Below are 47,138 nucleotides of genomic sequence, written 5' to 3' on the forward strand. Positions count from 1 at the left end.
CTAGTGGGATCACCCCCGCCTGTGCGGGGAAAACATTACGCAAAACAAGGTAGATGTCGATGCGGCAGGATCACCCCCGCCTGTGCGGGGAAAACAAACTTCAAAATTACGCCAAGGGGGGAAGACAAGGATCACCCCCGCCTGTGCGGGGAAAACATCAAGCCTGCAGAGCCTGCCAAGATGAAATGAGGATCACCCCCGCCTGTGCGGGGAAAACCATTGACTGTCGAACGGTCTACACCCTCATGAAGGATCACCCCCGCCTGTGCGGGGAAAACCAACAACTAATATAAATTGTTTGACAGAAATTAGGATCACCCCCGCCTGTGCGGGGAAAACTTTTAACCTCCAGATTGAGGTTTGCCTTTTTAAGGATCACCCCCGCCTGTGCGGGGAAAACTCATCCTCTCTTTGTGGGTACCTCTTTGATAAAGGATCACCCCCGCCTGTGCGGGGAAAACGCAACGCTGATAACGCCACAAGACAAATCAGTAGGATCACCCCCGCCTGTGCGGGGAAAACATAGCCAACCAACCCCCTTAAATAACAAGCCTGGGATCACCCCCGCCTGTGCGGGGAAAACTAATCCTGATGACAACGCAACGCCCGTGGATAAGGATCACCCCCGCCTGTGCGGGGAAAACGGACTAATCTGTTTTATTAGGTACTCCTGAGTGGGATCACCCCCGCCTGTGCGGGGAAAACGCTTTAAATGACAAAGATTAAGGTTAATGTTGAGGATCACCCCCGCCTGTGCGGGGAAAACAACGCATTACGCAAGTGCAATTGGCTAAAAAGAGGATCACCCCCGCCTGTGCGGGGAAAACCCATCTTTGCGAGCTCTGACGATGCCCTTACTAGGATCACCCCCGCCTGTGCGGGGAAAACGTTCCCTGATGATATTGATGATGGCGTAACATAGGATCACCCCCGCCTGTGCGGGGAAAACGAGAACAATGTATGAGTTTGTGAAAACCATGTAGGATCACCCCCGCCTGTGCGGGGAAAACGAACTCCGACCATTTTTCGTTTTGGAGGAATGGGGATCACCCCCGCCTGTGCGGGGAAAACTCTCCTGCTCTCTTCTATATTTATATAATACAAGGATCACCCCCGCCTGTGCGGGGAAAACCAATATCTTATGGTACCGGGACTGCTTTTAGTGGGATCACCCCCGCCTGTGCGGGGAAAACGTGATGAGACGAAGTTTAAGCGAGTGGTGGAGAGGATCACCCCCGCCTGTGCGGGGAAAACAAGCAATATATAAGAAAAACGGGCACTATGAGAGGATCACCCCCGCCTGTGCGGGGAAAACGCGCCGTTGTCATACCTAGCACGGCCTACCGCGGGATCACCCCCGCCTGTGCGGGGAAAACCCTTTTTCACCAAAATAATAACTTGGTCTACCGGGATCACCCCCGCCTGTGCGGGGAAAACAACGGTTCAAAGTATACATAGTAGCCGGCGCCGGGATCACCCCCGCCTGTGCGGGGAAAACTCTAACCTATTAACGGCGTTAGCTTTTACAACAGGATCACCCCCGCCTGTGCGGGGAAAACACCGGCCGCGCTTCAGTAGCGGTCTTTGCAATAGGATCACCCCCGCCTGTGCGGGGAAAACACTAAAAGATCCCTTATAAATCAACATTCTAAAAATATAGTAAACTATTTTTTATGAGTTGATCCGCAAGCTTTGCCGTTGCCAGCGCATCTGATTCCGCATGATGTGGGTTAATATTTTCAATACCATATTTTGCCAGAACTGTCTCTAACCGATAATTATTCAAAAACAGTTCATTTTTCTTCACCACTGTTCTCAAATCAGTAATTTCATTTTCTACTTTCAACATACCATTTTCAATCAAATTTTTGTTGATAAAATTGATATCGAAGTTTACATTGAATCCGATAATTGGTAAATTTTCAACAGTATCTACAAATCTACTTAATGCGCTAACAATATCAACTCCTTCAGTCTCCAACCATTTGTTTGTATATCCAGTTAATTTAATTATTTCATCTGAGAGTGGCTCGTCAATTTTAATTAGAATTTGTTTTGGATTGTCAGCAACACCGTGATTAATCTTGACCATACCAATAGCAATAATCTTATCAGTATCAGGTTCTAGACCAGTTGTCTCAATATCAATTGCCACAAACGAAACGTCTGGTGGCTCACTACGTTGTTTTTGCTTTGAAAACTTTGCTGCACGCCTAAATTTTGCGGCATCACTATAGCCCACTTTGATAAGAGGGGTAGCATCTTTAACCTTGACAAGTAATGGAATCCCATCATAATCTCTAACTTCATAGTAGCGATTGGTAGTTCGGAATTGATAACCAAATTCATTGCGTGCATTAAATGCCATTGTCGCTCGTCCCTGTCCTACATTATCTACTATTTTGTCCCACAATAAATCACGAATTCTCGCACTAGGATTGCCAACAAAAATTCCTACCTGGATTTCTTGACACCACTTAGATAACTCACCACGCAAGGCCGGAGGAACGCTCGTTAACGTAATAACAATCATCAACTAATCCTCCGTTCTCAAATCGTAAGCCACACCAAACTTCTGTAAACCTTCCTTGTCGTCCCAAAGGTTAAGAACATCAGACTCAATCCTCTCTATCTCCTTGGTGTTAAACAAGTACTTAAGGTCTTTTACCATCCTCACCATTAGTTTACCATCAACAAACGCATCCCTCATTGCCAACCTAGTGATGCGCCCGATATCATCATCTGGTTGAAGATTCTTAACTACATTGAAAGCAATTGGAATGGAATACTCTCCTTTATATAAATCCGCAAAATCATAGATAAATGATAAATCATTGCCAGTATGCACAAATCCCAATCCAGGTGACAATCCCAAGGCCGCCACGACGCTGTAGCTTAACCCGTAGAGCGCAACATTTGCTGCAGTCAAAGCCTGATTTATCGGAGTTCCAGATGTAAAATCATCGGGATTATATTGTCTTTTATCCCAAGCTACACCAGTCGTCTTGGATGAATTTGCATATATTTTGCGAACTCTTGCACCTTCTTTTCCGCGCAGTTCCTGCATGGTCAGTTTAGATACATCTTCATTTGGAAAGCGGAGTTGGTACATCTTTCGTGCAACAGAAACCCTCATCTTACTATTAGAGACTAACCGTGCCTGTTCTTGCAGCAAAACAGTTGAATGTGAGAGCGCTCTTCCATGCGCGTATTGCCGAACACCACGCTCACCAACCCAGACAACACTGGCTCCCAAATCTCCAATCAGCTCCATAGCCCTATGAGTAACGTCAACTCCTGGCCCCAAAAGCAGAACGCTGATGATTGCTGCAGGAACTAAGACTGTTGCTTGTTCATCAGTAACTAGAATTGCATTATCTCTTCGGTTAATTTTCACATGTTCGAGATATAAAAAACTTACACGATCACTAATTCTACTAAGTTCACTAACATTTGGCTTCTTACGACCGATTTCGACCATGTTTATGCCTCCGGAATAATTGTCAACAATCCCATACCGTAAGCTTTCTCACGCCCAATACCCTTTGTTAACGCTAGCTTAAACTTTTCTGCATCCGTGACTGTTAGTAGGCCTTCAAAGGTTACACGACTGATCCGTACTTTATTATTGTGACCGTGATAAAGATTTGAAAATTCACGTTCAACAACATCAAATGCGTAATCTCCCAAAGGATCATCATTTAGTTTAAAACCATTTGAATCTGATTTTTTGATAAGCCAGGCTCTCTGTTTAGCATTAGCTAAAATAGGGTATACTGTACCTCTAGGTTGTCCCGGTTTAGGAATTGAAATTGTCGGATTAGCAGTTAAACGAAAATACGCAGATTGTCCATTAACGATGCTGTTAAGGAATGAATCATAATTTTTACTCTCTGCAGTTCCCTTTTTACCAAAGCATTCCAACAAATTTAAATCAGGCTTTTCTTCGCTCAATACAAGGAGATATTCATCACCTTTAAGACGATCAATTCGCCATAGATGTCTTCCTCGCTCACCATTTGCCACCTCATTTGGAAAAGCTTGTTCAACCCAATTGTGGTAAGCGCCAAGGTGTGTTAAAGTTTTTAGTTTTCTGCGGTTATTCGTATCAACTTGTACCCTTGATAAATACATCTATTTCACCTCCTACTATAAAAAATTCATGATGTCGTGTTCCGTATCCCAACCCAGCTTCTCAAATTGAGGATTTATCAACTCAATCGACTTCTCCGCAATTCTCCGAAACTCAAATTGGCGACTCTTTTGAGAAAAAGAAACAACTTTATCCTTTTGAAGATAGTATCTTTGATCCGGTAAAAGGTTCGCATCAGCGACGATATCAACTTGAACTTTATCTTGCTTTTTTTGCTTTTTTTGAAACCACTTGGCAGCCTGCCATTGAAGACTATCAAGTATATTAATTGGTGTTGTATCTTCATACACTTTGGTTTGCAACATACCACCAGGAACGTTCGCCCGTCGGCCAAGAAATAACGAGAATCTTGGATGTCTCAACGAATATTGGATTTTTTCAATCAATTCAGAATCTTCACTACCAATAGCCACCACGAAAACAGCATCTTGTAGATAGTCTCGATAAGTTATTTTTGATTGAATTTGCTTACCTTTTTGCATATGAACCATCTGAAAGTCCTGTAATGCTCGTCCTGGCTGATCTATTCTAACGGCAAAAGCCAGATTATTTAATCTATTAATAGCCGGATTATCGCGCTCATAGCCAAAAGCAGCTGCAATCATTCCAATTACCGCACTTTTAGACGGATAACCGAGTGTCGTTCTGTAATTGAAATTTGCTTCACTACCATATGATTGTAAAAGACCAGCCAACCTAATTGTTACTGTCTTCATAGCTACCTACCTCTACAATCGTTTGAGCTACTTGATTCAATAACTCATTTAAACTATTAGTTCTTTGCGAAATTGAAGATTCCTTTGTCGTTAACACAAGGGTTTTAACTGGTTTATCCACAAAAGCTTCAGTCTCAGTAAACTCTTGCTCCAATTTTTTAATTGATTGAGTCAGATAACCAGATTTTGATTTAACAGGTTCTTCAAATGCTGAGGCAAGATTAACAGGTGTATCATCACGAATAGTGACCAACACGTAATTAGGAAGAGTTTTATTGGCATAACTATTTTGTTTACCGGTTGGCATCGACAATATGAAGCTCTGCACGAATTTTTCAATACTCTCCGTAAGTTGTTCTCCTTGAAGATTTTCACTCAGTTCTCTGACGTTTACATTAGCATAGCGATAAAGAGTCGAAGAATTATACTCAATTGTCCCCATCATACCAGCTCCGGCGTTGTTTTCTTCCTGCAGATCGTCTCTACCAGTATAAAAATCAAACTCCGGTACTATTTCGTGTGTCGAAAAGGCATGGGCTACCTGAGATGCACCTTCGACATTTAATTCTGGGTTTGTTGCAACCATTCTCCCAAAAAGAGCCAAATCCAATGAATTATTTTCCATGAAGGCTTTCTTCAATTCCTTCTTGTCAAATTGCTCTAATCCCTCTTCACTCAAGATCAGTTTGACCAAGTTGTTCAACTGCCACTGGCTAATGAACAAAAGTGTGTCAGTTGATTTTTTAACTCCAATGGTGTCCAATGCCTTTTCGGCCATTTTTTGAGCATCTTCTAACGAAATATCCGCTTTTTGATCCACAAGTAACTTAGCTAGTCTTGCCAGAACCTTTTTTGATCTAATTCCCAGGTTATCGCTTAACGGATTTAGATTAAAATCTGCTCGCATCGCGTTCTTCCAACTCTGAGAAGATACTCGTGATCGTAATGTTCCACCATAATAAACTGTCTTTGGCGATCCTGCGTCGTCACGGTTAATGTTTGCTGCAGGTACGCTTTGTAGCACGTGAATATCGATATAAAGATTCTTATTTTGCATTGTTATTTTCCTCCTGATTTGTCATCTTTTCTAGCTGATCAAAACTACGATAAAAATCTTGCCCCCACTGCAAACGGACTTTATTTGCAGATTTATAGCCTGTTTGATACCAAAATATATCTTCCGCTAATTGTGCAAAATCTACAACAGCACCCGTTTTTTTACCCTTCAACACACCTACAAGTCGTGTCAAAGAATTGATTGTTGTTTCAAAATTCGTCGTAGCTAGGACCTGAGTAATTTGCCGTCTCAAAGCTGTAGAATCATCTCCAGCATTCTGAATTCCTGCCATTGCCTGAAACAACGTTAGTGTTTTGTCCCCATCATTACGTTTGTAATAAGGAGTATAGAGTAACTGTTCTACACCTTGTTGGTAAATAGCATAGAGACGAATCGCGGTATAAACAGCTATTTCTTCTCGTGTAGGCGTGCCTGTTCTGCTCAAATCTTGTTCGTCAAGGTTTGCAAGAATGTAAGGCCAGACAACTGTAGCTCCAGGATCAGTAATTGATTTTGACGTCCTGAGCGCCGCAAGCGCCCCCTTGTCTGGTTTTGCGTCGGCTTGAATTGCCGTGATAATCCTATCTGCTTTATTTCTAATCTTATTTGGCATTCTTAAACACCTCCAATTCTAACGAATTCCATACTCTTCGCATAAAAGAGTTGTATATAGTAAAAATATTTGTTTGAACCTGATCTTCCACTTTTCCTCTGATAACCTTTGATGTAGCAGAATCCATTTGTGATTTTGCCAAGTTTTGGACAAGCTCCCAGAGTGTTTTGCGCCACTCTAGTTCTTTCATATCTCGATTATCATCAGCATGAATATTGTTCAACCAACTTTCAAAGGGTTGGTTCAGAAGATCGTAGAATTGACCCATTTCATGGTCTGAAGCTTGTCCCTTGCCGCCCTCGAGTCCATTAATATTGGACAAAAATCCATAGTACATTTTGCCGACATTTTCAATCTGTTCAACTATTTTTTCGATGCGTACAGTCCACCTTCCAGCAATATCATCATCGAACAAAACATCCGCATAAAGAGATAATTCTCCATGAATCTCTTCCACCGGTAATTGTGAAGTTGCGTTTCCGTCATTAATAAACGAAACCGAACTAACATTGACGTGAAACGAATCATCGATATAACCGTTATTTTTTAATTGTCGTAACCAAGCAATTATACCCGGCTCTACCTCATTTCCGCTGTAGTCAGTTCCAACATATTGACCAAAATCTCTCCACATAGCCTTGCTGATTGACCACTTACTCTTGACTGCTGGCACAAAATCGATGTTCCTTTTCTTATCCTTGTTTTTCTTCCAGGTCGTCATTGGCTCAAATGGATTTTGTTCGATATCAAGCTTAGGTAGTCCAGCACTAAAGATTTGTGGACCTTCATCTTTCCAACTAATGTGTAGCATTCGCGAAAGAGAAGTATATAGTCCAGCAATATCATTTGGAAAAATATTTGATAAGCGCAACTCTGCGTAACTGAGTAAATTCGTTTCTTCCCAAATCGGTTTTTGTAAATTAAATTCACCTTGGTGGTTTGGGTTAAACAAAAGCAAATTAAGCATAAGAGTTTGAAATAAGTCTGATCCGCGAATAAAAACCGGACTGATTTGAAACAGCCAGCCAGGGCTGATTGAATATTTTTCCTTAGACTGGACCTTCGTTTTGTCTGTCACTCCCGTTAAGCCTTGATAAGTAATCACCCATCTAACCAACTCTGGCAAATCGATTTTATCCTTTTCATCATTACTTTTTGGGGAGAAGACGAATGATGTATTACCACTTTCGGAAATAGAACGATTGATTTGTTTAATTAAAACTTGTCCACTACCTTTTTCTATCTTCTTGTCAGCAGAAACAAGACTATTATATTCATCATGTGTTACCTGCATAAAAGGATGTTCGCCCAAGAAGTCAAAACGATTACTGTATTCATTCAGATAATCAAATACTTTTCGGCTAAAACTACCGCTGGTAAACGTCTGGTTCCAGGAATCAAGTAGTTCTTGACGTTGATCGTCCTCAAAGATTTTCACCCTAGTAACTTGATAACCATTCGAATCGTAGTCAAGCCAGTTGTAGCCCTCTCCTTGTGCATCAAACCGCGAATACACTGTTGTCAATATAGCAAGTAAAATTCGCATGATGGCAAAATCTTGTACCCGCATTTCACCAGCGAGCCTCTCGTACTGACGTGCGTTTTGTAATACATCAATCAACGAGACACTAACCGTGTCGCCTGAATCTTTTGCTAACACCTTAATCCATGGCTCGGTTAAAAGATTATATGATTTCCTATCCATTTATTCTCTCCTTTGTTAAGCCAAACTTTGTTGAATAACGATACCTAACCCCCCCCACTTCGACTTCGTTTTGTTCATCTAAAACAATAGCTAATGCTCCACGTAGCCATTTATTATCCGCCCAATCAGGAAACTGGCTTCTCGTGAATTTCTCTAAAATTTTGATAGTATCAATTATTTTATATGAAGAAACCGTGAGACGAAGAATCTGCATGGCAATAGCTTTGGCTTGGATATGCAAGTTTTCATTCACAATCTTTGTCCCATCCAACAAGAAAATTTGACCCTCACTATCTTTCTTGAGAACTAAAACTTCAATTGAATCTTGCACGATATTTCTCACCGACCGGCTAGCCATTTCATCATCAAAGATAGCTTTAGGATTATCAAGCCAGCCGTGAATAGATTTATTTCTAACATAACTAGGTGGATCAATTGGATATACCCCGGCCTTTTTTTCTAATTCGGCTGACACCTGAGCCTCTTTTTTCTTAGCTTCCTGTAGGCCATCAATCTCCCCATTCAATGCATCATCCACTTCATCGTAAACTAGCTGTGTTAACCGCGGAATATCCGCAGGTATATTAAGGACCTGTGGCAGATAATACCTTGTTTTCATTAATAGATATCGTCCATAGATAGCCTCAGATCCCTCATTAAATTCTCCTAAGTGACTAAAGCTTCCATCCATCACAACTAATTGTGGTGTGCTTAGTTGTTTAGGACGTTTATTTTGATGTCTCTGTAGGCGGCCAACGCGTTGAAGAATTAGATCCATTGGCGCCAAGTCGGTGTACAGAATGTCAAAGTCTATGTCCAAAGACTGCTCCAGCACCTGAGTCCCAATGATTACGAGCTTTTCAGGTCTTTGACCATTTTTGCCAATCTTTTCCAGCAGTTCATTTTCAATTTTTGTCCGTTCGGTCGCAACAAATGCTGAATGGAGAACCAAAGTTGGGGCCTTACCATCTAGTTCATATCCTATTGCTTGTGCTCTTGCAACGGTATTGACAATCACACCCACAACTCCGCCATCCGCTGTCTTTTCAAGAACGGAGGATACTAAATCTGCCAGCTCATCACTCATCAACTCAACTTCAACTTGCTTTCGCTGTTCCGGTGTAGGCGTTTCGCTAAATTGTTGAACTCTATCACCATCAAGCAACGTGACCAAGGGATAAGCAATATTTTTTTGCCAGCTATTGGTAGCTTCTTTCTCCTCAAGATATTTTTTGGCACCAAATCTTCCTTTGTAATACTTCAAAACCAAGTCTCTTCTTCTTGCTGCGGGTAGCGTAGCAGAAAGCATCACAACAGGGACGTGATAGGCACCAAGCCACTCAAGTGCTCTGTCAAGGTAAACATTCATGTAGGTATCATAAGCATGGACTTCATCAATTACCACCACCTTTCTGCTCATACCCAGGTGACGCAGTGCAAGGTGCTTTTGCTTGAGTGCAAAAAGAAGCAGGTTATCAATTGTTCCAACAACATATTCATCAAGAATTGACTTCTTTCCGCTGAACCAACTATTAACCACCGCTCCAGATTGATTATCAACACCGGTCGCATTAGGTAGTGCACGATATGATTCATTAAACTCAGCTCGCCCATGCATTAACTTAATTGAATTTTTCAGACCGCTTTTTTTACTCTGCTGGTCAAGCCAATCCTTTATTCGCTCAAACATCGCATTGGACGTAGCTTGGGTAGGTAATCCATAATATAAGCCCATTTCGCCTTGACGAAATGCCAACTGTTGTGCAGCAACCAGAGAAATTTCTGTTTTCCCAGCTCCCATCGGTGCCTCGATAATTACAAGACTCGGATCAACAGCTTTATCAATTGCTTCCGTAACAAGAGTCTGGAATTTACGAGCATGGAAGTGCCAAAAATCAAAATATGGATCATTGCTCGTTTTTATCTGTTGTAAGATTGGTTCATCAGTTGTGGTCCAGGCTAACCAAGCATTCTTGAATCGAGTATCAAAGTCGATATTGGCAATAGTTTCATCCACAGCGATTAGCGGAAATAGTGGATGGTCAGAGCGATTATTTTCCAAATACTCACTTGAGGCCAACCAGTCAGCCATAATAAGCAGTCCCTCAACGATAACGGATTGCTTCTGCGAAAAATCAGCCAATTCCTGCACACTATTCAGTCCAACATAATTCAAACCAAACTCCAAGATCTCTTTCTGAACATCTTGCCACTTTTGTTGAATCAATTTATTGCCATCATCTTGAAAATAATTAGCTGTGAAATCACAAATGTCATTTTTAGGTGGTCCTTTTTCAGGTTTCCCGTGATGACCGCCAATAATTGCGCCAATAGTGCTGGATACGCCAAATTTTTCTAATAGCGCTTCGCCAGCACGTGCATGAGGTGATTCGTTCTTATGAGCAATTACCGCAGTATCTAGTCCAGTAAAACCAGCTCTGATTAAATGCTCCAATACAGCTTGGTCTAATTCAGCATTGTGGTCGTATGATTGTTTTCGCTCAAAAACGGCGGTAGCCTTTCCTAAGTCATGTATAAAACCGATGAATTGGATTGTCTGCCGTACGGATTCCTCATCCTGACCGTCAGATACAAGTAATGCACGTTGCCCATCACTAAGACAATGATTATAGAGTGCGTTGATGACATTGGCAGTATCGATGAGATGAGCAAGCAGGGGGAGCCACACGGGTTCACCAGTTGAAGACGTTCCTTTTTTTGCCCACAAAGCGGCGACTTTTGGATCTAAATTATCACAGTTCAATAAAACACCCCCTAATTTCTTTATGAATTCAGTATACTTCTTCCCCATTAATTTGCAAGCGTTTTTTTGAACGTTATATTTGCATATAAAATTTTGTAAATATATACCTACAAAAACGGTTCTAAAACATTCATTTAGTGTCTTAGAACCAACTTAACTATTAACTTATTTTAACGGCAACCAAACCTCATCACAACAAACTGTCTTACCCGTAACTTGATCAATGTTAACAAAAATTAACGATGTGAGTAACTTACCGGTAGGCCGCAAATGATGTTTATTGGCATAAGCAAAGAGCGGTTTTGCCCAATCTAGCTTACCAATAGAATCGCCATCACCGAGGATCACTGAATGCAGACATTTTGAATAATAAATCTCACTTACCCGATTGCTCGTTTCAAGACCAAACCGATAGAAATACTCTTCTTCAATCAGCATCCCAATCTCACTGCTTGCACTCGGCTTGTCGATATTATCAATGTCAAATGTATACTTCAATGAAGCCGAAGTAATTGGCATCAACTTATTCCACTTTAAATATTCAATATTTTGCTGTTGGTTATTATCATGAGGCAAATACAGATTACGAATAAAGAGTTGTTTGGTCGTTGGGATGAGAGGAAGTGTTGGATTAGTGGGAAAACAAAAAAAACTGACAAATTTTGCCAGTTTCTTTAACTTAGTTTAGACCAAGGATGGATTTAGCCGCTCTTCGACCTTGATGAATAATACCGCCAATAGCCGTGCCTGAGCCGGGGTAATATGAACCTATCCAACCACCCGCATTGAGGCCAGCAGCATACAGTCCTGTGATTGGCTGGTTAAATAAATCTAGTACATTACAGTTCACATTAATCTTCAATCCACCAATTGCGCCGAGGTTGCCCGGTGTATTGCGGTAGGCATAGTATGGGCCAGAAATAGACGCCAAACCAACGGTACGTTGATATTCTCCATCACGACCGTTCGCCACATTTTCATTCCAGTTATCAATACTACGTTTTAGATTCGTAGCAGGAATACCAATCTTTTCAGCCAAATCTTCAACACTCTCAGCTTGAACAACTAGACCTTTTTCGATATCCGCATCAATCGTATCGCTCTTAAACGGGCTAGCGGGTTCCTCCAACGCATTGCGACCGAATATTTGGTAAGTCGGCTTATTCAATTTCTTCTCTTCGTTAAAAATCTCACGGAAAACGTAAGCATAAGTAGCTTCTTCATTAACAAATCGAAGGCCATTCCCGTTGACGAAGATTGAAGGAATCGTCGGTATCTGATTATTTGTCCCGTTACCAGTGCGTGCATCGAAGTCGATAGTTCCACCGAAGCCAGTTACAGCAGCACCTAACTTCATGCCAAGAACGATTCCGTCACCGCGATCGGTTTTCACACTCCAACAACGATGCGCACTGACATCAGCATAGTGCTGAGGACTTAAATCTTTAGCAAGCTCAACGTTTTGATCAACCGAGGCAGTGGCGAGTACAACGCCTCGTCTAGCCTCAAGATACTCCAAGTTTCGACCATCTGAAACCACAACTCCCGTGACAGCATGATTATGCTCATCTGCTTCAATTAAACCAATAACAGCAGTATTATAGCGAATTTGTGCACCTAAACTTAGGGCATACTTAAGTAGATGCTGCGTCAGCATAATGCCATCACCTGCGCCACCACCATTATCCGAGATATGAATTCTCTCGGCAAAATCTTCAGTCGCATATGGAATTGTTGTGTGACCATAAACGCCAGTCCATTGCACACCCATCTTAGCTAGCCATTCCATATTTGCTGGCGCATTTTGTGTGAAATCATGTACAAGGTCACGGTATAGCCTGCCTTCACCCGTCTTCATGTATTCAGCTTCGTGTCGTTCGGGAGTATCGGATTCGTCCTTCGTGAACTCCTTCTGCCATTTAGTACCTGCGGCCTGCAGGACACCACCGGAGTAATTTGTGGTCCCACCAGCAATTCCCGCTTTCTCAATGACTAACACTTGCGCGTTATTCTCTGCAGCGGTCGCTGCGGCAGCTAGTCCCGCACCTCCAGAACCAACCACAATCACATCATATGAACCGATATAGTTAACATCTTTACTATAAACTCTACTCTTCAGCAACGGATAGTTAGCGGGAGCCGGACGCCCGGTTTTTGTACCAACTTGTTGCTGGCTGGCACCACTCACCGCATCGGTCTCTTGCCCAGTTGCACTGGCAAAAGCAGCCTGAGCAGCACTACGCAATGCACCGGTTGAGATACTTGCACCAGAAATCGCATCTACTTCAACAGAGCCTTCCGCGTTAGCTTTGTTCAACCACGTTTCGATTCCAACCGCACCAATTGTCCTATCTGACACATTTTCAGCCCGAACCGATGTAAGTTTTCCGTCTTCAACATTTACAACTGCAGTAATTTCATTATGAAAACCTTTTGATGTTGCTCGATATTCAGTCATTTTTCAATTCTCCTTTTCTGTCTTTTGAACTACCTGTTCTAATGCTGCCCCAACGGCCTCCTTGAAGGCTGTCACTGTTGTACTTGCTCCAGTCACACCGTCAACGTCCGCGCTATTCTTGGCAACGACCTCCTTGGGTAATATCTGCAAGGCTGATTGACCAATATTTTCAGTTTCCGACTGCTCAAGAACCTCGACGTCCATAATTCTGCTTGATACCGGTTCAACCGTGACGCGTACCACCAATTTATTGCCCATACCGTTGGTACTTACTCCTAAGTATTGATTCGGCCCCGTCTCATACTGTTTCTCAACCTCATCGCTTTCTAGTAGGCCACCAGCATCCCGTACTGGCTCATTGATTTCTCTCCTTGATAGTTGGGCGACATTATCACCGGCAATTTTGCCAAAAATCAGCAGTTCGGCTAAATCCTGACCAGCTTGATACTGGTTTACTGTGATAGAGCCTGCTTCTCCTGCGCCATATAGGCGTGGAATTGGTTGATTATGGCTATTAAGAATCTGAGCCTGTTCATTTCTTCTTGGACCACCCTGGGTGTTCAGAATTGCTGGTTGTAATTTAACTGCATGAAGTTGCCCAGAAAGTGGTGCCATTGTATCGTTCGACCGACCATAGGCATAATCATGACCAAGTGTGGCCTGTTCATTGAACTCCCGGATTGTCTGACTCAATGTTATCGGATCAATTCCCAGCTGTTCTGCGAGCTTTGCGGCAGACTCAGCTACCTTAGCACTACTCAATGCATCGTGTAGTTGTTCATCATCAACTGTATTTATTTTTGCCAATTGGTGCTCATCAAAGATAATCCATGAGTGGGTAGTTTGTGTGGGATGGCGTCCTGCACCATGACGGAAGAGGTATCCAGCACGCGAATGCTCTGCCTCGTTAAAGTATCTTGTTCCATCGGCACCAATTACGAAGACACTGCCTGTATACAACTCGGGCCAGGTATAAGTCAACCTTCCCCGTTCACCTCCGGATACCGCATAAGTCAGTCCATGATAAATACCACCGGAATTATAGATAGTGTTATGCCATTGATCGGCACCCACTTCCTGGCTCAGTCGAATACTATCTCCACGATTATAGAGAGTTCCCATTGGAACAATTTGTGGGATACCTAAGTTATCTTGAATCTTGGTCTGATCATTCTCAAACCCACCAGCTGTCAAGACGACACCCTGCCGCGCAAATAAATTAAGGCGGCGACCACTGCGCTCAACCTGAACACCCGCAACTGCACCTGTCTCATCTTGCATCAAGTGGATAGCACGGGATGAATACCAAATCGTAATCCGGTCGAGTCGCTCCAACACTTTGGCACGTAGCTGTGTCCAAAAGGCGCCATCTTCAATTGTTCTACCTGCATGAACCGTGAAGAGGTCATAGGCGTCGGCGCCGGGGTATTCAGGATAATCCGGGAAGTCTGCGGCAACCGATTGAACTGTCTCATGGTTCCGATGTGCCTGGAAACTAAACGGTGTAACGGAGAGGTAACGACTTAGGTAGTTCTCCATCTCACTAACACCTTTGGTAAAAGTCGTGATTAATTCCTGATCGAGTTTAAAAGGTGCAGCTAAGTGTTCGTAATAGCATTGAAAATTGGCTGCGTCCTTTGTACCACCAATCAACTGCCCACAGTATCGTGTGTTACCACCCTCATGTCCTGCAGGCGCTACATCTAAGAGAAGGACTTTACTGCCTTGATCGGCAGCAAATCTGGCGGAAGTTGCGCCAGCTCCACCAAAGCCAATTACAATGACATCGAATACACCATGCCAAACGAAATCTTTTATTGCTGAAATTTGCATCATTCCACCTCCTGATATCGCTTACATTGTTCATGTTACTATTTTCACAGGTTCGTGGTAAACTGAAATCAGCATTGCTTATCAGATAAACTTATTACAGGCAGGTAGAGTATGAATCTGGAACAGTTAAAGATATTTATCCACACAGCAGAAACGCTCAACTTCAGCAGAACGGCCAAAGACATGCACTTATCACAGTCGGCAGTCTCGCAGTCGGTTAACTCACTCGAGAACGAACTCGGTATTAAATTATTCACACGCGATACACACCGCGTTGTCCTAACACGACCGGGGCAATCATTCTACGGTTCAAGCATCAAACTACTCATTAATTTCGAGGATATGCTGCAGACGGTGAAGAATTTAGATACAGCTGAGAAAACCAATTTGGTCCTTGGAATGCTTGGCACACCATTAGATAATACGGTGATGCCATGGGTGATTAGGGACTTCAACCGACTGTACCCCGAAATTAAAATCTCAATTCGGTACTTCACCCACGATGAACTGGAACATGCGCTTGCAAATAAAGTTATTGATGCAGCTATTCAGACTGCCGATGATGTTGCTACGAACGCCTACTTCCATCTATTTGCTGAAGGCAAATTTGCGGCAATTATTGCTAATAACGAACCTCTGGCGATTAGAACAGAGCTTTCCATCAGAAGCCTTGATTATCACAATCTGATCTTCCTGCTCGAGAGTCAATGCTCACCGCAACAAAAAGAATTGCAACAAAAAATCGCGGAGCTTTGTTCAAACTCCACGATTTATTATGCAAACAATTATTTAGAAGAATTGGCGATGGCGAAGACCGCCCTTGGTATCTGTATCCTACCGTTCATTAAACTAGCAGGATTTCCGCAAAAGGATGAGCTAGTTAGTGCTCTGCCAATTAGGGAAAGTAGCGAGATTGGCTATGGTGTGGTTACTAAAGGAAAAGCCATCAATCCAGCAACCACGACTTTTATTAATTGGATTGAGCAGAATAAGTTGAGTTAAAATCTTCAACTAGCTAGTAGTCAAGGGAGTGCGGCAGGTCGTGAGTGTTTTGGTATTTCCTAAATCGATAACTAAATGGTGGTGAGGTACGACAGGTGGCCACTAAAGTGATCTCGATGTAAATAGTTTAGAAACGTTAAACTTGGTCCGCTGAACTTATATTTAAGTTACTCAGGCCAGTCGTACGATCTTTCTTTCGTAACTGATTCGGTTGTTGTAACTTGGTCATGTTTCCACCAGTCTGAACGTTTTTTAGGAACAACATTTCCCTTGATGATGTAACAGCGAGAATACTCGGCGTAGTAGTTATCGAGAAAGTCATCATGGAAACCTTTCTTATTATTGAGTGTTGGTGGTTCTAACGATACCTCTTCTTGCTCTTTATTGGTTTGCTTCACGATGTTTCTCCTTTATATTTAATATCTTTGATTATACATGATATTAATAAGATGATAGCCGAATTTTTATGTTGATAATTTACATGACGTGGTCGAACTGGACGGCTTGTTGGAAACTCGCCTTGTCGGAGACCACGTACTTATTAGGGAACACACTGGTCTTGGAGTTTCCGACTGATTTAGCCGTATAAAGCGTGAAATTAATCATGGGAAACCTCCTTCATCTCATCGTCATCGTCAAAGTAACGGATATGCTTGCCCCACCACTTAGCTTGTTCCAACTCAATCGCCATGCCCTTGGAGAGCTTATTACCAATGACCCAGACCTCCTCGCATTTGCCAAGGAGGACTAAGTCCATATGAATAGCCAATTGACGCTCAGTGGCTTCGTCCACAAACTGCGGGTACATCAGGTGCGGAGCAATTGGCATACAATTATTGTCAACTGCATAACGGCAGCAACGTTTGGTCTTTTCAATGTTGGCCGCCACATCACCTTTACTTGAAAAATCAATTGTCAGTAGCAGTAACTCTACTTTTGCTGAATTTGTGAAGAGATATCAAACAAACGACTGGGTTCGACACGGACATGAGCACTTTAAGAGCACTGATGGTCAATGCCCGTATTGCCAGCAAGCACTTCCAGATGATTTTGAAGAACAAATCTCATCCATATTTGATGACCAGTACCAATCTGACTTGAATGCCGTGAAGAATTTCAAGACTCAATATCAACATGGTCTTTCAACAATGATTGGTATTTTGGATTCAAATGCTTTAACGAGTTATTCGAAACTAGACCTTACTGAATATAAGGACAAGCTAGAACTTCTTAAATCCTTAGCCAATGACAATCTCATCAAAATTAATGACAAGATTAAAGAGCCTAGCTCGACCGTCACTTTAACTGATACTGATTCAATCATTGATGAAATTAACGGTCTGATAACAAGCTCCAACCAACAAATCAAGAATAACAATGAGATTGTTGCTGGGAAGACTGCCAAGAAAAAAGAGTGCACCATAAAAATTTGGGAATTGATTTATGCCACTCTCAAGCCACAGGTCGATGCCTACCATGAGAACATGGCAACATTTGATGCAGAGATTAATTCTTTCAACGAGGAATTAACTGGAATCGTTGCTCAAGGGAACAAAGTCAAAGCAAAACTTGCTGAACTCAACAAGCAAAGTATTAACACGACTGATGCAGTAGATAGCATGAATGCCTTGCTCCGTGATTCTGGCTTTCAAGGCTTCTCAATCCGACCAAAAGAAGGCGTCACAAACGTTTATGAGGTTGTCCGCCATAATGGACAAGTCGCTGAAAACCTTAGCGAAGGCGAGCGAAATTTCATTTCCTTCCTCTACTTCTACCAGTTAGTTCATGGTAGCCAGAAGGATGATGGCACAAGGGAAGATAAAATTGTCGTGATTGATGACCCGGTTTCAAGTATGGACAGTGGTGCATTATTCATCGTCAGCGCTCTGGTTCGTGGTATGGTAGATATTTGCCGGAATAATGGTAGCCTTAACAGGCAGAACAGCATATCTCAAGACAATTACATCAAACAGATTTTTATCTTGACCCATAATACCTACTTCCACAATGAAGTCACTAGCAACATGACAAGATACTGGGATTCCGTATCCTTCTTCCTTATCAGTAAAGTTGACAATAATTCTCACGTCAAACTCTACTATCGAGAAGAAACTGACCTGCAAGGAAAATCAAAAGCTTACAATGTTGACCCTGTTCAAAATGGCTACCACGCCTTGTGGGCTGAATTGAGGGATTTGAGCAAATTGCAAAATGTTTCATCTGTCTCAGTCACACACGTCATCCACCAGATACTGGACCATTACTTCATCCAGATGTGCTGTTACGATGGAAACTCCATTCGGGATAAGATTTTGGTTGAGAATAAACACAAATTCCAAATTGTGGATGCTGATGGCAATGATGCGGTTGACGAACGATACTATCTGATTCAATCAATGTTGTCATATCTAGCAGCCACAAAGAACACCATCGTTGATGGGCACTTTATCGATGAAGCAATGGATGCACAAACTTGCCTACGAGCATTTAAAGAAATCTTCGAAATCATGGAACAAGATCAGCACTATGCCATGATGATGGGAAATGAATAGAAAAAGCCATCAAACCTTTTTGTATCAGGTTTGATGGCTTTTCAGGTTATTACTATTTTACTGCAACAAGTTCTTGCTCATTATTTTTTTTCAAATTCGATTTGTTCCAACTGTTTTAAAGTGAAGAATACGCTACGTGCAATGTGCCAAGCCATTACTGGAGGAACTGCGTTACCTACAGCTTTGTATGCTGAAGATGCACTTGTAACAAAATTAAATGAATCAGGGAATGACTGCAAACGAGCACATTCTCGAACACTTAGTCTGCGCCAACCGCTCATATCTGTTGCATCTTCTACTGTTGTACGATAATGTGCTTCAATATTTCCATGATGTTCGGCCCGAATAGTTGGTGCTGGGCGATTTTCAGCTATTCTATTATTACCTTGCATCTTCTTACCAGGATAGAATTTTGCTCTGGAAATATCTTTAAGTGTATGGTTAGGAATATTGGGATTATTTACCTTATCCCACAAATCATCAATTCCGTCTTTTGAAGTTCTCCAAGGTCGACCAGTTAATTCGCCAGTTTCATCAAATATTTGTTGTGGGTAGAATTCATTATCTACACTTCCCAAGTCTTTGCGAATCCCCATGATAATAACACGTCTTCTCATTTGTGGAACACCATAGTCGGCCGCTGTTAACACTCGATACTGAACATCATATCCGTGCTTTTCAAAATCATCAAGAATGACGCTCAGTGCTGACTTATCAACATCTTCCCCTTCTATATTTTTTCTAGAATTTCTAATTCCGTCTACATTTTCAGCAATAAACATCTTTGGCTTATAATGGTCGATTACCCTGATCATTTGAAGATAGAGTTGACCTCTCTCATCACTTAAGCCTGCCCTTTTCCCTGAATATGAAAATGTTTGGCAGGGAAACCCTCCTAATACAATATCTACATCAACATCGGGCATATCCTTTTTCATATCTAAATCAGCAATGCTTCGACGCTCAACTTCATGTCCAAAGTTTGCTTCATAGACATCCGCCGCCTGTTGAAAAATATCATTAGCAAAAACAATGTTAAATGGATTCTTGTCATATTCTTCTCCGAGATACTCAAAGCCTCCTCGGAAACCCAAATCCATACCTCCAGCTCCAGAGAATAAGCTAACAACATTCAGTGGTTTGGTTGTCTCATCAACCTCTATTTTTCTTGTGTCAACCGTATTATAATTAAGGTTAAAGTAATTATTTGGCATAATATTAATCCTTTCCTAATGGAGGTAACGAAATGAACATATTTGATGTACTAAACCTGTTTAAATCTAAAATCGAAGACTTGAATCCCATCAATAAGAAATATCTTATCAGTAGAGGGAATCAAAATGGTTTTGAAGACCTTGTACCAGAAATCGCCGAAACAATTAAAACCGAAATATCAGACACTACTATTTTTGATTATAAAGTCCACTTAGGTCACCACTTTCCTGACATGGATCTCATCGTAAATGGTGACTGCTTCGGTCTCGAATTGAAAAGTCGGAGTAATGGTTCCTGGGATACTAACGGCAACTCTGTATTTGAGAGCATCACTGACGAAGATTACCAGGATATCTTCTTGCTATTTGGCAGTAAAGAGCCAGGAAAAGACCATCTCCTAGTTAGATTTGACTACTATTGGAAAGTTACTTCTGCAATCAACGTTACACATAGTCCACGATTTAAAATCAATATGGACACAAATGAGAGCGTGTTTAAGGATGCTCAAGAATACTACCAACTTCGTGATAAAACCGAGATGGAGAAAGTTGCCTTCTTGCAAAATTACCTTAAAGAACACACAACAGGCACAAAATGGTTTGTTCCACAAGATTCTTCTTCCGAATCAATCAAGCCAACTTCGCTAAACCTATTACCTCAAAACATTCAAAATCAAGTAAAAGCGGAAGTGCTCGTGTTGTTCCCACAGGATTTAATCACATCTAAGAAAGCAAACTACGCTCGTGCTCACGAATTCATTATCACAAACCATTTCTACTACAGTAGCTCATTTAGAGACTTTTTTTCTGCTGGTGGAAAATGGGAAAAAAATAATGTCGAGTTTCCTCAAAGTGTTGGTACTTTCCATAGCCTAGGTCCAGAAATAAGATATATTCTCAATAACTCAAATTCAGAGTTCCAAAAACTCGCTTATGAAAGTTGGAACACTCTAGAGCTACCTTTAAATAAAACCTCATTCTTTGATGATTACTGTAAAGTCGTTGATTTGATAGGAAGAGTGAACTTTTACCCCGAACTTCAGGAGTCAAGAATTCAAAAGCTATCTAATCTACTTTAATCATCTTAGACATCATTATAGCATAAAAAAACGATGGCGCGGTAAAAATCGCGCCATCTTTCTTAACTTCTTTTTCTGGCGCATTCAAAACGTCAAACTAAGAAAAAACTATTCTTCCAGCCCAACTATCTTTCTTTGGAGGTAGTTCGAATAATCAGCAGCATGCTTAAACACTGCAACAATTTCTTCAGGTGAACCTTCTTCTGAAAGCCGAGAAATGCTCTTCCTGTATTTTTCAACAATCTGTTTAATTCGTGGCTTTTCTTCTTCAGATTTATCTGGCAATTCCCATCACCCCATTCTCCATATTTGGTGTCCAAACACCCACGGTCAATCTTACCTTACTTCCATCCATAAAAGTAAAATCTAGCTCTTTGTCTTTCTTAACAATTATCGCAACAGCTGCTCTCTCGACAAGATGGAAATCCATAAGATATGGTGTCATGTCCATTTCGAGAATTACCGATAATTATTCAGCCAAGTCAACCCTCTCCTTAAATACTTGACGAACCACCTCATCCAGTAGTAAGCCCAACTGTTCATCATAGATGTGTGGCACGCCACAAGCCGTCCGTTTCTTACATTGCCATACGGTCTCCTTATGAGGACTCCCCTTGTATGCGTGCCATGGTCGTGGACCAAAACGCTCACCACAAACGCCACAGAATATCTTACCCGAGAGTGGGACGGATGCTCTCCGAATGGTCTGGCTCTGTAGTTTCTTTCCAACATGATCAAAGACCTCTTTTGAAACAATCGCCTCGTGATGGTCCTCCACATAATATTGAGGCAACTCACCTTCGTTCTTCTTTTTCTGCTTGGTCAGGAAGTCAGCCGTGAACGTTTTCTGGAGCAAGGCATCCCCGATATACTTCTCGTTCGTAAACATATCCTTAATGGTCGATGTCGTTTCCCACTTGTTGCCATAAGCCGTGGTAATGCCCAGGTCATTCAATTTCTTCTTAATCTCAGCCGTTGTCATCCCGATGACCGCCATCGCAAACATGGCTTTGATAACCTTAGCTTCTTTCACATCCACTAAGAACTCACCATTCAGACCCCGCTTAAAGCCCAGAACACTTGAGAAGGGCATTCGTGCCACTCCCTTGGCGAATTGCTTTCTCACGCCCCACGTACAGTTCTCAGAAATGCTACGGCTTTCCTCTTGAGCAAGGCTAGACATCAGCGTGATAACAAATTCGCCTTTGGAATCAAGCGTGTCGATGCCCTCCTTTTAAAACCAAACCCCAACACCGATGGATTTCAGCATCCGAATGGTTGTGAGCGTGTCCACCGTGTTCCGAGCAAAGCGACTGATGGACTTGGTGATGATGTACTCTACCTCACCCGACTTTGCCTTCTCAATCATCTCTTGAAAAGCAACACGCTTTTTGAAGGATGTCCCACTAATCCCCTCATCCACGAACAGTCCAGCAAACTCCCAGTCCTCATTGGCTTGAATGACCTTAGTTTAATGTTCTTTCTGGGCAATGAGGCTGTGAGTCTGATTGTCCTTTTCTGTCGACACTCGTGCATAGGCTGCAACCATTAATTTCCCATGTTTCTTGGTTGCTGATTTGATTTTGGGGTAGAGCGTTGGCTCTATTTTGATGATTTCCTTATTTGCCATGTTCTGCCTCCAACGTGCCAATGATGGGCTCATAGACCTTCAACAAGCGATTGATGGCTGCCTTGTGTTCACGTTTGCCTATCACACCAGATGAATGCAAATAATCGACCATCATCTTTGATAGTCGGTAGTCCATTTCAGATTTCTTGATTTGGGTCACCTCTGCAGCCTCAAGTGCTTGTTTGGCACTCCAGTTAGTGCGGTTGCCTGTCAGCCATTTGAACGGCAGAATGATTTGACAGAGTTGATTGACACGCCAAGTTGGTCGGCGATACGTTTGTAGCCGACACCTTCGTTGCGTAAATCAATGACTTTTTATTTCGTAGGGGTGTCCATTTTCGTGTCCTCCTTTATCTTTGGCTAGACACATACATCACTCTAAAAGCCTATAAAGTCAAGTGTTTTAAGGGGTGTCGCACTATCACAAATTGTGTCTGAGAACCAAAATAGGGGTTTCGGTTTTCTAGCTCTAAGGGGGTCGACCCCCTCCACCAGAAATACCGACACCCTTATTTTTGAAAAGCGACCCCCTTGCTTGTATCTTGCTGCCAACGTCTGATGGATTTCATACTCAAAACAAAAAATAGCCCTCAAGCCACTCGCTCAAGAACTCCCAGTTTAAGCCGTTTATCGGCAGTTTGTATTTGTATCATAGTGATTGTCATTCTATCATATACTCGTCCTTTAAATGGTTTCAGTATCGCAACAATCAGTTTTTCGATAGATGTTAGCGTATAGAATTCCCCCCACCACCTTTTCCTTTATAGGCTGCAAATTATTCTATAAAGTATTCGTAAGTACGACCAGACAAGTCTTTTGCTTCATTTGTTTAAGTCCTTATCTATTACTTTTTTCGGAATTCTATACACATTGCCCTCATAATCTTATTTCTATAAATTGTAAATCAATTCGTATCGCTTTCATTTTATCACGTGTGGTATATATCGAAAATAAAATTTGTTTTTCACTGCATTATATCTTATGCTACGAATGTTTATCTATTCCGCCAAAACTATTCTGCAACATTTAGTCTTGGTTAAATATATTTTTATTAGTTGACATTATCAGTTTCTGCTGTTTCACATAATAAAAATGATCTCCAGTTTCATAAACAACACGTCAGAGAATGGAAATACAAAAAACAAATTCTATGTTTATCATTTTAAAGACTCTTATATTCAGACATTTATCAATATCGTCAATTTAGAAATGATTCTACTTCATACATCGATTTGGATTACATATTCAAAAACTTCTGTCGGGATTCGTCAGTATCTTCCATATTGAACATTTTTACTCTCGTTTGACACCGTCCAACTTATTTCAGTGCTAAGTCTAATTCTTGAGTCAGAAAATCAAGCATAAGGTTACCTTGCTCCTTGTCTGGTAATACTCGATGGATCTTGATTATGATTTTCATAATTTTACAGTTACTGAGCAGCTCAGACAACTCCTTAAGAAAAATTCTCGCGGGTGAAACAGGTCCTGGTGCAATTGCTATATTCAACTTGTTTTTAGTAACTTTTAACGTCATTCCATCGTCTATCACTATTATAGATGTGTCCCCGTTTTTATCGTAAGTCTGAACTTCCTTCAAATCATCAACTAAGTACAATTGCTCAACACCTAATAAGAATTTTTCTCCTTTCCCCATACTTGATTCGAATCTTCTAGTTAGGAAGGACCTATAGTCACTTATAACTTGACCATTAGAATTCAATTGATGGTAAACAATTGTTAGTTCATCTAAGGCTGCCTCAGTACCAATACTTGAAATTTCTCCATCTTCAAGAAAATCAGGTAAAATATAACCTCGTTTAATTGGTAAGTCCTTAATTCCGGAAGCCGATCCATAAACATAATTTTTCTCTTCAAGAATTTGCTTCCAATTTTCATAAATTGTCTTACCTGAATCCCAATTACCAAAAATAGTCAGGCTTTCTGACTTTGACTCCTCTAGAGTATTCCATGAAGCTTGCTTCTTTGAATGCTTTAAGAATTGATAAACTATATTTTCTAGATTTCCACTCAGCTTGTCAAACTTAATAGATAACTTTCCCTTAACATTTTTTGATAGCATTTCATCTAGATCAAGGGGCAGCAAATTCCTATAAAAAATTTGTTTCTTTTTCAAACCATAAATTTCAACAAGAAGATATATTACACCGTAACTCATCTTATAATTTTCTAAATCAGCTTTATCAACCTGAAAACTTTTCTTATTCCCCTTAGTCAAGTTAGCAACTGAGCGGCCTTTAACTTGTACGGGTGCTCTCCCAAGAATGTGTTCTTTCTTATGATCCGGATTATTATAAAGGTAAATATGGCCATCCCAACTAGGTTCTTTATCTCCTGATGATATATAGGACAACAAATAATCAGTAGCCTCAATCTCTGATAATACTGCATTAACCGCTGCCTGTTCAATTTGACTTGAACTCACTTTTACTACCCCCCGATAATCATTCTAATCCTTTAGTCATAACACCGTTTGGTATATATTCTATTCTTTTTTGAAAATTTGTACCTTAAAGACCCCTAAAAATCTGTTGAGTTAACCGAGGCGAAAAACAGCAAATAAAAACGCCAGCAGATGATTTTCGCTGACGTAGAGTGATTTCGTGGGAGTTGTTTTGACACTAATCTAAATGATTAGTGTTTTTTGATCTTCTCGTAGATCCACACAATTGCTATCACAATGTCAATCATTACGAGTAAATATTAAGTCATGCATAACACACTAAAATTAACTCACCGCAGACAAAAAGTAGGCTATCCCAAATGGATACCCTACTTTTATTTAGTTAATACAAATTTGTTAGTTTACTACTTGGAGGAATAGTAAGTTACTAAATTTAAATTCACGAAAAACACATTATTGCGGAATGGTGTTTGAAAGTTCCTTAAACCACTGTGCACTCTTCTTAATTTCCCTCTTCTGCGTCTCGAAATCAACATAGAAGAGTCCATAACGTTTATTATATCCATTTGCCCAAGAGAATTGATCCTGAAGCGACCAAACAAAGTAGCCTTGGACATTGACACCCTCTTTACGGGCCTTCAATATTGCATCCAGATGCTGATCAATATAATCAATTCGCTCATCGTCTTCAATCACTTGATCCGGACCCTCATAACGATCCTTAAATCCAAGCCCATTTTCAGTAATATAGATAGTTTTTGAGTTCGGATATCTTTCAGAAACAATCTTTAAAATATCATATAGACCTTCGGGATAAATATTCCAGTCCCAATCAGTCTGCTCAACTCCCGGCTTCTTAACTAGCTCACCAACACCCTTAAATTTAAAGGCACTAGTTCCCTTTTCACCGGTACCATTGAATGAGCTCTCATTATCACCATCATAAGCTTTAATGAATTGCGATTGGTAGTAGTTTAAGCCGAAATAATCATTCTGGGTGGCTGCTTGAGCTAGTTCATCCATATCACCAGGCTCTATCTTAAGCTGAGCATCATTGGCATCTAGAATCTCATTAATTAACTTTCTTGTTTCATCTGAATAGTAACCAAGGAATGTCCCATCAAGCAAGAAATAGTTCAAGAATGCATTGTATAAATCAGCTGCATGTTGATTCTCTGGGGTTTCCGGATATGGATAAATTGGTTTAAGCCCACCAATACCTTTAAGCTGATACTGATTTCTCCAACGTTTGACGGTACTTGTAGATAAAGAATGGTATTGGGCAACCTCAGTTATACCCCAGCCTTTATCTAAGAAGGACAATATCTCAATCTTTTCCTCAACACTATAATGTTTAGCCAAAATAAATACTCCTAGTTCGTGAGACCGGAATTTTAATTGTTTCCGTGTCCAACTAACTAGGAGTATATCCCATTTCTAATTTGCCATTATTGATCATTTTATATTTGCGATTGACATACAATCTAGTTGGGTCATCAGATGTTCCTGCTTTCTAAAGGTTTTGACGCTTATAGGATAGCACTTAGGACATTTGATGTCCTATTTTTTTGTAAAAGAAAAGTGCTAGTAGATTTATATCTACCAACACTAAAAAGAATAGACCCGGTTTCGATTTATCATGAATCTATATTGCTACCCTGAATAATTCATACTTTTTAATTGAAACCGTCTGAAACTGCCTAACGGCAGTCTGATAATTACTTTTTTATTTTCACCCCTTAAGTGATGAAAAAAGAACCCCATTCTGCTATGGTAAAGGTGACGAAACCAACCATAAGAAAGGAGTTCTTCTCATGACTAGATTACACGAAAATCAAGTTAAATTCAATTCAAATATCACTATTTCACATACTGGTGGTCGTCTATCAAGTGATTCGGGGTTAGTCCTGGTTAAAGAATTGATGAATACCTTCGGCTTTTCACAATTAGCTAAACAATGGCTCCATATCACAGATCATCGGGCTTATTTTACCCATCATAACTTAGCGATATTGGAACAGCTTATTATGCAGTTAATTGCTGGTTACTCGGCAGACTCATCAGCTAATCTATTAAGACAGGATCCAGTCTTTCAAGCTGTACTCGGTAAAAAGCAGTTGGCCTCACAATCGTCAATCTCACGGTTTCTGGATCGTTTCACCGAGGAGAACATCGATCAACTCCAAGCATTAAATCAGTCGCTGATTAATAAAGCGCGTTTGATTCGCAATGATACCGAGTTAATCATTGATGTCGATTCCACACATTCGGATACCTTTGGACGCCAAGAACAAACAGATTATAATGCCCATTATCAAACCTACGGCTATCACCCATTAGTTGCCTTTGACGGACTGACCGGAGATTTCTTAAAAGCTGAACTGCGTTCAGGCAATCAGTACACATCTAAAGGGGTAAAAGCTTTTATCGCCCCGCTGTTATACCAATACAAGAGCACGTTACCTCATACCGAGATATTGGTTCGGGGGGACAGCGGCTTCGCCACACCAGAGGTGTATGAGTCTTGTGAAGCAACTGAAAGCCAGTACGTTATCCGATTAAAGAGCAATCGGAGGTTAAGTCAGTTAGCTGAACACTCTGTTCTTTACGGGGACAATCAAGAATGGGAAGAGCGAGAAGTGCAGTATTTTTCACTACCTTATCAAGCACAATCCTGGTCGAAACCCCGTCGTGTCTGTATACGTTCCGTCCGTGAAGGAGGAGAATTGCTTTTTCATCATGCGTTTATTGTGACTAATCTATCCGACAACGTCTCGCCTGAAGTCATATTTTCTCTTTACGGCAAGCGTGGAACAATGGAAAATTTCATCAAAGAAGCGAAAGGTGGCTTTTACTTCGATAAAACAGATAGCCCGCGTTTCTTAGAAAATCATGTCAGAATGATGATCAGTGTCCTTGCATACAACCTCGTCAATTTTTTAAAAACCATTGGTTTTGATAAAGTGAACCAGGGCATGACGATCCATTCCATCCGGCTGACATTGCTTAAAGTAGCCGGTAAACTTGTTCAAACTGGGAGACAGGTCTATCTCAAACTGTCAAGCTATCATGTGTATCAAACTGAATTTTATAAGGTTTTTGAACGCCTGCGGCGATCCAAACAATGGATTTAGACTAGTTATCGCACAAATTTTTAAACCGATTTTTTTCAAGGGATTCGTCTGCCCTTAAATAGACAAATTTTTTTATTATGACCTTCTTCCGTAGGCATCCTGTTCGAAAACACATTATTTTGGAAGGAAGTATCTGCCTAATTCAAAAATGGGCAATTTCTTCAAAAAAAAAGCTTGAATTTAGATCTATGAATTATTCAGGTGCTACACTAAATTTTAAATTTTTCACAAAAAATATTTACTAACTTCGTTTCCAATTGTTCGAATTAACTTTATTGACTCTGATTGTTCATAATACTCAGTTTGCACAACCACAATAACCCATTTGTCTTTTTGAACAAATATTGCAGCATCATTCTCAACACCTTCATTTTCACCGCTCTTATTATAAGTTTCAATATGAGGCTGAATAACTGCCACAAGCTTTGATCGATTCACTTGATGTCTCATAGCTCTCATCACAATAGAGTTAACTGGTGTAGATCTGCTCTTAAATTGTTTGAGTATACCTAAAATGTCCGCCACATTCGTGAAATTATCTTTCACACCATTATATTGCATCATTTTTCTATTCAAAGATATTCCTGAATAGTTATCTGATATCCACTTCTGAATGTTACTCAACCCAAAATAATTAAGTAAACAATTTGTTGCGGTGTTATCAGATTGCTCAATCATCAAAAAAAGCAAGTCAGATATCTTCCAACATTTTGGTGATAAAAATCTAATCACACCCGCTCCACCAACCATGTTATCATTTGAAATGAAGATTTCCTCGTCCAATAACGCCGAGTTTTCGGATATTACAGAATCAATATATGCTGCTATCGGTAATTTAATCAAGCTTGCTGAACGCATCATTTTTTTGGTGTTAACTTCAATGCTAAGTTCAGAATCACTTTCTATATCAACACTGACATGACCAGAAAATTGATTTGTAATAAATAAAATTTGCTCCTCTATATCATTGAAAGTATTCAATTAATCACCGCCCCTTCTTATAAAGGGATATATCTTATCCTCTTTAATTCGTATGATTCTATTTCCGGAATAACTATAACGAATCATGAATATTGAATCTAAATCAGTATACTTTACATTATCATGTGCACACGCAAATGAGACCGCAGCAGATATACCAACCTCAGATTCAATCATACATCCCACCATAACTGGGACATTGAATAACTCACACAACTGATTGATCCTTTCGGCTTCAGATATTCCCCCCGTCTTCATCAATTTTATATTGATTAAATCAGCAGCTCCACTAGTCAAAACCTTCAATGCATCATTTACTGAATGGACACTTTCATCTGCCATGATCGGAATATCCGAATACGCCACCAAATTCCGCATCCCCTGCAGATCATCTGCCCTCAAAGGTTGCTCAATGAAAGATATTTCCAAACTGCTCTGTTTCAGAAAATCTATCAACTCTTTTGTCTGTTGTACTGTCCACGCTTGGTTAGCATCAATTCTAAATGAAATTCCATTCCAAGCTTTTGAACTTAACATCCGCAACAACTCAAGATCTTCATTGTAATCTGACTCACCTAATTTTATTTTTATTGAATGAAATCCTTCTGCAACCTTGGCTTCTATTCGCTTTATCATTTTAACAGGCGCTGAAAGTCCAACGGTAAAATCAGTTGTAATAAATGTCTTCGCTCCGCCCAACATAGTAGTTAACGAGGTGTTAAATAATTGAGACCTCAAATCATATAGCGCCATCTCGACAGCGGCCTTTGCTGGCGTCTGCCCAAAGACACTTGTACGTACTGACCTCAACAAATTTTCCCAGTTATCAATTGTACTTCCCACTATTGAAGGATTTATCTTGGTACTTATAGTATGGATGATACTTTCCATACTATCACCTGTGACGACCTCATTAGGTGTAGCTGAACCAACCCCAACAAGACCACTACTTAAACGTACTTTAACTTCAATTGCATTTATTGAATCAACACGATGTCTAGCTGTTACAAAGGGGACCTCCAAAGGTATTTCCACCCTTTCATACGATATGCTCTCAATTTTATTTTGTATCATTTTCGTTTTCTTCCCCAAAGAAATATTCTAGCGCCTCTTTGCGCTTGGATGTCCAACCATTATTTTTCCTAGAAGGATACACCCTGTTCGTTAGGCACACAAATGCCGTACGATTTTCCATATTTAATGCAATTGAGGTACCGGTAAACCCAGTATGCCAATAATATTCATACTTATCTCCCCAACGTTGCCAACCAATAGTTCTTCCTCCTATATTTGTCTGCTTTATTTCATTAATCATGTCACGTGAAATAATATTCTCAGATTCACCTGAGGTATTAACAATATTATTTGCAAAAGTCGTCAAGTCTTGGAGCGTAGAGAACAAGCCGGCATGACCACTAATCCCCTCTAATAAATAAGCTTTGTAATCGTGCACTTCTCCACGAATCAGCCCTCCCCGGTCTTGTTGAACTTCAGTTGGGACAACATCCTCATAACTATTTATTCTTGGATTATATCCAGTATTTTGCATCCCCAGGGGTAAAAAAATATTTCTTTCTAAACTTTCAGCTAAATTGCCGTCTAACTTATCGATTAACCAACCAAGTAATATGTAGTTAAAATCCGAGTATACATTGTCTTTGTCTGGCAAAAAATCAACATTAATTATTTTTGTAATTAACTGCTCCTTAGTCAAAGAATGTACATTATCAAAATCGGCAGGTAAACCTGAAGTGTGAGTTAGGAGCTGATAAATAGTTATCTCAGGATGTCTAAAATCAGAGATATACATCCCTATTTTATCTGTCAAATGTATTTTGTGTTCATCAATTAATTGTAAAATTCTTGTAGTTGTACCTACAACCTTAGTCAGAGATGCTATATCGTACAACATGCCTGGTTTTAACTCAGTTTTTTCTTGATTAACACCTTGATAACCAATGTAATGTTGCTCATTTATATTGTCACCAACCAAACTAAATGAAGCACCATAAATGATGTCATCATCTACGGTGCTTTCTATTAGTTTGGTTATTTTTTCTGATTTTTTGGTTAATTCTTTTTCCAATTTAAAATCACCTTACCAACTATTCCATCATTCTGTTTAAGTAAATCTTTTGCAGATTCCAAATCTAAATCAGTTTTACCCATTACGATAGCGACATTCACATGATTATTTGCTCTTTTTAATAGTTCTGAAGCTTCTTCAATACTTTTACCAGTTGCTGCCGAAATAATTCTAGTGGCTCTGTCCACTAGTTTATTGTTACTTGGTTGAACATCAATCATTAAGTTTTGAAATACCTTACCAGATTTGACCATTACGCCAGTTGAAATAATATTTAACACCATTTTTTGTGCAGTACCAGCCTTCATTCTGGTTGAACCTGTAATCACTTCTGGTCCAACTTCAACTTCAATTGCTATTTTTGCAAGTTTACCCATAGTACTATTTTCTGCACAGGTGACAGCTACACTAAGAGCACCAACACTATTTGCATAATTTATTGCACCAATTGCATAAGGTGTTCTACCGCTAGCCGCTATAGAGATTACAGTATCTTGATCAGTCAGCTCAATATTTTTTAAATCACTTTCAGCTAAATCGTTTGAATCTTCAGCCCCTTCCACAGATTTAAACATGGCTTTGAGACCACCCGCAATAAGTCCCACAGCTCTTTCTGGCTTAATACCATATGTTGGAACTAGTTCTGCTGCATCAAGGACTCCTAACCTTCCTGATGTTCCTGCACCACAATAGATTAGCCTACCTCCTTTGTTATAACGACTACTAGCCTGGTCAATAGCACTTGATATTGATTGAACCTTCCTCTCAATTGCACTTGATACTTTGCTATCTTCGCGATTAATTAATCTAACCAATTCGATTGTTTCCATCGTATCGATATGCATCGAGTTTGGGTTTCTTTGCTCAGTTATTAAGTCCTTAATGTCCATCATTTATTCCTCGATTCTGATGTTTTAATTTCTTAGTTAATTTTGAAGTATCATGATAGTTTTTTTCCAACTGAGGTATTTCACTATTAACCAAGCTCAAAAATATCAAGCTTGATGCATATATTTCAGAAAATAGAGATGATACAGCACCAATTCTCAATAAAGATTCATTGGCGGGGATAGGAAAAACATAATCTGCTAATTTCATCAATGGTGAGGGTGATTTTCTAGTAATCAAAATTACAGGCGTATGATTTAATTGTGCTTGTTTAGCAATAATAATCATCTCTTCAGTTAATCCACTGTACGAAAATATTATTACAACATCTTTTTTAGTCATAAAATACGAACGTTCAATTGCAGTATGACTGTCTTTATCAAAGATAGCCTTACGGTTAGAACGAATTAGTTTGTAATACAAATCATTGGCAGCTAATCCCGAAGCGCTTAATCCTTCAAGGTATATTGTTTCTGCATTCTTTATTACATTTACAATTTTCGCCAGTATTCTTACATCAACTAAATTATGAGTTTCTTTTGCATTATCAATGATAAAACCGGAAAGTTTATGACTGATTTCAGCATAACTATCCGTTCTTTCAATTATTGTATCCAGAACTTCAGACTGATTGTTTATGCTGTTAAAATCTTGAACTAGACTAATCTTAAAATCCTGAAGTCCATTAAAGTTGAAATAGCGAACAAATCTTACAATTGAAGCAGCTGATGTTTTAGTTATTACACTGATTTCCTTTGCGGTTTTTCTTGTAAATTCGAGCGGATTATCAATAATATACTCAGCAATACGTCTGTTTACACCTTTTAAGTTGGGATACTCTTTAATAACTCTAGAATATAAATCCACCAAATCACCCTATCCTAAAAAAGATTCAATTGATGCATTGGGTTCATTTGGAATCATTTGAGCTGTTATCTTAATTCCTTGGCTAGTTAATCTATGGATAATCTCTTCATCTTTTGGCGTAACACTAACGGATTTCTTAATTTGTCTTGATCCATCTTTTGCCGAAATATTACCAACATTAAAGACAGGAATATTAACACCGCCGTCAATTAGAGCTGCCATATCCGGAATATTTCGAGTAATTACAAAAACATTTTCGTTTGCATACTTATCTGATTTAAGATTCTCTACAGAGCGAGCAATTGATGCAATACCTAACTTAATTCCGGCAGGCCTAGCAAGTTTCAATCCCTGAATCTGCATTTCATCTTTAACTACTTCATCATTAACAACCAGAATACGATCAGCATTTACCGTGTTCGTCCACACCATCGCAACCTGTCCATGAATCATACGCTCATCTACACGTGCTGCTACTATAGCCATTTAAATACCCTCTTTCAAAAACTTATTATGCAATACTGCCAATCCAGGTCGCAATTGCCTGTAAATTTCCTAATAACATCCCAAGTAATATCAGTACAAATATTAGTCTCGTGGAATTCATTCTCTTGCGACCCAAAATCCAATAGGAGAAGAGTGCAATGGAGAGAGGAATTAATGCTGGTAAAATTTTATCTAGCATTTCCTGAACAGACATAGTAACTTTACCAACTTTATATGTAATATCGACAGAATAATTGATAACTGCGGGAATCATTGCACCAACAACGGTTAACCCCAGTATAGAAGCACCTTCTGTAAAGATTGCCATTCTATTTCCAAATGCAGAAGCCAATTTTTGACCTTGTTCAAGCCCGAAGCCAAATAATCTCCATCTTACATATGCGATAACAGCACACCCTATAATTGGTATTAGTAATCCCAATGGTTGATTGGACATTGCCATATATGCTGTAATCGAGAATATAATTGCATTATAGATTGCTACAAATATAGTATCACCCACACCTGCAAATGGACCCATCAAACCAGTTTTTAAACCAGCGATTGCTTTCTCACTTTGATCATTCATACCGAGCTGATCTTGGAGTGCTACATCTGCACCGATTATTAAATGTGCCATTTGTGGCGTCGTATTAAAGAACCCAGTTTCGAGAGTCAAAGCCTGTTTCATTTTATCTGGATCATCTTTATACAATCTTTTCAGGGCCGGCATAACTGAGTATGCATAACCAAGTCCCTGCATTCTTTCATAGTTCCAACCAAGTTGTAAGCCCAAGTATGATCTTATAAAGATACTCTTTTTATCCTTTTTAGTGATGTGATTAAATTCAACATTATTGTTTTTCTCAGTCATCAATCTCAACCTCCTCGTCATCAACTCGTCCCGAAGCGGAATCTGCAGCAGAATTTATATTTTCATTATTTTGATTTTTATTTGCGTTTAAAACATGTACAGCAGCTAATGCAAAGGCAAATAGTGAGACACCTAGTAAAGTAATTGACTTACTAAAGTATGCCATAATAGCAAATCCGAAGATGAAATATGGATAATAACGCTTTAATGGTAAATATCTCATCAAAATAGCGATACCCATGGCTGGAAGAATCATCCCAGCAGCTTTCAAACCATTCATAAACCAAACTGGAATCCAAGCATTAATCGCTTTTACAACTGCGGATCCAAATACCAAACCAATAAATACTGGAATAAATCTCGAAAGGGACCAGGGAACCATACCCAGAAGATTCGCCCTTTCCACACCTTTATAATTACCTGTCGCAACATGCCTCATCGCCATACGCTGAAAGAATGTATTCGACATACGAGCGAGAATATCCATTTGCGTCAGTAACAAACCGATTGGAATAGCCAATCCAATTCCGTAACCAACCCCTTTAGATGCCATAATTGCATATGCAGTCCCCATTACTGATCCCGATAGAAAATCTGGAACAGTGGCACCACCATAGGTTGCAACTCCAAGTGTTGTTAGTTGTAACGTTCCTCCAATTAACAACCCGGTTTTTAAATCTCCCAGCAAAAATCCAGTAACTGCTCCCGCAAAAACTGGCGAAAACAAGCCAAACTTTAGTGATAACGCATCAATTTGTCCTAGTGCTACATATAAACTAAGAAAAATGATTGCAAACCAAGAAATATCCATTTTACTTCCTCCTTGATAAACTAACTTACACCTGAAGTATACATTCAATGAAATAATATTTCAATATTATTATAGAAAACGCTTTATTTGAAATATTGTTTCTATTTTTGGGGTAAAACATTCATTCTAGCTGACTAATTAGCCCTCATCTACGATAGTTCCGACCACACATTGATTTCACACCGTCGGCATTGTTGACACAAAAAGGGCTTCACTTGAATGTATAACAAGTGAAGCTTTTTCATATTTGCCAGATTAATAACTATCGCCAATTTAGCTTATTAAATTTTGCCGTGCTGTGTCAAAGCACTAAATCTTTTTGGTTTTTCTCACGAACGTAGTCAGACCCAGACCAGCCAGAAGCGCTACACAGCCTAACCGAACCAGTTGTACCGTCGGTGCTCACTTGTTTGTGGGAGGACCTGTTGACCAGCCAGAACCGCGTCATTGCTGGTTGCTAGATTTCTATCATCACTGACCTCGTGGTGTCCAGTTAGTTTCTCCAGTCAAAGTATTTGTCACGGCTTTGAAAATCACTGTCTGCACAGTCTTACTTGGTGTCTTAACTCCCGCACCTTGGTAAACGATGGTTCTGATGACATTAACTTGGGTTTTCTTATCAGGTAGACCATCATTGTGCAGCACCGACTCTTGGAATACCGGGGTGTCTTGTATTTTTTTAGTATAAACTACACCAACATCTTTACCTTTATCATTAGGCAGAATGATATAGCCGGGTTTAACCGTAGTTACCCCATTTGCATCAGGCTTTACTACGGTGCCAGTTGTGTCATAGACGGTAGCACCGCGTACACCCTCTAACACAATATCCGCCGGTTGATCGACAAAATCAAAGAGAAGCGGCTGATATCCTGTAGTCGGATCCCCATGTTGAACCACCTTAATCGGGAGAATTAAATCAGCAGACTGCATATTATTCTGGAAGGCATTCTCCTGCGGCTGGCCCGCCGCATTGAGACTGTAGAGATTGCCCAATTGAACATAGGTAATCTCTTGATCAACCGGAACATTGCTTAAATCAGCATCCATTAATTGAATGGGTGAATAGGCAGCACTCGCATAGTTCCCTGGCAGAACTGGATTTTTATAAGCAGGAAAACCAGTATAGCCATCTTTAAATGCATACATCTGGCTACCGTAATGCGTATTTCCCGACCAACCACCGTGCGTTGCAGCAACCGCATTAGCTTGCGCCTCTAAATCAACCACCGATTGATCTAATGTAGCGGCGTTAGCGGTCGGTTGATCCACAACATGCACATCCGTTGATGAGTCATCATCTTTTTGCGTAATCGATTCGTCACTCTGGGCTTCGCCAGCCGTTTCCCCGGCAGCACTTGGAACATCTACTTGATTTGCGCTATCTACCGACCCACCAGCCGTGGTTGCTGCACTAACACTACTGCCGCCAAATCATAATCCGAGGCAAAAAATTGCTATGCCAATAGTTAGCCAAGTCTTACCAGACTTATGCAATTTAAAATGAACCTTCTCATTCTGTAAAACTAGCTGTAACGAGGATTTTTTATTTATCAACGTCACAATTCACTCCTTAGTTTTGCAAACCCCTTTATTGATCATGGTAGCACCATTTAAGAAATAGCGTTATTTTTACACTTAAAACTTACAAATATAGATACTTTTTCTTAAAGTCGCTGTATTACTATTAATTTCCTGATAGCCATGTTACACTACAGATAGACGAAAAGACGCCAGCGAGTGGTATGCCGCTGACGTAGAGTGATTTCGTAGGAATTTTTCGACACTAATCTAAATGATTAGTGTTTTTTTGTATCTATTAAGCTGTAAAGTAACCAATCAACATCGAAATAATCAGAATAACTAGCACAATCGTGGTGATTACAACGTAAAGATAATCGTGTTCGACCACGAACGCATAAATCGAGACAATGACACGCAACACAGGGGTCATAATCAGAAGAAATAATCCGAGCATCATGACCGCAAACGGCTTAAGTGTGCCAATCCCCGCGAAAATTTCACTGGGACGAATCGGTACGTGATTGGCAGCGTACCCTGTAGCACCACCATTAATCAACAGCAAGATGACGCCGATAACCATCACCGTTGTGGCCAGTACCACCCCAACGCGGAGCGCCTTCCCAATCGATAGCTCAATCTCGAGCATCTCTTTCTTATTTTGTTCATCGTTCATTTAGAAATGCACCCCCAAACCCTTCAGAGCCATCTGTGCACCCATGAAGACCAGAATCGGAATGAAGATCATCCTAATCATCTTAGGCTTCAAATGCACCATAATCCGCGCACCGATTGTCGCACCCACCAGGACGCCAACTGCGATTGGTACAGCAATTGCCGGATTAATCGAGCCATTGAAGAAATACACCGTGGCACTAGCGGCTGCGGTGACGCCCATCATCAAGTTACTGGTGGCACTAGAAGGCTTCAAAGGCATCTTCATGATTGAATCCATGGCAATGACCTTGAATGCCCCGCTCCCGATGCCGAGCAGACCACTTGCGAAACCAGCGGCCCCCATCATCGCAAAGCCACCAGGCACGTTTTTGACACCATAATCAACCTGCTTCTGCTCAACCTGATCATAATACGAACCACCAAGATTGAGTTTCACCGATAATGCATCATTGTTTAGTTGCACCTGATCCTTCTGACGACCCAGCAGCTTCTTAATCATGTTGTAGCTTGAGAACAACAGTAGCGCGCCAAATAGCACATAGAGGATACCCGTTGGCAATACACCCGTCATCAGTGCCCCAATAATTGCGCCGACAGTGGTCGCAAGCTCCAGAAACATCGCGACCCGCAAATTAAGCATGTCATCCTTCAGGTAGGCAACACTGGCACCAGAACTGGTTGCAATCACCGCAATGATGCTTGCGCCAATCGCGTATTTAATATCGATACCCAACACCATGGTCAAGAACGGGGTAATAATCATCCCGCCACCGATGCCGAGAATCGAGCCAAGTGTGCCCGCAAGGAGGCCTGCAATAATCATCAGAATTACTTGTGTTACCATTATTTCGTCTCTTTCACTGTTTTCTTCGCAGCGGTTTTCTTAGTAGCGGCTTTCTTGGTCGTCTTCTTCCTGGTTGTCGCCTTCTTGGTGGTCTTCTTCTTTTTCGCCTTGGCCTCAGCTTTCTTGTTGGCTTCAAGAACCTTACGTGCTTCTTCGTACTCCTTGGCCTGTTGTGCCAACACCTTGGCGTTTTCTTTCACGAAAGCCACCTTTTCTGGCATCAGCTTGGCCAAATCGGTCTTAATCTGTGCCGCCTGCTCGACGAACTCATCACCTGAGCTTAGCTCGTCAATGCGAAACTTAGACACGTTAATCGCGTCTGCAGCCATCTCGAAATAGACGTTTACCTCTGGTGTCTCCTCGTCGGTGAAAAAGTTGTTGATCTTCTTCCAGTTAGCAAAAGGAAGATTGATGATATTCGTCTCCAGACTGAACGTGATCGGCTCGGCACCGGTCACCGCGAATTGGGCCTGGGCGAGGCGACCACTGTTTAGTGCATCAACAATGAAATCCACCATTTTGCCAGCTTGTGCGTCATAGTCGGCTTGCTCTAACTGCTTGTCTTCCCTTGTCTCAGCCATTGTTTCAAATTGGCCATTTTCAATATTATCCATGATTTGAAGTGCACTTATTTTCAAGTTTAACATCCTCGATTTATTTACTAATTAACTGAAATTTTACAGTTTTCGTTTGTTTTACCTCTTCAAACAATAACGGATTATTAGTGAGCTTGCAAATAAAAAAGTTAGAACAAATTCCCTGTTAAACCTAATCCTTGAAAAAGTCGGCGATTGAGATATTTTTTAGATTGATTTCTGGATCGACATTAATCGGGTATTTAGTGAAGAGGTACTGATAAGTTGTGTAATTGTGAAAATATTTGGCCCGCCGCTCCAATAAAGTAATTATCTGACCAATCTTCAACGAATTACGCCATTTACATTCACCGATCAACAATTCGTTACCTGTAATAGATTCTAAGACCACGTCCACTTCTTGGACATTGCCTTGTCGATCCTTACCCCACCATTTACCAAATGACTTAGCGACAAAAGGTAATTTCTTCCTGTTGTTTAAGCGTCTCAGGTACTGACGGGTAACTTCTTCAAAAATTGGGCCAATAAAATCAGATAGATTTTCACGCGCTAATTCAAAGAATATCTGCCCGCTACCACGCTCTATCTCCGAGCGGAAGGAAAACACATAACGATACCAAAACGCAATAAAGTTTTCAGTAATCTGATACTGACTAGTCTTGCCTTTTAAAGGATTAGCGCCGAACGGAATTACACGATCAATAAAATTTAACTCCTGCAGTACAAGAAGATAACGCGAAATTATATTGCTTTCAAGTTGCGTAAAACCAACGATTTTGTTCAACGTATTCGCCCCACTGGCGATAGCTTGCAGTACAGCATTGTAATTGGCAGGCTCCCTAAACTCCTGCTTCATCAATAGAGTACCTTCATTGAACAGATACCCATTAATCCCAAAGTAGAGTGCCTTAATATTATCGTCAAAACTCAAATTCGGATCAATTAACGATAGATAGTATGGGGTACCTCCAACACAAGCGTAGTACTTTATCTTATCAACAGCAGAAACATCAGGATAGAACAGTGCAGCATCATAATAGTCCAACGGCCCAATTTTCAATTGACCAGTTCGTCGGCCAAAAAGGGGGCTTTTTTCACCCAACACCTGATTCTCCATAAAACTCATGGATGAACCACAGAGAATCAGGAAGATATTAGTATCTTTGAATTCATAATCAATCACATGCTGCAAAATAGAGTTTAAGGACTTATTTGCATTGGCAGCATAGGGATACTCATCTATTATAATCACCACATGTTGCATCCCGAGTTGTTCTTTAATGATACTGAACAAATCATTCCAATTTGAAACTGTGGGAAAGTTGGCAATTCCTAGTTTTTCTCCCACTAAGCGGGAGAACTTTTGTAAATTTAGTAAGTCATTTACCTCTTCTGCCGGTAAATAAAGTGCATTCTTGCCCTTAATAAATTCATTGAGCAGCGCTGTTTTACCAATTCTACGTCTGCCATAGACAACAGCCATTTGGAATTCTCTTCTGGCATACATCTGCTCAAGGGCAGCTAGTTCCTTTTCACGCCCTAAAAACATATTTTTCCTCCTTTCGAATGCGAGTTTTACTACTTTACATTATTATAATCTAAAGTAGTAAAACAAACAAATTCAAGTACACAAAAAAATCCAACGGCTGCTGTCGTTGGACCTTATATCTTACTCGTTCTGAATTTCGGGTCGTCCTCGCAGTAATAACTTGCATCAATACCCTTGAAGACCGTCTTGTTGCCATTAATTCAGTCAATTAAGGCCGCTTTATGTAACACAGCTGAAAAACCTCATCCGACCTCACTTAACTCAACTATGACCCTAGTTAATTTTGCGTTTTGGATTCAAGATACCTAGCGGATCGAGCAGATTCTTTATCTGGTGTTGCAACTGGTCAACATCAAAGCCCAATTCCTCGTTGTTCCACTGATTCTTAATCATCCCAACAGCATGCTCAGCGGAGATCGTACCACCCAATTCCAGCGTCTTCTTGAACATCAGCCGACTCGCCTCAATCACCTTTTCAGGTGGCTCAACAGTATCTTGCCAAATCATGCTTGGATGAACGTTACCATCACCGGCATGCCCTGCCGTATATATATCCGAGTCTAAATCCGCTGCCACTTGGTCGATGTAATCCACCATCACAGCGAGTTGCGACAGCGGCACCGCCATGTCTTCCATGATGTGGTTACCCTTAGCGAACACCGCCGGTAACATATCCTGGCGGATCTTTAGTAAAGCGGCAGCCTGCACCGAATCCGTCGTTGTTGCCACGCCGAATGCCCCGTTTCGCGCGAGTACATCCTCCGCAATTGCCAAGCTCTCCTGCCCACCGGCAGATGGTATTTGCGTGCTGTCTTGAGTACGCCGAGAATGTCTTCTTCGTCACCGACTGCCACATAAGCCAGAATTCGCCCCTCGATCTGGGACTGTGCCCAATCAAGCTATTTGCTTGATTATTAAATAACGTTTTGGTAAGCGATTACAATTCTAATATATGGGAGTTTTCACCAACATGCGACCTTTTGTGCTCGTCTTTTCGCAATAAAAAAAGCCGTGTTTCCACAGCTTACGTCAAATCCTATAAAGTTTGCAGCACACTATCAAGCGCCAGTTCAATCATTTGGCCGAAGCCGGTCTGGCGCTCCTGTGCCGTCGTCGCCTCACCCGTCAAAATATGGTCGCTAATCGTGAGGATTCCAAGTGCGTGCCGCTTGTACTTGGCCGCCAGCATGTAGAGAGCAGCCATCTCCATCTCAACAGCCATGATGCCGTAATCGGCAAGCTTCTCATTATCAATCTCGTCATTATAAAAGCGGTCTTCAGCAAAGACGTTTCCCACGTGGAATTTCAGCTGCTTCTCCTGCGCGGTCGAAACAGCGGCGCTAAGCAAGTTATAGTCAGCAATTGGCGCATAATAGATGCCCGCACCAAACGTCGATTGAATAATCCCCGAGTCGGTGCTTGCCGCCTGGCCAATCACGATATCTCGCACATGCACATCCTGGCTAACGGCACCAGCAGTGCCGACACGAATCAAGTTCTGCACGCCATAATCGCGCATCAATTCTGTGGCATAAATACTGATTGAGGGAATACCCATCCCGCTCGCTTGGACAGATACGCGCTGCCCATGATATGTCCCGGTGTAGCCGAACGCGTTGCGCACGGTGTTATAACGGACCGGATTTTCAAAATATGTTTCTGCAATGAACTTTGCCCGTAATGGGTCGCCCGGCATCAGGACCGTCTCGGCAATCTCGCCTGGTTTTGCTTCAATATGTGTACTCATCATCTACCTCCAGCAATCATCTTTAATTTAACTTATCTAAGAAACTAGTGCCGTATTCGCCACCGTCAATTTCGAAATTGGCCAGAACTGTCTGACCCAAATCAGCAAAAGTATTTCTCACGCCCAAGGATTGATTACCCGGCAAGCTCTTGCTAAAGAAGAGCAGCGGCACAAATTCTCGAGTATGGTCGGTCCCCTTAAATCCAGGGTCGTTACCGTGATCCGCCGTGACGAATAGGAGGTCGTCATCGCGCAACTGTTCGAGCACCTCGCCCAACCGTTGATCAAAGGCCATGAGCGCATCCCCGTAACCATTGACGTTTCTTCTGTGACCATACATCGCATCGAAATCGACCAGGTTGGTGAAACAGAAGCCGGTAAAGTCGCGCTTGGTTAACTCGAGCACGTGATCCATGCCATCCATGTTACTCGTGGTATGCCATCCTTCGGTGATGCCCTGACCGCTGAAAATATCGTTGATTTTGCCAATGCCAAGCACGTCGAAGCCGGCCGCTTGTAACCGGACCAAATCTGTCTTTGCAGTGGGCATGAGGGCATAGTCGTGTCTGTCGCTTGTACGTTTGAAGTTATCCTTGTTGGTGCCCACAAACGGCCGCGCGATAATCCGACCAATACGGTAAGGCTGCTCCGTCGTAATGGAGCGCGCATAATCGCAAATCTTGTACAATTCCGCCAGCGGAATCACAGCGGTATTGGCTGCAATCTGCAGGACTGAGTCACCACTTGTGTAGACAATTAAATCGCCGGTTCGCAACTGGTGCTCACCATAATCCTTGATGACCTCGGTACCAGAATACGGCTTGTTAGCAACAATATGCCGCCCACTGAAGTCCTCTAATTTCTTGATTAGGTTCTCGTCGAACCCGTTCGGGAAGAAACCGAGTGGCTCGAGCACGGGTAAACCCATCATCTCCCAGTGGCCATCCATGCTGTCCTTACCGGCAGAAATCTCAGACATTTTACCGAAATAGCCTCGGGCTGGCTTAGCCACCGGTACACGCTCAATCGGCGCTTCTTCTCGAATGTTTGATAAACCAAGCTTTGCCAAGTTCGGGAGGCTAAAGTCGCCATCATACTGCTGGCCGATGTGCCCGAGCGTATCGGCCCCCATATCGTCGTATTTAGCAGCATCTGGTGCAGCACCGATACCGACAGAGTCAATGACAATTCCGAAAATACGTTTAAACTTTGCCATAATCTCACCTCTATTCCGTCACAATCGCAATACTTGCACTGGCACCAATCCGGCTGGCACCTGCCTCAATCATTGCGAGAGCTTCCGCTTTCGTATGGATACCGCCTGCCGCCTTAACCCCGAGCTTGTCGCCCACAGTCTCACGCATCAACCGCACGTCAGCAGCTTTAGCCCCACTTTTGGCGAAACCGGTGGAAGTCTTAACGAAGTCAGCACCAGCCTCCACGGCTAGCTCGCAGGCCCGCTTGATTTGTTCGTCCGTGAGGAATGCATTCTCGAGGATCACCTTTAAGATGGCATTGCCAGCGTGGGTTGCTAGCGCCACCGCTTTGATATCTTCGCGCACCGTTTGTTCATCCCCTGATAACAGGGTACCAATATTTTGCACCATGTCAATCTCAACTGCACCATCTTTTAGCGCCTCGGACGTTTCACTCACTTTGGCGAAAGTGGAGGTGGCACCAAGTGGGAAGCCAACCACAGTGCAGACGTTGACGTCTGTTTCCTTCAATTCTGTGGCTGCCAATTCAACCCAGTATGGGTTGACGCAAACTGATGCGAAGCCGTATTGTTTGGCCTCGTTGATTACTTGCATGACCTCATCTTTTGTTGCTTCTGGCTTTAAAATCGTGTGATCAATGTACTTTGCTAAGGGTTTATCCACTGCTCTTCTCCTTTGAAATTAGGAATGAAATACTACTTTCAGTTTAGCAGACTTCGCTTCCAATTGACAAAAGAGTTACGCAAAAAAAGCACTTAGATTTTGCGTTCAACATAAGTGCTTTCATCTGTTGTATCAAAAAAATGTCAGTTTACTTCTTTACCGCATTTTTATCACTCATACTACTAAATTGGACGTAAAAAAAGAAGCCAATCAACTGAATGATTGGCTTCTACCACGGGCAGAAAATAAATTTTCTGTAGGCTTTTGGCTCCACAACCGACTCACCTAACGCCAGCACTTCCCGCGCTTGAGATTAAACTCAGGTGTCCCTTAAATCAAGTGCCACAAAATGTGTGGCCTTCTCGACCCGTCGCATCTTAGTATATTAGACTAATTTCCGTTATCTAGCAAGGCTTTTGTTCACAACCATCACACCTTTACTTGTGTTGTATTATAGGCTAGCTCCTAAGTATAGGTTGGTTTAGTTTTTTATTAATAAAGTTGAGGAAAAAAGTAATGAATAAAGCTAAAAAGCAGAGAACATGGGGTCTCATCGGTCTCTACATTTGTTTGTTAATAATATCTTCTTTGATACAACAAATTGCGTACCTTGGGTTAATCGCCGTAGTTTTACTAAAAAGGAACAACATCAGTAGTACTATACTAAAAGCAATGACTCTAGTTGCCACGAATGGATCTAATTCAATTGTGGTCATTTTGTTTGCTTCAAATTAATTTACAATTCTCGTTGTTTGCGTAATCTCCTCGTCATACTACTAATAATCTCGCTTACAAGTTGCGCCAACATAAAGCCAATCGCAATCGCGCCACAGATTATCGCCACGCGCAGTAAAAAACTTAGTGCCTCATCAAGTTGGCCCAAAGCCATCGCTCTGACTGCCATGTATGCCGGTACTCCGGGCACCAGTGGCACGATACCCGGAATGTTGAAGAGAATGATGGGCATCTTCTTCCAGCGGGCAAAGAAAATTCCAATAATCCCGATTAACATTGCACCGAACAGGTTGCTAATGACACGCCCAGCACCCAGTTGCATCAGGAACCAATAGGTCATCCAGCCAAGCGCACCGGAACAACCCGACGCAATCAATGCGGGTCGCGGCAAGTTGATGGTGATTGCGAAACCCAAAGTGGCGAGGAAACTAAAACTTAAATTAATTACTATCTCTAACCAGTATGGCATCCTACACCCCCATGAAGCGGATGACGAGCGCCACACCGCCGCCGATAGCTACGGCAGTTAAGACTGCCTCAACACCACGGCCAATGCCAGAAATCAAGTGCCCAGCAAACAGGTCCCGCAACGAATTAGTTAGCGCGAGGCCCGGAACAAGGATCATTACTCCGCCAATAATAATGGCATTTGCGTCGAAGCTCGAATTAATCTGCTGTAGGCTAATTGCCAAAAACGCCAACACCAAAGATGCCAGCATTTCGGCCAAAAAGCGAATGTGCGCGTATTTTTTCACGAAATGATACGTGAGGAAGCCGATCATACCAATGAGTGCCGCAAATGGCAGGTCAAGCCAATCATAGTCATTCATGAAGAGCACCATCAGCGTCGAACTAACGAAGCCGGTACCGATAGTCTGGAGCCAGAGCGGGAACTGGGGCGTATTACAGTCGACATCCTCAAGTTTCAGCCGTAACTCTGCCAAAGTGATCTTGTGTTCAGCAAAACGCCGCGATAAATCATTCACGCGACTTACTTTCTCCATGTTAATTGAGCGATCCTCGACCTGTTCAATTTGCACGTTATCCATCTTGTCGACACCCATGAACAAGCCTGTCGGCGTGGTAAAAACACGGAGGTCCGTCAGGCTCAGGCCAGCATTACTACCAATCCGGCGCATGGTATCCTCAACCCGGTACATTTCGGAGCCACTTTCAATCATGATTTTCCCTGCGGTTAGACAGGCGTCTAACACCGCATCAACATATCTATCTTCCATCGTAATAGTTCCTATTATCTATGTTGTTATAGGTCAACTTCTCAAGTATTCAGAAGCTGACCGCCTTTTGTCGCTACTTTTTTAACTGTGCTCCCAAAGGCAACTTCTTCCGTCTTACTTGTCACATTCAGCATTTCATGCTTCTGTGTCTTCGTAAGTACTCAGAAGCTGACCGCCTTTTGTCGCTACTTTTTTAACTGTGCTCCCAAAGCAAGCCACTCACCCTAGCTTATTTGCCTACGGAATCATTCCATTCCTCCTTGCCAAACCACGCTAGATGCTAGTGGTTTACCCGCTTTGGATCGCAACTTTTGTCGCTACTTGTTATTATTTCATCTCTTCAATATCAATAATCTTGTCAACCCAATCTCCCTCAAAGAAATCCTTCTCATGGGAAACCACAATCACGCCACCCTCATAATCGATAATCGCACGGCGTAGTGCATCCTTCGTTGCCACATCCAAATGATTCGTCGGCTCATCCAAGAATAAGAGATTACTTGGTTCGAGCATCAACTTCGCCAGCTTCACCTTCATCTGTTCCCCACCAGAAAGTGTCTTGAGCGGCGACATTGCCTGTTGACTGGTTAATCCGGTCCGCGCCAAAACAGTGCGCAGCTCCTTTTGCTTCTCATCCTCGAAGTTCTGTTGCATGAACTGGAACGGGGTCATGTTGCCATTATCCCACTTTAAATCTTGCTTGAAGTAGGCAATTCTCGTCGTTCTATTGATATCATAGCCGCCATAAATGGGCTTCAATTCACCCAACAACGTCTTCAACAGCGTGGATTTACCTATTCCATTGAATCCAGTGATCGCCACTTTCTCGCCGTTACCGACCGAGAAGTTGAATGCTTCCTCTACCAGTGCCTTGTCGTAACCAATCACCAAGTCCTGTGTTTGAAGTAAAATTCGACTAACAGTCTCAGTGTATGGGAAGCTAAATGTTGCCGCCTTGTTAATCTTCGGCGGGTCCAGTCGCTCCATACGGTTCAACTGTTTAACCCGACTCTGAGCACTCTTCG

General features: G+C 41.4%; 47 protein-coding genes, 2 pseudogenes and 1 CRISPR repeat array. Of the genes and pseudogenes, 4 read left to right on the top strand and 45 right to left on the bottom strand.

Translation table 11 applies throughout. The features are described from left to right. Nucleotides 1-6: 6 nt before the first annotated feature. Nucleotides 7-1,620: a CRISPR direct-repeat array (repeat unit 28 nt; unit sequence GGATCACCCCCGCCTGTGCGGGGAAAAC). A gap of 28 nt (nucleotides 1,621-1,648) precedes the next feature. The 11 genes from cas2e to FC62_RS04660 form a co-directional block, all read right to left on the bottom strand. Then, on the bottom strand, nucleotides 1,649-2,533 hold the full coding sequence (gene cas2e / locus FC62_RS04610) for a type I-E CRISPR-associated endoribonuclease Cas2e (protein ID WP_056947146.1): 885 nt from the start codon (nucleotides 2,531-2,533) through the stop codon (nucleotides 1,649-1,651). Nucleotides 2,534-2,536: 3 nt separating this feature from the next. Further along, nucleotides 2,537-3,481, bottom strand: a complete 945-nt coding sequence (gene cas1e, locus FC62_RS04615; protein WP_054745649.1) for a type I-E CRISPR-associated endonuclease Cas1e — start codon at nucleotides 3,479-3,481, stop codon at nucleotides 2,537-2,539. 2 nt (nucleotides 3,482-3,483) lie between these two features. After that, nucleotides 3,484-4,134, bottom strand: coding sequence for a type I-E CRISPR-associated protein Cas6/Cse3/CasE (gene cas6e / locus FC62_RS04620; RefSeq protein ID WP_056947149.1), 651 nt, complete (start codon nucleotides 4,132-4,134; stop codon nucleotides 3,484-3,486). 15 nt (nucleotides 4,135-4,149) lie between these two features. After that, nucleotides 4,150-4,869 carry a type I-E CRISPR-associated protein Cas5/CasD gene (gene cas5e, locus FC62_RS04625; RefSeq protein ID WP_056947152.1) on the bottom strand — a complete coding sequence of 240 codons (720 nt, stop codon included), beginning with the start codon at nucleotides 4,867-4,869 and terminating at the stop codon, nucleotides 4,150-4,152. After that, a complete protein-coding gene (gene cas7e / locus FC62_RS04630; RefSeq protein WP_056947156.1) occupies nucleotides 4,850-5,926 on the bottom strand; it encodes a type I-E CRISPR-associated protein Cas7/Cse4/CasC in 1,077 nt (358 codons plus the stop codon). The genes cas5e and cas7e overlap by 20 nt, the downstream gene beginning before the upstream one ends. Further along, nucleotides 5,916-6,539 carry a type I-E CRISPR-associated protein Cse2/CasB gene (casB, locus tag FC62_RS04635; protein ID WP_056947158.1) on the bottom strand — a complete coding sequence of 208 codons (624 nt, stop codon included), beginning with the start codon at nucleotides 6,537-6,539 and terminating at the stop codon, nucleotides 5,916-5,918. The genes cas7e and casB overlap by 11 nt, the downstream gene beginning before the upstream one ends. Continuing rightward, nucleotides 6,529-8,244 carry a type I-E CRISPR-associated protein Cse1/CasA gene (locus FC62_RS04640; protein ID WP_056947160.1) on the bottom strand — a complete coding sequence of 572 codons (1,716 nt, stop codon included), beginning with the start codon at nucleotides 8,242-8,244 and terminating at the stop codon, nucleotides 6,529-6,531. The genes casB and FC62_RS04640 overlap by 11 nt, the downstream gene beginning before the upstream one ends. Continuing rightward, nucleotides 8,237-11,008 carry a CRISPR-associated helicase/endonuclease Cas3 gene (locus tag FC62_RS04645; protein WP_056947163.1) on the bottom strand — a complete coding sequence of 924 codons (2,772 nt, stop codon included), beginning with the start codon at nucleotides 11,006-11,008 and terminating at the stop codon, nucleotides 8,237-8,239. The genes FC62_RS04640 and FC62_RS04645 overlap by 8 nt, the downstream gene beginning before the upstream one ends. A 165-nt stretch (nucleotides 11,009-11,173) precedes the next feature. After that, nucleotides 11,174-11,530, bottom strand: coding sequence for a hypothetical protein (locus tag FC62_RS04650; protein WP_156849157.1), 357 nt, complete (start codon nucleotides 11,528-11,530; stop codon nucleotides 11,174-11,176). A 157-nt stretch (nucleotides 11,531-11,687) separates the two neighbouring features. Continuing rightward, nucleotides 11,688-13,466: an FAD-dependent oxidoreductase gene (locus tag FC62_RS04655; protein ID WP_056947165.1), complete on the bottom strand. Its 1,779-nt coding sequence runs from the start codon at nucleotides 13,464-13,466 to the stop codon at nucleotides 11,688-11,690. 3 nt (nucleotides 13,467-13,469) lie between these two features. After that, on the bottom strand, nucleotides 13,470-15,302 hold the full coding sequence (locus FC62_RS04660) for an FAD-dependent oxidoreductase (protein WP_075362809.1): 1,833 nt from the start codon (nucleotides 15,300-15,302) through the stop codon (nucleotides 13,470-13,472). 108 nt (nucleotides 15,303-15,410) lie between these two features. Here FC62_RS04660 and FC62_RS04665 point away from each other — a divergent pair, with 108 nt between their 5' ends. Next, nucleotides 15,411-16,301, top strand: coding sequence for a LysR family transcriptional regulator (locus FC62_RS04665; RefSeq protein ID WP_056947171.1), 891 nt, complete (start codon nucleotides 15,411-15,413; stop codon nucleotides 16,299-16,301). Between the two features lie 167 nt (nucleotides 16,302-16,468). On the opposite strand, the gene FC62_RS04670 is transcribed toward FC62_RS04665, so the two are convergent. The 3 genes from FC62_RS04670 to FC62_RS04675 form a co-directional block, all read right to left on the bottom strand. Then, entirely contained in the window at nucleotides 16,469-16,699 is a 231-nt protein-coding gene (locus tag FC62_RS04670) for a hypothetical protein (RefSeq protein ID WP_056947175.1), read from the bottom strand. Nucleotides 16,700-16,778: 79 nt separating this feature from the next. Next, the gene (locus FC62_RS08460; RefSeq protein ID WP_255313981.1) at nucleotides 16,779-16,907 is read right to left on the bottom strand and encodes a hypothetical protein; all 129 of its coding nucleotides are present in this window, start codon (nucleotides 16,905-16,907) and stop codon (nucleotides 16,779-16,781) included. Next, entirely contained in the window at nucleotides 16,900-17,190 is a 291-nt protein-coding gene (locus tag FC62_RS04675) for a DUF7768 domain-containing protein (protein ID WP_307722784.1), read from the bottom strand. Before FC62_RS04675 ends, FC62_RS08460 begins: the two co-directional genes overlap by 8 nt. Between FC62_RS04675 and FC62_RS04680 the strand changes: the two genes are divergently transcribed. Then, the gene (locus tag FC62_RS04680; RefSeq protein ID WP_082611602.1) at nucleotides 17,177-18,853 is read left to right on the top strand and encodes an AAA family ATPase; all 1,677 of its coding nucleotides are present in this window, start codon (nucleotides 17,177-17,179) and stop codon (nucleotides 18,851-18,853) included. The genes FC62_RS04675 and FC62_RS04680 overlap by 14 nt on opposite strands. A gap of 80 nt (nucleotides 18,854-18,933) precedes the next feature. On the opposite strand, the gene FC62_RS04685 is transcribed toward FC62_RS04680, so the two are convergent. Further along, on the bottom strand, nucleotides 18,934-20,067 hold the full coding sequence (locus FC62_RS04685; protein ID WP_056947183.1) for a DNA cytosine methyltransferase: 1,134 nt from the start codon (nucleotides 20,065-20,067) through the stop codon (nucleotides 18,934-18,936). A gap of 32 nt (nucleotides 20,068-20,099) precedes the next feature. On the opposite strand from FC62_RS04685, the gene FC62_RS04690 reads away from it, so the two are divergent. Further along, nucleotides 20,100-21,146, top strand: coding sequence for a hypothetical protein (locus FC62_RS04690; RefSeq protein ID WP_056947185.1), 1,047 nt, complete (start codon nucleotides 20,100-20,102; stop codon nucleotides 21,144-21,146). A gap of 108 nt (nucleotides 21,147-21,254) precedes the next feature. On the opposite strand, the gene FC62_RS08245 is transcribed toward FC62_RS04690, so the two are convergent. From FC62_RS08245 to FC62_RS04705, 9 genes and pseudogenes are all read right to left on the bottom strand, one after another. Continuing rightward, the gene (locus FC62_RS08245; protein ID WP_169787589.1) at nucleotides 21,255-21,431 is read right to left on the bottom strand and encodes a hypothetical protein; all 177 of its coding nucleotides are present in this window, start codon (nucleotides 21,429-21,431) and stop codon (nucleotides 21,255-21,257) included. After that, a complete protein-coding gene (locus FC62_RS08350; RefSeq protein WP_236693782.1) occupies nucleotides 21,421-21,591 on the bottom strand; it encodes a hypothetical protein in 171 nt (56 codons plus the stop codon). Before FC62_RS08350 ends, FC62_RS08245 begins: the two co-directional genes overlap by 11 nt. Nucleotides 21,592-21,615: 24 nt before the next feature. Further along, nucleotides 21,616-22,239 (bottom strand): recombinase family protein, encoded by a 624-nt coding sequence (locus FC62_RS08355; protein WP_236693783.1) that lies wholly within the window; start codon nucleotides 22,237-22,239, stop codon nucleotides 21,616-21,618. Between the two features lie 141 nt (nucleotides 22,240-22,380). Beyond that, nucleotides 22,381-22,608, bottom strand: a complete 228-nt coding sequence (locus FC62_RS08360; RefSeq protein WP_255313982.1) for a recombinase family protein — start codon at nucleotides 22,606-22,608, stop codon at nucleotides 22,381-22,383. Between the two features lie 9 nt (nucleotides 22,609-22,617). After that, nucleotides 22,618-22,776: a hypothetical protein gene (locus tag FC62_RS08365; protein ID WP_236693785.1), complete on the bottom strand. Its 159-nt coding sequence runs from the start codon at nucleotides 22,774-22,776 to the stop codon at nucleotides 22,618-22,620. Then, nucleotides 22,766-22,936: a hypothetical protein gene (locus FC62_RS08370; RefSeq protein ID WP_236693786.1), complete on the bottom strand. Its 171-nt coding sequence runs from the start codon at nucleotides 22,934-22,936 to the stop codon at nucleotides 22,766-22,768. Before FC62_RS08370 ends, FC62_RS08365 begins: the two co-directional genes overlap by 11 nt. A gap of 508 nt (nucleotides 22,937-23,444) precedes the next feature. After that, nucleotides 23,445-23,593, bottom strand: a pseudogene (locus FC62_RS08375) (N-6 DNA methylase); the annotation flags it as partial. Nucleotides 23,594-24,094: 501 nt separating this feature from the next. Next, nucleotides 24,095-25,219, bottom strand: a complete 1,125-nt coding sequence (locus tag FC62_RS04700; RefSeq protein ID WP_056947189.1) for a hypothetical protein — start codon at nucleotides 25,217-25,219, stop codon at nucleotides 24,095-24,097. A 432-nt stretch (nucleotides 25,220-25,651) separates the two neighbouring features. Beyond that, complete coding sequence (locus FC62_RS04705) at nucleotides 25,652-26,560, bottom strand: family 1 glycosylhydrolase (protein WP_201779027.1); 909 nt, start codon at nucleotides 26,558-26,560, stop codon at nucleotides 25,652-25,654. 452 nt (nucleotides 26,561-27,012) lie between these two features. On the opposite strand from FC62_RS04705, the gene FC62_RS04710 reads away from it, so the two are divergent. Beyond that, nucleotides 27,013-28,332 (top strand): IS1380 family transposase, encoded by a 1,320-nt coding sequence (locus FC62_RS04710; RefSeq protein ID WP_056947192.1) that lies wholly within the window; start codon nucleotides 27,013-27,015, stop codon nucleotides 28,330-28,332. Nucleotides 28,333-28,557: 225 nt separating this feature from the next. On the opposite strand, the gene FC62_RS04715 is transcribed toward FC62_RS04710, so the two are convergent. The 21 genes and pseudogenes from FC62_RS04715 to FC62_RS04815 form a co-directional block, all read right to left on the bottom strand. Next, nucleotides 28,558-29,313, bottom strand: coding sequence for a serine hydrolase (locus FC62_RS04715; protein ID WP_056947196.1), 756 nt, complete (start codon nucleotides 29,311-29,313; stop codon nucleotides 28,558-28,560). Beyond that, nucleotides 29,314-30,387 (bottom strand): dipeptide epimerase, encoded by a 1,074-nt coding sequence (locus FC62_RS04720; protein WP_056947199.1) that lies wholly within the window; start codon nucleotides 30,385-30,387, stop codon nucleotides 29,314-29,316. After that, nucleotides 30,374-31,399 carry a serine hydrolase domain-containing protein gene (locus tag FC62_RS04725; RefSeq protein WP_056947202.1) on the bottom strand — a complete coding sequence of 342 codons (1,026 nt, stop codon included), beginning with the start codon at nucleotides 31,397-31,399 and terminating at the stop codon, nucleotides 30,374-30,376. Before FC62_RS04725 ends, FC62_RS04720 begins: the two co-directional genes overlap by 14 nt. Beyond that, the gene (gene murQ, locus FC62_RS04730) at nucleotides 31,384-32,289 is read right to left on the bottom strand and encodes an N-acetylmuramic acid 6-phosphate etherase (RefSeq protein ID WP_056947205.1); all 906 of its coding nucleotides are present in this window, start codon (nucleotides 32,287-32,289) and stop codon (nucleotides 31,384-31,386) included. Before murQ ends, FC62_RS04725 begins: the two co-directional genes overlap by 16 nt. Continuing rightward, nucleotides 32,279-33,154 (bottom strand): MurR/RpiR family transcriptional regulator, encoded by an 876-nt coding sequence (locus FC62_RS04735; RefSeq protein WP_075362842.1) that lies wholly within the window; start codon nucleotides 33,152-33,154, stop codon nucleotides 32,279-32,281. The genes murQ and FC62_RS04735 overlap by 11 nt, the downstream gene beginning before the upstream one ends. Nucleotides 33,155-33,163: 9 nt before the next feature. Next, a complete protein-coding gene (locus tag FC62_RS04740) occupies nucleotides 33,164-33,640 on the bottom strand; it encodes a PTS sugar transporter subunit IIB (RefSeq protein ID WP_054745688.1) in 477 nt (158 codons plus the stop codon). Between the two features lie 25 nt (nucleotides 33,641-33,665). Continuing rightward, on the bottom strand, nucleotides 33,666-34,514 hold the full coding sequence (locus FC62_RS04745) for a PTS system mannose/fructose/sorbose family transporter subunit IID (protein ID WP_054745690.1): 849 nt from the start codon (nucleotides 34,512-34,514) through the stop codon (nucleotides 33,666-33,668). Further along, nucleotides 34,507-35,325, bottom strand: a complete 819-nt coding sequence (locus tag FC62_RS04750) for a PTS mannose/fructose/sorbose/N-acetylgalactosamine transporter subunit IIC (protein ID WP_056947208.1) — start codon at nucleotides 35,323-35,325, stop codon at nucleotides 34,507-34,509. Before FC62_RS04750 ends, FC62_RS04745 begins: the two co-directional genes overlap by 8 nt. Before the next feature lie 471 nt (nucleotides 35,326-35,796). Then, nucleotides 35,797-36,597, bottom strand: a complete 801-nt coding sequence (locus FC62_RS04755) for a hypothetical protein (protein WP_056947211.1) — start codon at nucleotides 36,595-36,597, stop codon at nucleotides 35,797-35,799. Nucleotides 36,598-36,759: 162 nt separating this feature from the next. Further along, a complete protein-coding gene (locus tag FC62_RS08520; protein ID WP_371857358.1) occupies nucleotides 36,760-36,888 on the bottom strand; it encodes a KxYKxGKxW signal peptide domain-containing protein in 129 nt (42 codons plus the stop codon). A 256-nt stretch (nucleotides 36,889-37,144) separates the two neighbouring features. Then, nucleotides 37,145-37,522 (bottom strand): DUF1634 domain-containing protein, encoded by a 378-nt coding sequence (locus tag FC62_RS04760; RefSeq protein WP_054745694.1) that lies wholly within the window; start codon nucleotides 37,520-37,522, stop codon nucleotides 37,145-37,147. Next, the gene (locus FC62_RS04765) at nucleotides 37,523-38,368 is read right to left on the bottom strand and encodes a sulfite exporter TauE/SafE family protein (RefSeq protein ID WP_054745696.1); all 846 of its coding nucleotides are present in this window, start codon (nucleotides 38,366-38,368) and stop codon (nucleotides 37,523-37,525) included. It abuts the gene before it with no gap. Next, entirely contained in the window at nucleotides 38,368-39,006 is a 639-nt protein-coding gene (locus FC62_RS04770; protein ID WP_056947214.1) for a hypothetical protein, read from the bottom strand. The genes FC62_RS04765 and FC62_RS04770 overlap by 1 nt, the downstream gene beginning before the upstream one ends. 130 nt (nucleotides 39,007-39,136) lie before the next feature. Then, the gene (locus FC62_RS04775) at nucleotides 39,137-40,513 is read right to left on the bottom strand and encodes an ATP-binding protein (RefSeq protein ID WP_056947217.1); all 1,377 of its coding nucleotides are present in this window, start codon (nucleotides 40,511-40,513) and stop codon (nucleotides 39,137-39,139) included. A gap of 273 nt (nucleotides 40,514-40,786) precedes the next feature. Next, nucleotides 40,787-41,305: pseudogene (locus tag FC62_RS04780) on the bottom strand (FAD-binding oxidoreductase); the annotation flags it as partial. 244 nt (nucleotides 41,306-41,549) lie between these two features. Continuing rightward, nucleotides 41,550-42,260, bottom strand: coding sequence for a purine-nucleoside phosphorylase (gene deoD, locus FC62_RS04785; protein ID WP_054745706.1), 711 nt, complete (start codon nucleotides 42,258-42,260; stop codon nucleotides 41,550-41,552). A 22-nt stretch (nucleotides 42,261-42,282) separates the two neighbouring features. Further along, on the bottom strand, nucleotides 42,283-43,476 hold the full coding sequence (locus FC62_RS04790) for a phosphopentomutase (RefSeq protein WP_056947221.1): 1,194 nt from the start codon (nucleotides 43,474-43,476) through the stop codon (nucleotides 42,283-42,285). A gap of 10 nt (nucleotides 43,477-43,486) precedes the next feature. Continuing rightward, nucleotides 43,487-44,140: a deoxyribose-phosphate aldolase gene (deoC, locus tag FC62_RS04795; protein WP_056947224.1), complete on the bottom strand. Its 654-nt coding sequence runs from the start codon at nucleotides 44,138-44,140 to the stop codon at nucleotides 43,487-43,489. 736 nt (nucleotides 44,141-44,876) lie between these two features. Then, entirely contained in the window at nucleotides 44,877-45,344 is a 468-nt protein-coding gene (locus FC62_RS04805; protein ID WP_056947227.1) for a threonine/serine exporter family protein, read from the bottom strand. A 1-nt stretch (nucleotide 45,345) separates the two neighbouring features. Continuing rightward, a complete protein-coding gene (locus tag FC62_RS04810; RefSeq protein WP_056947230.1) occupies nucleotides 45,346-46,113 on the bottom strand; it encodes a threonine/serine exporter family protein in 768 nt (255 codons plus the stop codon). Nucleotides 46,114-46,440: 327 nt separating this feature from the next. Further along, a partial coding sequence (locus tag FC62_RS04815; RefSeq protein WP_157043480.1) for an ATP-binding cassette domain-containing protein occupies nucleotides 46,441-47,138 on the bottom strand: 698 nt, incomplete at its 5' end.

The sequence above is a fragment of the Amylolactobacillus amylotrophicus DSM 20534 genome, assembly GCF_001434555.1.
Classification (GTDB): domain Bacteria; phylum Bacillota; class Bacilli; order Lactobacillales; family Lactobacillaceae; genus Amylolactobacillus; species Amylolactobacillus amylophilus.

Excerpts from the sequence above, each read along its gene's own strand:
- FC62_RS08365 (WP_236693785.1), bottom strand. The coding sequence starts at position 22,776 with ATGGCAAATAAGGAAATCATCAAAATAGAGCCAACGCTCTACCCCAAA.
- murQ (WP_056947205.1), bottom strand. The coding sequence starts at position 32,289 with ATGGACATTAAGGACTTAATAACTGAGCAAAGAAACCCAAACTCGATG.
- FC62_RS04810 (WP_056947230.1), bottom strand. The coding sequence starts at position 46,113 with ATGGAAGATAGATATGTTGATGCGGTGTTAGACGCCTGTCTAACCGCA.
- FC62_RS08350 (WP_236693782.1), bottom strand. The coding sequence starts at position 21,591 with ATGACACCATATCTTATGGATTTCCATCTTGTCGAGAGAGCAGCTGTT.
- FC62_RS04660 (WP_075362809.1), bottom strand. The coding sequence starts at position 15,302 with ATGATGCAAATTTCAGCAATAAAAGATTTCGTTTGGCATGGTGTATTC.
- FC62_RS04790 (WP_056947221.1), bottom strand. The coding sequence starts at position 43,476 with ATGGCAAAGTTTAAACGTATTTTCGGAATTGTCATTGACTCTGTCGGT.
- cas2e (WP_056947146.1), bottom strand. The coding sequence starts at position 2,533 with ATGATTGTTATTACGTTAACGAGCGTTCCTCCGGCCTTGCGTGGTGAG.
- FC62_RS04680 (WP_082611602.1), top strand. The coding sequence starts at position 17,177 with ATGTTGGCCGCCACATCACCTTTACTTGAAAAATCAATTGTCAGTAGC.
- cas1e (WP_054745649.1), bottom strand. The coding sequence starts at position 3,481 with ATGGTCGAAATCGGTCGTAAGAAGCCAAATGTTAGTGAACTTAGTAGA.
- FC62_RS04760 (WP_054745694.1), bottom strand. The coding sequence starts at position 37,522 with ATGAACGATGAACAAAATAAGAAAGAGATGCTCGAGATTGAGCTATCG.
- FC62_RS04685 (WP_056947183.1), bottom strand. The coding sequence starts at position 20,067 with ATGCCAAATAATTACTTTAACCTTAATTATAATACGGTTGACACAAGA.
- FC62_RS04740 (WP_054745688.1), bottom strand. The coding sequence starts at position 33,640 with ATGGCTATAGTAGCAGCACGTGTAGATGAGCGTATGATTCATGGACAG.
- cas7e (WP_056947156.1), bottom strand. The coding sequence starts at position 5,926 with ATGCAAAATAAGAATCTTTATATCGATATTCACGTGCTACAAAGCGTA.
- FC62_RS04775 (WP_056947217.1), bottom strand. The coding sequence starts at position 40,513 with ATGTTTTTAGGGCGTGAAAAGGAACTAGCTGCCCTTGAGCAGATGTAT.
- FC62_RS04665 (WP_056947171.1), top strand. The coding sequence starts at position 15,411 with ATGAATCTGGAACAGTTAAAGATATTTATCCACACAGCAGAAACGCTC.
- FC62_RS04745 (WP_054745690.1), bottom strand. The coding sequence starts at position 34,514 with ATGACTGAGAAAAACAATAATGTTGAATTTAATCACATCACTAAAAAG.
- FC62_RS04655 (WP_056947165.1), bottom strand. The coding sequence starts at position 13,466 with ATGACTGAATATCGAGCAACATCAAAAGGTTTTCATAATGAAATTACT.
- FC62_RS04720 (WP_056947199.1), bottom strand. The coding sequence starts at position 30,387 with ATGATACAAAATAAAATTGAGAGCATATCGTATGAAAGGGTGGAAATA.
- casB (WP_056947158.1), bottom strand. The coding sequence starts at position 6,539 with ATGCCAAATAAGATTAGAAATAAAGCAGATAGGATTATCACGGCAATT.
- FC62_RS08355 (WP_236693783.1), bottom strand. The coding sequence starts at position 22,239 with ATGCCCTTCTCAAGTGTTCTGGGCTTTAAGCGGGGTCTGAATGGTGAG.
- FC62_RS04765 (WP_054745696.1), bottom strand. The coding sequence starts at position 38,368 with ATGGTAACACAAGTAATTCTGATGATTATTGCAGGCCTCCTTGCGGGC.
- FC62_RS04805 (WP_056947227.1), bottom strand. The coding sequence starts at position 45,344 with ATGCCATACTGGTTAGAGATAGTAATTAATTTAAGTTTTAGTTTCCTC.
- FC62_RS04690 (WP_056947185.1), top strand. The coding sequence starts at position 20,100 with ATGAACATATTTGATGTACTAAACCTGTTTAAATCTAAAATCGAAGAC.
- FC62_RS04640 (WP_056947160.1), bottom strand. The coding sequence starts at position 8,244 with ATGGATAGGAAATCATATAATCTTTTAACCGAGCCATGGATTAAGGTG.
- FC62_RS04710 (WP_056947192.1), top strand. The coding sequence starts at position 27,013 with ATGACTAGATTACACGAAAATCAAGTTAAATTCAATTCAAATATCACT.
- FC62_RS04750 (WP_056947208.1), bottom strand. The coding sequence starts at position 35,325 with ATGGATATTTCTTGGTTTGCAATCATTTTTCTTAGTTTATATGTAGCA.
- cas5e (WP_056947152.1), bottom strand. The coding sequence starts at position 4,869 with ATGAAGACAGTAACAATTAGGTTGGCTGGTCTTTTACAATCATATGGT.
- deoD (WP_054745706.1), bottom strand. The coding sequence starts at position 42,260 with ATGAGTACACATATTGAAGCAAAACCAGGCGAGATTGCCGAGACGGTC.
- FC62_RS08460 (WP_255313981.1), bottom strand. The coding sequence starts at position 16,907 with ATGATTAATTTCACGCTTTATACGGCTAAATCAGTCGGAAACTCCAAG.
- cas6e (WP_056947149.1), bottom strand. The coding sequence starts at position 4,134 with ATGTATTTATCAAGGGTACAAGTTGATACGAATAACCGCAGAAAACTA.